At 66.8% G+C, this 55,586-nt stretch carries 54 protein-coding genes and 1 tRNA gene (2 of these 55 running past the window's edge); 33 read left to right on the forward strand and 22 right to left on the reverse strand.

Features of this window, described 5'->3' with window-relative positions; translation table 11 throughout:
• The 3 genes from HF680_RS10410 to recA form a co-directional block, all read left to right on the forward strand.
• On the forward strand, nucleotides 1-1,313 hold the 3' portion of the coding sequence (locus tag HF680_RS10410) for a M20/M25/M40 family metallo-hydrolase (protein ID WP_185225057.1). The gene continues 538 nt to the left of window position 1, outside the view; only the last 1,313 of its 1,851 coding nucleotides appear in the window; its start codon lies off the left edge, out of view; the stop codon is at nucleotides 1,311-1,313.
• A 79-nt stretch (nucleotides 1,314-1,392) separates the two neighbouring features.
• Nucleotides 1,393-3,033, forward strand: coding sequence for an MHYT domain-containing protein (locus HF680_RS10415; RefSeq protein WP_185225011.1), 1,641 nt, complete (start codon nucleotides 1,393-1,395; stop codon nucleotides 3,031-3,033).
• Between the two features lie 169 nt (nucleotides 3,034-3,202).
• Complete coding sequence (gene recA, locus HF680_RS10420; RefSeq protein ID WP_045809962.1) at nucleotides 3,203-4,285, forward strand: recombinase RecA; 1,083 nt, start codon at nucleotides 3,203-3,205, stop codon at nucleotides 4,283-4,285.
• A gap of 408 nt (nucleotides 4,286-4,693) precedes the next feature.
• Here the strand turns inward: recA and HF680_RS10425 are convergent, their stop codons facing one another.
• The 4 genes from HF680_RS10425 to HF680_RS10440 form a co-directional block, all read right to left on the reverse strand.
• Nucleotides 4,694-6,886, reverse strand: coding sequence for a 3-hydroxyacyl-CoA dehydrogenase NAD-binding domain-containing protein (locus tag HF680_RS10425; RefSeq protein ID WP_185225058.1), 2,193 nt, complete (start codon nucleotides 6,884-6,886; stop codon nucleotides 4,694-4,696).
• 17 nt (nucleotides 6,887-6,903) lie between these two features.
• Nucleotides 6,904-8,109 (reverse strand): acetyl-CoA C-acetyltransferase, encoded by a 1,206-nt coding sequence (locus HF680_RS10430; RefSeq protein WP_161639913.1) that lies wholly within the window; start codon nucleotides 8,107-8,109, stop codon nucleotides 6,904-6,906.
• 204 nt (nucleotides 8,110-8,313) lie between these two features.
• Nucleotides 8,314-8,535, reverse strand: coding sequence for a hypothetical protein (locus HF680_RS10435; protein ID WP_039243873.1), 222 nt, complete (start codon nucleotides 8,533-8,535; stop codon nucleotides 8,314-8,316).
• Between the two features lie 58 nt (nucleotides 8,536-8,593).
• Nucleotides 8,594-9,829, reverse strand: a complete 1,236-nt coding sequence (locus HF680_RS10440; protein ID WP_185225012.1) for a PQQ-dependent sugar dehydrogenase — start codon at nucleotides 9,827-9,829, stop codon at nucleotides 8,594-8,596.
• A gap of 188 nt (nucleotides 9,830-10,017) precedes the next feature.
• Between HF680_RS10440 and HF680_RS10445 the strand changes: the two genes are divergently transcribed.
• Together HF680_RS10445 and HF680_RS10450 are read left to right on the forward strand one after the other, a co-directional pair.
• Nucleotides 10,018-10,094 (forward strand) — tRNA-Met (locus tag HF680_RS10445).
• A 291-nt stretch (nucleotides 10,095-10,385) separates the two neighbouring features.
• Nucleotides 10,386-11,198 carry a hypothetical protein gene (locus HF680_RS10450; protein WP_045809958.1) on the forward strand — a complete coding sequence of 271 codons (813 nt, stop codon included), beginning with the start codon at nucleotides 10,386-10,388 and terminating at the stop codon, nucleotides 11,196-11,198.
• 806 nt (nucleotides 11,199-12,004) lie between these two features.
• On the opposite strand, the gene HF680_RS10455 is transcribed toward HF680_RS10450, so the two are convergent.
• Both HF680_RS10455 and HF680_RS10460 read right to left on the reverse strand, forming a co-directional pair.
• Nucleotides 12,005-12,313, reverse strand: a complete 309-nt coding sequence (locus HF680_RS10455) for a hypothetical protein (protein WP_156146733.1) — start codon at nucleotides 12,311-12,313, stop codon at nucleotides 12,005-12,007.
• A gap of 77 nt (nucleotides 12,314-12,390) precedes the next feature.
• The gene (locus tag HF680_RS10460; RefSeq protein WP_185225013.1) at nucleotides 12,391-12,858 is read right to left on the reverse strand and encodes a hypothetical protein; all 468 of its coding nucleotides are present in this window, start codon (nucleotides 12,856-12,858) and stop codon (nucleotides 12,391-12,393) included.
• A 134-nt stretch (nucleotides 12,859-12,992) separates the two neighbouring features.
• Here HF680_RS10460 and HF680_RS10465 point away from each other — a divergent pair, with 134 nt between their 5' ends.
• Nucleotides 12,993-13,304: a hypothetical protein gene (locus HF680_RS10465; RefSeq protein ID WP_045809956.1), complete on the forward strand. Its 312-nt coding sequence runs from the start codon at nucleotides 12,993-12,995 to the stop codon at nucleotides 13,302-13,304.
• A gap of 6 nt (nucleotides 13,305-13,310) precedes the next feature.
• Here the strand turns inward: HF680_RS10465 and HF680_RS10470 are convergent, their stop codons facing one another.
• The gene (locus HF680_RS10470; RefSeq protein ID WP_045809955.1) at nucleotides 13,311-13,976 is read right to left on the reverse strand and encodes a TlpA family protein disulfide reductase; all 666 of its coding nucleotides are present in this window, start codon (nucleotides 13,974-13,976) and stop codon (nucleotides 13,311-13,313) included.
• On the opposite strand from HF680_RS10470, the gene argH reads away from it, so the two are divergent.
• From argH to HF680_RS10495, 5 genes are all read left to right on the forward strand, one after another.
• Nucleotides 13,975-15,414: an argininosuccinate lyase gene (argH, locus tag HF680_RS10475; RefSeq protein ID WP_369796249.1), complete on the forward strand. Its 1,440-nt coding sequence runs from the start codon at nucleotides 13,975-13,977 to the stop codon at nucleotides 15,412-15,414. The two genes, HF680_RS10470 and argH, sit on opposite strands and share 2 nt — an antisense overlap.
• Entirely contained in the window at nucleotides 15,411-15,641 is a 231-nt protein-coding gene (locus tag HF680_RS10480; protein ID WP_045809953.1) for a hypothetical protein, read from the forward strand. Before argH ends, HF680_RS10480 begins: the two co-directional genes overlap by 4 nt.
• Before the next feature lies 1 nt (nucleotide 15,642).
• Nucleotides 15,643-16,917, forward strand: coding sequence for a diaminopimelate decarboxylase (lysA, locus tag HF680_RS10485; RefSeq protein WP_045809952.1), 1,275 nt, complete (start codon nucleotides 15,643-15,645; stop codon nucleotides 16,915-16,917).
• 76 nt (nucleotides 16,918-16,993) lie between these two features.
• On the forward strand, nucleotides 16,994-17,623 hold the full coding sequence (locus HF680_RS10490) for a hypothetical protein (protein WP_038293781.1): 630 nt from the start codon (nucleotides 16,994-16,996) through the stop codon (nucleotides 17,621-17,623).
• A 78-nt stretch (nucleotides 17,624-17,701) separates the two neighbouring features.
• Nucleotides 17,702-18,691 (forward strand): cation diffusion facilitator family transporter, encoded by a 990-nt coding sequence (locus tag HF680_RS10495; RefSeq protein WP_185225014.1) that lies wholly within the window; start codon nucleotides 17,702-17,704, stop codon nucleotides 18,689-18,691.
• Between the two features lie 4 nt (nucleotides 18,692-18,695).
• On the opposite strand, the gene HF680_RS10500 is transcribed toward HF680_RS10495, so the two are convergent.
• Nucleotides 18,696-19,553, reverse strand: a complete 858-nt coding sequence (locus HF680_RS10500; RefSeq protein WP_045809950.1) for a glutamate racemase — start codon at nucleotides 19,551-19,553, stop codon at nucleotides 18,696-18,698.
• A 129-nt stretch (nucleotides 19,554-19,682) separates the two neighbouring features.
• Between HF680_RS10500 and HF680_RS10505 the strand changes: the two genes are divergently transcribed.
• Together HF680_RS10505 and HF680_RS10510 are read left to right on the forward strand one after the other, a co-directional pair.
• Nucleotides 19,683-21,869, forward strand: a complete 2,187-nt coding sequence (locus HF680_RS10505) for a M3 family metallopeptidase (protein WP_185225015.1) — start codon at nucleotides 19,683-19,685, stop codon at nucleotides 21,867-21,869.
• Nucleotides 21,870-22,007: 138 nt separating this feature from the next.
• Nucleotides 22,008-22,973 carry a magnesium and cobalt transport protein CorA gene (locus tag HF680_RS10510; protein ID WP_185225016.1) on the forward strand — a complete coding sequence of 322 codons (966 nt, stop codon included), beginning with the start codon at nucleotides 22,008-22,010 and terminating at the stop codon, nucleotides 22,971-22,973.
• Here HF680_RS10510 and ppc read toward each other — a convergent pair whose 3' ends face one another.
• Nucleotides 22,974-25,673: a phosphoenolpyruvate carboxylase gene (gene ppc, locus HF680_RS10515; protein ID WP_185225017.1), complete on the reverse strand. Its 2,700-nt coding sequence runs from the start codon at nucleotides 25,671-25,673 to the stop codon at nucleotides 22,974-22,976.
• Nucleotides 25,674-25,864: 191 nt separating this feature from the next.
• On the opposite strand from ppc, the gene HF680_RS10520 reads away from it, so the two are divergent.
• Together HF680_RS10520 and HF680_RS10525 are read left to right on the forward strand one after the other, a co-directional pair.
• Nucleotides 25,865-27,055 carry a divergent polysaccharide deacetylase family protein gene (locus HF680_RS10520; protein WP_185225018.1) on the forward strand — a complete coding sequence of 397 codons (1,191 nt, stop codon included), beginning with the start codon at nucleotides 25,865-25,867 and terminating at the stop codon, nucleotides 27,053-27,055.
• Entirely contained in the window at nucleotides 27,055-27,531 is a 477-nt protein-coding gene (locus tag HF680_RS10525; protein WP_045809945.1) for an RNA pyrophosphohydrolase, read from the forward strand. Before HF680_RS10520 ends, HF680_RS10525 begins: the two co-directional genes overlap by 1 nt.
• A gap of 49 nt (nucleotides 27,532-27,580) precedes the next feature.
• Here HF680_RS10525 and HF680_RS10530 read toward each other — a convergent pair whose 3' ends face one another.
• Nucleotides 27,581-28,060: an Hsp20 family protein gene (locus HF680_RS10530; RefSeq protein WP_026108379.1), complete on the reverse strand. Its 480-nt coding sequence runs from the start codon at nucleotides 28,058-28,060 to the stop codon at nucleotides 27,581-27,583.
• Between the two features lie 272 nt (nucleotides 28,061-28,332).
• On the opposite strand from HF680_RS10530, the gene HF680_RS10535 reads away from it, so the two are divergent.
• From HF680_RS10535 to HF680_RS10545, 3 genes are all read left to right on the forward strand, one after another.
• A complete protein-coding gene (locus HF680_RS10535; protein WP_045809944.1) occupies nucleotides 28,333-29,139 on the forward strand; it encodes a class I SAM-dependent methyltransferase in 807 nt (268 codons plus the stop codon).
• A 95-nt stretch (nucleotides 29,140-29,234) separates the two neighbouring features.
• Nucleotides 29,235-30,155, forward strand: a complete 921-nt coding sequence (locus HF680_RS10540; protein WP_045809943.1) for a class I SAM-dependent methyltransferase — start codon at nucleotides 29,235-29,237, stop codon at nucleotides 30,153-30,155.
• The gene (locus tag HF680_RS10545; protein WP_185225019.1) at nucleotides 30,152-31,186 is read left to right on the forward strand and encodes an alpha/beta fold hydrolase; all 1,035 of its coding nucleotides are present in this window, start codon (nucleotides 30,152-30,154) and stop codon (nucleotides 31,184-31,186) included. Before HF680_RS10540 ends, HF680_RS10545 begins: the two co-directional genes overlap by 4 nt.
• 4 nt (nucleotides 31,187-31,190) lie before the next feature.
• Here the strand turns inward: HF680_RS10545 and HF680_RS10550 are convergent, their stop codons facing one another.
• The 3 genes from HF680_RS10550 to HF680_RS10560 form a co-directional block, all read right to left on the reverse strand.
• A complete protein-coding gene (locus HF680_RS10550; RefSeq protein WP_185225020.1) occupies nucleotides 31,191-31,760 on the reverse strand; it encodes a hypothetical protein in 570 nt (189 codons plus the stop codon).
• Nucleotides 31,761-31,834: 74 nt separating this feature from the next.
• Nucleotides 31,835-32,620: a histidinol-phosphatase gene (gene hisN, locus HF680_RS10555; RefSeq protein ID WP_185225021.1), complete on the reverse strand. Its 786-nt coding sequence runs from the start codon at nucleotides 32,618-32,620 to the stop codon at nucleotides 31,835-31,837.
• Nucleotides 32,621-32,673: 53 nt separating this feature from the next.
• The gene (locus tag HF680_RS10560) at nucleotides 32,674-33,054 is read right to left on the reverse strand and encodes a helix-turn-helix domain-containing protein (RefSeq protein ID WP_045809940.1); all 381 of its coding nucleotides are present in this window, start codon (nucleotides 33,052-33,054) and stop codon (nucleotides 32,674-32,676) included.
• Between the two features lie 188 nt (nucleotides 33,055-33,242).
• Here HF680_RS10560 and HF680_RS10565 point away from each other — a divergent pair, with 188 nt between their 5' ends.
• Nucleotides 33,243-33,497 carry a GlsB/YeaQ/YmgE family stress response membrane protein gene (locus tag HF680_RS10565; protein ID WP_039243891.1) on the forward strand — a complete coding sequence of 85 codons (255 nt, stop codon included), beginning with the start codon at nucleotides 33,243-33,245 and terminating at the stop codon, nucleotides 33,495-33,497.
• 142 nt (nucleotides 33,498-33,639) lie between these two features.
• On the opposite strand, the gene HF680_RS10570 is transcribed toward HF680_RS10565, so the two are convergent.
• The gene (locus tag HF680_RS10570) at nucleotides 33,640-34,131 is read right to left on the reverse strand and encodes a hypothetical protein (protein WP_045809939.1); all 492 of its coding nucleotides are present in this window, start codon (nucleotides 34,129-34,131) and stop codon (nucleotides 33,640-33,642) included.
• Between the two features lie 152 nt (nucleotides 34,132-34,283).
• Between HF680_RS10570 and HF680_RS10575 the strand changes: the two genes are divergently transcribed.
• Nucleotides 34,284-35,939: a GNAT family N-acetyltransferase gene (locus HF680_RS10575; RefSeq protein ID WP_185225022.1), complete on the forward strand. Its 1,656-nt coding sequence runs from the start codon at nucleotides 34,284-34,286 to the stop codon at nucleotides 35,937-35,939.
• Here HF680_RS10575 and hemW read toward each other — a convergent pair.
• Nucleotides 35,936-37,096: a radical SAM family heme chaperone HemW gene (hemW, locus tag HF680_RS10580; RefSeq protein WP_185225023.1), complete on the reverse strand. Its 1,161-nt coding sequence runs from the start codon at nucleotides 37,094-37,096 to the stop codon at nucleotides 35,936-35,938. The two genes, HF680_RS10575 and hemW, sit on opposite strands and share 4 nt — an antisense overlap.
• The gene (gene rdgB / locus HF680_RS10585; RefSeq protein ID WP_185225024.1) at nucleotides 37,089-37,691 is read right to left on the reverse strand and encodes an RdgB/HAM1 family non-canonical purine NTP pyrophosphatase; all 603 of its coding nucleotides are present in this window, start codon (nucleotides 37,689-37,691) and stop codon (nucleotides 37,089-37,091) included. Before rdgB ends, hemW begins: the two co-directional genes overlap by 8 nt.
• Nucleotides 37,692-38,144: 453 nt before the next feature.
• Here rdgB and HF680_RS10590 point away from each other — a divergent pair, with 453 nt between their 5' ends.
• Genes HF680_RS10590 through HF680_RS10600 form a run of 3 tightly spaced genes read left to right on the forward strand, consistent with a single transcriptional unit; the run spans nucleotide 38,145 to nucleotide 39,592 of the window.
• Complete coding sequence (locus HF680_RS10590) at nucleotides 38,145-38,750, forward strand: DUF2975 domain-containing protein (protein WP_055807460.1); 606 nt, start codon at nucleotides 38,145-38,147, stop codon at nucleotides 38,748-38,750.
• 24 nt (nucleotides 38,751-38,774) lie between these two features.
• Nucleotides 38,775-39,014, forward strand: a complete 240-nt coding sequence (locus tag HF680_RS10595) for a helix-turn-helix domain-containing protein (protein WP_017504942.1) — start codon at nucleotides 38,775-38,777, stop codon at nucleotides 39,012-39,014.
• Nucleotides 39,011-39,592 (forward strand): Smr/MutS family protein, encoded by a 582-nt coding sequence (locus HF680_RS10600; RefSeq protein ID WP_185225025.1) that lies wholly within the window; start codon nucleotides 39,011-39,013, stop codon nucleotides 39,590-39,592. The genes HF680_RS10595 and HF680_RS10600 overlap by 4 nt, the downstream gene beginning before the upstream one ends.
• Nucleotides 39,593-39,656: 64 nt before the next feature.
• Here the strand turns inward: HF680_RS10600 and HF680_RS10605 are convergent, their stop codons facing one another.
• Nucleotides 39,657-40,298 carry a TetR/AcrR family transcriptional regulator gene (locus HF680_RS10605; protein ID WP_185225026.1) on the reverse strand — a complete coding sequence of 214 codons (642 nt, stop codon included), beginning with the start codon at nucleotides 40,296-40,298 and terminating at the stop codon, nucleotides 39,657-39,659.
• Between the two features lie 191 nt (nucleotides 40,299-40,489).
• Nucleotides 40,490-42,325 carry a cation:proton antiporter domain-containing protein gene (locus tag HF680_RS10610; protein WP_185225027.1) on the reverse strand — a complete coding sequence of 612 codons (1,836 nt, stop codon included), beginning with the start codon at nucleotides 42,323-42,325 and terminating at the stop codon, nucleotides 40,490-40,492.
• Between the two features lie 156 nt (nucleotides 42,326-42,481).
• Here HF680_RS10610 and HF680_RS10615 point away from each other — a divergent pair, with 156 nt between their 5' ends.
• Nucleotides 42,482-44,605 (forward strand): M13 family metallopeptidase, encoded by a 2,124-nt coding sequence (locus HF680_RS10615; RefSeq protein ID WP_185225028.1) that lies wholly within the window; start codon nucleotides 42,482-42,484, stop codon nucleotides 44,603-44,605.
• Between the two features lie 364 nt (nucleotides 44,606-44,969).
• Here HF680_RS10615 and hisS read toward each other — a convergent pair whose 3' ends face one another.
• Nucleotides 44,970-46,460: a histidine--tRNA ligase gene (gene hisS, locus HF680_RS10620; RefSeq protein ID WP_185225029.1), complete on the reverse strand. Its 1,491-nt coding sequence runs from the start codon at nucleotides 46,458-46,460 to the stop codon at nucleotides 44,970-44,972.
• A 152-nt stretch (nucleotides 46,461-46,612) separates the two neighbouring features.
• Between hisS and HF680_RS10625 the strand changes: the two genes are divergently transcribed.
• Entirely contained in the window at nucleotides 46,613-46,819 is a 207-nt protein-coding gene (locus tag HF680_RS10625; protein WP_039243902.1) for a hypothetical protein, read from the forward strand.
• The gene (locus tag HF680_RS10630) at nucleotides 46,819-47,400 is read left to right on the forward strand and encodes a ClpP family protease (protein WP_185225030.1); all 582 of its coding nucleotides are present in this window, start codon (nucleotides 46,819-46,821) and stop codon (nucleotides 47,398-47,400) included. The genes HF680_RS10625 and HF680_RS10630 overlap by 1 nt, the downstream gene beginning before the upstream one ends.
• Nucleotides 47,401-47,413: 13 nt before the next feature.
• Here HF680_RS10630 and hslV read toward each other — a convergent pair whose 3' ends face one another.
• Nucleotides 47,414-47,974 (reverse strand): ATP-dependent protease subunit HslV, encoded by a 561-nt coding sequence (gene hslV / locus HF680_RS10635; protein WP_017504950.1) that lies wholly within the window; start codon nucleotides 47,972-47,974, stop codon nucleotides 47,414-47,416.
• A gap of 133 nt (nucleotides 47,975-48,107) precedes the next feature.
• On the opposite strand from hslV, the gene HF680_RS10640 reads away from it, so the two are divergent.
• Together HF680_RS10640 and HF680_RS10645 are read left to right on the forward strand one after the other, a co-directional pair.
• Nucleotides 48,108-48,509: a BLUF domain-containing protein gene (locus HF680_RS10640; RefSeq protein WP_185225031.1), complete on the forward strand. Its 402-nt coding sequence runs from the start codon at nucleotides 48,108-48,110 to the stop codon at nucleotides 48,507-48,509.
• Nucleotides 48,510-48,562: 53 nt separating this feature from the next.
• Nucleotides 48,563-49,300, forward strand: a complete 738-nt coding sequence (locus HF680_RS10645) for a HesA/MoeB/ThiF family protein (RefSeq protein ID WP_185225032.1) — start codon at nucleotides 48,563-48,565, stop codon at nucleotides 49,298-49,300.
• Between the two features lie 3 nt (nucleotides 49,301-49,303).
• Here HF680_RS10645 and HF680_RS10650 read toward each other — a convergent pair whose 3' ends face one another.
• Nucleotides 49,304-49,555, reverse strand: coding sequence for a hypothetical protein (locus HF680_RS10650; protein ID WP_055807490.1), 252 nt, complete (start codon nucleotides 49,553-49,555; stop codon nucleotides 49,304-49,306).
• 120 nt (nucleotides 49,556-49,675) lie between these two features.
• On the opposite strand from HF680_RS10650, the gene HF680_RS10655 reads away from it, so the two are divergent.
• A complete protein-coding gene (locus HF680_RS10655; RefSeq protein ID WP_185225033.1) occupies nucleotides 49,676-50,884 on the forward strand; it encodes a DUF6880 family protein in 1,209 nt (402 codons plus the stop codon).
• Here HF680_RS10655 and HF680_RS10660 read toward each other — a convergent pair.
• Nucleotides 50,881-51,867 (reverse strand): 2-hydroxyacid dehydrogenase, encoded by a 987-nt coding sequence (locus tag HF680_RS10660; protein WP_026108384.1) that lies wholly within the window; start codon nucleotides 51,865-51,867, stop codon nucleotides 50,881-50,883. The two genes, HF680_RS10655 and HF680_RS10660, sit on opposite strands and share 4 nt — an antisense overlap.
• Nucleotides 51,868-51,934: 67 nt before the next feature.
• Between HF680_RS10660 and HF680_RS10665 the strand changes: the two genes are divergently transcribed.
• The 4 genes from HF680_RS10665 to HF680_RS10680 all read left to right on the forward strand — a co-directional run.
• Entirely contained in the window at nucleotides 51,935-52,507 is a 573-nt protein-coding gene (locus tag HF680_RS10665) for an SH3 domain-containing protein (protein WP_295174874.1), read from the forward strand.
• A 69-nt stretch (nucleotides 52,508-52,576) separates the two neighbouring features.
• On the forward strand, nucleotides 52,577-53,110 hold the full coding sequence (gene fabA / locus HF680_RS10670; protein ID WP_055754351.1) for a 3-hydroxyacyl-[acyl-carrier-protein] dehydratase FabA: 534 nt from the start codon (nucleotides 52,577-52,579) through the stop codon (nucleotides 53,108-53,110).
• A gap of 66 nt (nucleotides 53,111-53,176) precedes the next feature.
• Nucleotides 53,177-54,394 (forward strand): beta-ketoacyl-ACP synthase I, encoded by a 1,218-nt coding sequence (gene fabB, locus HF680_RS10675; protein WP_017504958.1) that lies wholly within the window; start codon nucleotides 53,177-53,179, stop codon nucleotides 54,392-54,394.
• Nucleotides 54,395-54,725: 331 nt separating this feature from the next.
• On the forward strand, nucleotides 54,726-55,586 hold the 5' portion of the coding sequence (locus tag HF680_RS10680; RefSeq protein ID WP_045809926.1) for an aspartate-semialdehyde dehydrogenase. It continues 183 nt past the right edge of the window; only the first 861 of its 1,044 coding nucleotides appear in the window; its start codon is at nucleotides 54,726-54,728; its stop codon lies beyond the right edge, outside the window.

Below are 55,586 nucleotides of genomic sequence, written 5' to 3' on the forward strand. Positions count from 1 at the left end.
GGGCCTTCTTCAGCGAACATCCGCTGCGTGACGACATCGGCGCGGTGATCAATCTGGAGGCGCGGGGCGGCGGCGGGCGCGCGATGATGTTCGAGACCGGACCCGGCAACGCCCAGACCATCGCCCGCTATGCCCAGGCGACGCAGCGGGCGACGGGCGGGCCGTCCAGCAACGCCCTGGCCATCTTCGTCTATCGGCTGATGCCCAATGGCACGGACTTCACCGTGGCGGCGGATCGGAGGTTGGCGGGGATCAATCTGGCCTTCATCGGCCGTCCGGCGCAGTATCATTCACCGTCCTCGACGCCGCAGGCGCTGGATCAGGGCAGCGTGCAGCATATCGGCTCCCAGGCGTTGCAAATGGCCGATGACCTTTTGCGGGCGCCTGCCCTGCCGCAGCCGACGCAGAATGCGGTCTATGCTGATGTGTTCGGCCTGTTCGTCGTGCAGCATTCGTCGGCGATCGGCTGGCTGCTGCTGGCCGTGGGGGCCCTTGCGACGGCCTTCGCCGCCTGGGGCGCGCGCCATGCGACGGGCTTGAGAGCCATGTCGGTCGCGCGGGGCGCGGCGGATGGCCTGTGGCTGTTGGCCGGCGCGGTTGTGGTGGGACAGGCGGTGCGCGTCCTGGCCGGGCCCATCGGCCGTCGCGTGGATTCGGCCGACCTCTATTACACCTTGCTGCGTCGCCTGCCGGTTCTGGAAATCGCCGTAGCCCTGGCCATGCTCGGCCTAGTTCTGATGCTGACCGCAGGGCGACGCCTGCTGGGCCGATGGGGCGCAGCTGGAGTGATACTGGCCGCATTCGCACTTGCAGCGGTGCTGGGCGGTTTCAGCCTGCCGGTCCTGGGGGCGACGGTGATCGCCCTGGCGCTCAGCCTGACGCGCCCGAAACCGCAGGACGCAGACGCCGTCTGGGGCGGCTGGCTGGGGCTGATCGTCCTGGTTCTGATCCTGGGCGGCGGGGTGCAGGCGGCGGCGCCGGAAGCCGCCTTCCTGCTGCTGTGGCCCGCTCTGATCGCCGCCCTGGCGGCCGCGTCGACGGCGGTGATCGGCGCGCGCTTCGGGTCGTGGGTGTCCTTCGCGCCCGCCGGCGTCGCCACAGCGCTGGTCGGCGGGTGGTTGCTGGTTCAGGGGCACGGCGTCTTCCTGGGGGTCGGCATGGACATGCCTGGCGCGGTGGGGCCGATCGCCCTGATGATCGCTATGCTGGTCCGCCCGCTGGCGCCGCGCTCGGGGCGGGCCTTGCCGATCTTCGCCGCCGCCAGCCTGGCGCTGGCCGTCGCGGTCGCCGTGGGGGCCAGGTTGGTCGCTTGATCCGGATGCGTTTCGCAGTCGTCCGAGCGATGAAACCGGGCTAAGCATACCGCTGCTGTTTCTCGGGGCCTCGGCGCGTTTGCACCATCTTCACGTCAATCCGTTCACCGTCCTGTCGCTGGCGATAGCGATCCTGGGCGCGTGGACGGCTCTGGATCTGTTCAACCGCACCCGCGACCAGATCGGCGCGACGCGGTTGCGTTGGCTGGGCGTCGCGGCCCTGGCGCTGGGCGTCAGCATCTGGTCGATGCATTTCATCGCCATGCTGGGGTTCGAGGCCGAAGGCCCCGTCTTCTATGATCCCGGCCTGACGCTGGTCTCCTTCCTGCTGGCGACGGCCGGCACGTCCGCGGCCTTCCTGACGGCGGGGACAGCGCAGGCTAGCCCCTTGCGACTGGCGCCGGCGGCCCTGCTGATGGGCGGGTCCGTCGCCGCCATGCACTATGTCGGGATGGCGGCGATGCGGATGAACGCCGTCCTGAGCTATCAGCCCGTGCTGATCGCCCTGTCGGTGCTGGTTGCGGTCGCCGCCGCCTATGCCGCCCTGATTGCGGCCCGCCAGGAGCGGAGCCTGGCCTGGCGCGCGGTCGCCGCCGTCATCCTGGGTCTGGCCATCGTCTCCATGCACCATGTCGGCATGGCGGCCCTGATCCTGACCCCGATCGCTGACGCAGGGCCGGTGGAGGGCGGGGCGTCGCCGGTGGTCCTGGCGGTCGCGGTGACGACCGGGGCGGTGACACTGCTGTTCCTCGCGCTGGGCGCCTCGATCGTGGATCAACGCGCCAATGTCCTGGCGGCCGTGGACGCCGGCGGCGTCGGCTTCTGGGAAGCGACGCTGCCGATGAAGACGACGATGATGTCGCACCGCGCGCGCGAAATCCTGTCCATCGATCCGTCCTGCCGCCTTGGTCCGAGCGAGGTCGGCGACCGTCTGTCGCCCGAGGATCTGCCGCTGCATCGTCTGGCGCTGGAGCGCGCCTTGGCGGGCGAGGGCGAATATGATCAGGAATGGCGTCTGCCGGCCTCTGGCCGGTGGATCCATCTGCGCGGACGCTTGATCCGCAGTCGGTCGGGCCGGCCGATCAAGATGTCGGGCGTCATCACCGACATCACCGATCGTCGCGAGGCCTTCGCCGCTTTGGCCGACAGCGAACGCTTGCAGCGATTGCTGATTAACGAACTGAATCACCGGGTGAAGAACACCCTGGCCACGGTGCAGTCCATCGCCCATCAGACGGCGCGGCGCACGCCGGATGTCGCCACCTTCACCGCCCTGTTCGAGGCGCGGTTGGTGGCCCTGTCCAACACGCAGAACCTGCTGACGGCCGCGAACTGGGAACGTGTGGATCTGCGCGCCATGCTGCTTCAGGAACTGGCGCCCTATGCCGAGGAACAGGTTCGCCTGACCGGTCCGGCCGTCGATCTGAACGCCCAGCAGACGTTGGGCATGGGGATGGTCTTCCACGAACTGGCGGTGAACGCCGCCAAATACGGCGCCCTGTCGAACGCCGCGGGCTGCGTGCGGGTCGACTGGTCCGTGGCGGAAGGCCATCTGCTGCTGGATTGGGTCGAAGGCGGCGGTCCGGCGGTGTCATCGCCTCAACGCAAGGGCTTTGGTTCGGTGCTGATCGATTCGACCATCAACCGCTCGCTGCACGGCTCGGCGGTCGTGACGTACGAGCCGGAGGGCGCCAGTTTCAGCCTGCGTCTTCCGCTGTAGCCTGCGTCAAAAACGGTCGTAGGTTTTGAGTGTTCTTGTTTTGATCAATGAGAACATCTTGTGAACCGGAACAAACCATGCACATTGTCGGCCTCACGAAACGGGGGCGGGTCCAGGCGGGTCTCTCCCAAGCTTAATGACAGGAATCATGGCAAGGGAGACGAAGGCAATGGCTTCACAGGCGGCACTCAAGTTGGTGGGCAAGGACGACGGCGACAAGCAACGCGCCCTGGAGGCGGCGATCGCGCAGATCGATCGCGCCTTCGGCAAGGGCTCGGTGATGAAGCTCGGCAAGGCCGGGCAGGTGAATGAGATCGAGAGCGTCTCGACCGGTTCGCTGGGCCTGGACATGGCCTTGGGCATTGGCGGCCTGCCGGTCGGACGGGTGATCGAGGTCTTCGGCCCGGAATCCTCGGGCAAGACGACTTTGGCCCTGCACACCGTCGCCGAAGTGCAGAAGAAGGGCGGGGTCGCCGCCTTCGTCGACGCCGAACACGCGCTGGACCCGGTCTACGCCCAGAAGCTTGGCGTCAATCTGGATGATCTTCTGGTGTCGCAGCCGGACACCGGCGAGCAGGCGCTGGAGATCGTAGATACGCTGGTCCGGTCGGGCGCCGTGGACATCGTGGTCGTCGATTCCGTCGCAGCCCTGACGCCGCGCGCCGAGATCGAGGGCGAGATGGGCGACAGCCTGCCGGGCCTTCAGGCGCGCCTGATGAGCCAGGCGCTGCGCAAGCTGACGGCTTCGATCTCCAAGTCGAAATGCATCGTGCTGTTCATCAACCAGATCCGTCACAAGATCGGGGTCATGTACGGCTCGCCCGAGACGACGACGGGCGGCAATGCGCTGAAATTCTACGCCTCGGTGCGTCTGGACATCCGCCGCACCGGCGCGATCAAGAACCGCGACGAGGTGGTCGGCAACACCACCCGGGTCAAGGTGGTCAAGAACAAGGTCGCCCCGCCGTTCCGCGAGGTCATCTTCGACATCATGTACGGTGAGGGCATCTCCAAGCTGGGCGAGGTCATCGACCTGGGCGTCAAGGCCGGCATCATCGAGAAGTCGGGCAGCTGGTTCAGCTATGACTCCACCCGCATCGGTCAGGGCCGCGAGAATGTGCGCGAGTTCCTGAAACAGAACCCGGACATCGCCGCCTCGATCGAAAAGAACGTGCGCGCCTCGACCAACAAGATCGCCGACGAACTGCTGGGCACGCCCGAGCCGGACGAAGGCCAGGACCTGGAAGGCTGACGCCAGCCTCCGAGGTTGGGCGGACTGTCAGAGTGTGCCCTGGTCTCGGTCCGGTCTTTTCACCGCTACTCCGTCGCCCCTAGCGACCCGCCACCGACCCCGCGAAGGGCGGCGGAGCGACCCGCTCGACCTCGTGTCGGGCGGGTCTTTTTGTTTCGTGAGCGGCGCCGATCTTTCTTTCGTCATTCCGGGCGAAGCGTAGCGGAGACCCGGAACCCAGCGGCGTGCACGAGCGCGAAGCTGTTGCGGACTGATGCCCCGAGATTCTGCGATGGAAATATCGCTTTTGGCGCCGCTGGGCCCCCCGGTCGCGCTTCGCGCGCCGGAGGATGGCGAAAGTCATACGCCAAACGAAAACGGGCGACCCGAAGGCCGCCCGTTCTGTCGTCTGTCGATGTCCGCAGCCGATCAGGCAGCGGCCTTCTCCGGAGCGAACTTGCCGTAGAAGGTCTCGTTCTTGGCGGCCATATCGCGCAGCAACTGCGGGACCTTGAAGCGGTCGCCGTAGGTCGCGGCCAGACGGTCCGCCGTCTCGACGAACTTGGCCAGGCCGATGCCGTCGATCATGCTGATCGGGCCGCCGGTCCAGGGCGCGAAGCCCCAGCCCAGGATGGCGCCCAGATCGGCTTCACGCGGATCGTCGATGACGCCTTCTTCCCAGCAACGGGCCACTTCAACAGCCTGACGATACAGCAGGCGCGTCTTCAGTTCGTCGATCTGGGCGAAGGCCGTCGGCTCTTCCGGCTGGTCGATGCCCTTGGTGGTGGGGGCCAGTTCGCCCAGACCCTTCCAGATCGTCTTGGGCTTCTGATCATAGTCGTAGAAGCCCTTGCCGTTCTTGCGACCGAAGCGACCGCCCTCGACCATCTTGGCGACGATGTCGGCGCCTTCCGACGGGACATATTTGTCGCCTAGGTCCAGCGCCGTCTGTTTGGCGATCTTGTAGGACAGGTCCAGGGCGACGTCGTCGTGCATCTCCAGCGGGCCGCGCGGCATGCCGGTCATGCGGCCGACATTGTCGATCAGGGCGGGGCCATAGCCCTCTTCCAGCATCGCCATGCCTTCCATCAGGAAGGTGGAGAAGCAGCGCGAGGTGTAGAAACCACGGCTGTCGTTGACGACAATCGGTGTCTTCTTGATCTTCAGCACATAGTCCAGCGCCTTGGCGATGGCGGCCTGACCCGTCTTTTCGCCCAGGATGATCTCGACCAGCATCATCTTGTCGACGGGCGAGAAGAAGTGGATGCCGATAAAGTCCTCGGGCCGCACCGAGGCCTCGGCCAGGCCGGTGATCGGCAGGGTCGAGGTGTTGGAGCCGAAGACGGCGCCCTCGGCCAGTTGCGCCTCGGCGCGCTTGGTCACGTCGGCCTTGATCTCGCGGTTTTCGAACACGGCCTCGACGACCAGATCGGAACCCTTGATCAGGTCGTAGTCGGTCGTCGCCGTGACCGAACCCAGCAGGGCGTCGTACTTGTCCTGCGTCAGCTGACCGCGCGACAGGCGCTTCTTCAGCAGTTCCTCGACGTGGGCCTTGCCCTTGTCGGCGGCTTCCTGGGTCTGGTCGATCAAGATGGTTTCGATGCCGGCCAGCGCCTGCACATAGGCGATGCCCGCGCCCATCATGCCGGCGCCGATGACGGTGACCTTCTTGGGATCGGACTTGGGCACGCCGGCCGGGCGAACGGCGCCCTTGTCCAGTTCCTGTTTGGACAGGAACAGCGAACGGATCATGGCCTGGGCCTGCGGCGTCATCAGGGTCTTGATGAAGTAGCGGGTCTCGATGCGCAGGGCGGCGTCCATCGGCACCTGAGCGCCTTCGTAAACGGCCTTCATCAGGTTCACCACGGCGGGATAGTTGCCGTAGGACTGCTTGCGCAGCATGGCGTTGCCGACCATGAAGTTCTGAATGCCGGCCGGGTGATAGGGGCCGCCGCCGGGCAGTTTGAACGACTTCTCGTCCCAGGGCTGCACGGCCTTGCCGCCGTTCTTGATCCAGGCCTTGGCGGCCTCGACCGACTGGCCCTTTTCGACGACTTCATGGACGATGCCGGCGCCCTTGGCGTCGTTCGGGCGGAAGGACTTGCCCTCGCTCATCGCCATCATGGCGTTCTGGACGCCGACCAGGCGGGTCAGGCGCTGTGTGCCGCCGCCGCCGGGGAACAGGCCGACCTTGATCTCTGGCAGGCCCAGCTGGATCTTGTTGTCGTTCTCGACCACGCGGTAGTGGGCCGCCAGGGTGAACTCCAGCCCGCCGCCCAAAGCCAGGCCGTTGATCGCGGCCGCAATCGGCTTGCCCGAGGTTTCCAGCGCACGGAAGGCGCCGTTCAGCTTCCAGCCGGCGTCGAACGCCTTTTGCAGGTCGCCGCCGCCCGACAGCACGCCGCCGGCCATGTCGCCCAGGTCCGCGCCGGCGCAGAAGCCCGAGGCCTTGCCCGAGGTGATGACGGCGCCCTTGATGGCGTCGTCGGTCTTGATGCGTTCGACCAGTTCGGGGATTTCCTTCATCACCGAGGAGGTCAGGGTGTTCATCGAACGGCCCGGAACGTCAAAGGTGATTAGGGCGATGCCGTCGGCGTCGACGTCGATCTTGAAGTTTTCCATATCCATTTGCTCCCGGATCAGACGCGTTCGATGACGGTGGCGGTGCCCATGCCGCCGCCGATGCACAGGGTGACCAGGGCGGTCGACTTGTTCGAGCGTTCCAGCTCGTCCAGCGCGATGCCGGTGATCATGGCGCCAGTGGCGCCGAGCGGGTGGCCCATCGAGATACCGCCGCCGTTCACGTTCATCTTGGCGTGGTCGATGTTCAGGGCCTGCATGTAGCGCAGGACGACGGCGGCGAAGGCCTCGTTCAGCTCCCACAGGTCGATGTCGTCGGGCGTCATGCCCAGCTTGTTCAGCAGTTTGCGGGTCACATATTCAGGGCCGGTCAGCATGATCGACGGCTCGGAGCCGATCGAGGCGCCGCCCAGAATCTTGGCGCGCGGCTTCAGGCCCAGGGCCTGGCCGGCTTCTAGCGAACCGATCAGCACGCCGGCCGAACCATCGACGATGCCGGAAGAGTTGCCGGGCGTGTGGACGTGATTGACGCGCTCGACCTCGGGGTAGCGCTGGTTGATCACGCCGTCGAAGGCCATTTCGCCCATCATGGCGAAGGACGGGTTCAGGCCGCCGAGCGCCTGCATGTCCGTGTTCGGACGGATCGTCTCGTCATGATCCAGAATGGTCAGGCCCAGCTGGTCCTTAACGCCGATCACCGAGTTCTTGAACCGGCCCTCGGCCCAGGCCTTGGCGGCGCGCTTGTGGCTCTCGACCGAATACGCGTCCACGTCGTCGCGGCTAAAGCCGTATTTGGTGGCGATCATGTCCGCCGACACGCCTTGCGGCACGAAATAGGTCGGGAAGGCCGAAGAGGGGTCGGTCGGCCAGGCGCCCATGTCGGAACCCATCGGCACGCGGCTCATGACCTCGACGCCGCCGCCGACGGCGAAGTCGGCCTCGCCGGATTTCACCTTGGCCGTCGCCATGTTCACGGCCTCCAGGCCCGAGGCGCAGAAGCGGTTGATCTGGACGCCCGCCGTATATTGCGACCAGCCGGCCGAAAGCACGGCCGTGCGCGCGATGTCGGCGCCGAGTTCGCCCACGGGCGTGACGCAGCCCAGGATGACGTCGTCGACCTTGGAGGTGTCCAGGTCGTTGCGGTCGCGCAGGGCTTCCAGCACCTGGGTCGCCAGGCTGAGGCCGGTGATCTCGTGCAGCGAGCCGTCCTTCTTGCCCTTGCCGCGCGGCGTGCGGACGGCGTCGTAGATATAGGCGTCAGCCATGGAAGTGCGTCTCCATCTTTGGGCCCATTCTCAACGTGCGGCAGGTCGCGGCACGACGGACAGGGCGGTTCCAAGCATGGACGCCAAGAACCCTACGTTTACGTCAACGTCAAGTAATAAGCCGCGTGATCGCGGCCGCTTGAGGCGGATGCTTCGACGGACTGACGGTATGAGAGTGTGGGAACGCCGGCCGAGCGCCCGCGGTCAGCGCGGCGGAATACGAGTGGCTGCGCCTGTGATCTTGCAGGCGTACTCGGTCTGCGGACGCCCGGTCTGAACGCCGGTCGGCGTTAGAATGCCTTGGTCCCGCGTGCACGCGGCTTCCAGAGCGTTCAGCTCCTGCTGATAGCTATTGGTCGCGCCCATCGTGCCGCAGCCCGAAAGCAGCGGCAGGACAACGGCGGCGGAAAGGATGAGGATACGCATGGTTCGCTTCTCCCTTTGGAGCGTCAACCGCTCCGCATAGCCCCCCGGCCCTCGAAGACTACTGCGCTGCGACCAGCCTGACCAGCTTGCCGTTCTGCTCGTCGGTGATGGCCCAGACCGATCCGTCGGCGCCGACCGCCACGTCGCGAATGCGTTCTCCCAGGTCCGTCAGCAGGCGCTCTTCGCCCACCACCCGGTCGTTCTGGATGACCAGACGCGCGATATGCTTTTCCTTCAGGCCTGCGACCAGCAGGTTGCCGTCCCAGCCGGGGAACATGGCCCCCTGATAGAAGGTGGCGCCGCCCGGCGCGATGACCGGATCCCAGTAATAGACGGGCTGTTCGGTGCCGTCCTTTTTCGTCGCGCCGCTGTTGATCTGACCGCCAGCATATTCGACGCCGTAGGCCGCATCCGGCCAGCCGTAGTTGGCGCCGGCCTTGTCCAGATTGACCTCGTCGCCGCCGCGCGTGCCATGTTCGATGGTCCAGATGGCGCCTGTTCCCGGCTGAACTGCGACGCCCTGAACGTTGCGGTGTCCCAGGCTCCAGATTTCCGGCAGGGCGCCGGTGCGGCCGACGAAGGGGTTGTCCTGTGGGACCGTGCCGTCGGCGTTGATGCGGATGGTCTTGCCCATGTGCGAGCCTAGATCCTGGGCCTGGGGCCGCATGGGCTTGTCCGAGCGCTCGCCCAGGGTGATGAACAGCTTGCCGTCCGGCGCGAAGGCCAGGGACGATCCGAAATGCTTGTCGCCGTCATAGACGGGCAGGGCGCGGAAGATGACCTGGACGTTTTCGACACGCGATCCGTCGTCCGACAGGCGCCCGCGCGCGACCGAGGTGGCGTTGCCGCCCTCGCGGGGTTCGGCATAGCTCCAATAGATCATGCGATCCTGCGCAAAGCTCGGTCCCACGATCACATCCAGCAGGCCGCCTTGACCGCGCGCATCGACGGCGGGCAGGCCCGCGACCGGTTCGCCGACCTGGCCCTGGGCGGTGATGATGCGCAGACAGCCCGGCTTTTCAGTCACCAGCCAGCGACCGTCGGGCAGGGCCGCCAGACCCCAGGGGTGGACAAGGCCCGAGGCGACCACCGTATGGGTCATGGCCTGTTCGGTCTTGACGCCCGGAGCACGGGTCTGGCCGGCGAAGGCCGGTTGCTGATCGGGATTGTTCGCCGGACGGGTTTCCAGCGGGGCCCCGGCCTGAGGCGCGGCGCCGGCGCTCTCGCTATTTGCGCCACAGGCGGCGGCGAGAACGAGCAGGGATGTCGAGGCGGCGGCGACGATCAGGCGCATGAAGGGCGAACTCCGGCTGGGCTTTTGGCGGTCGTTACGAAACGGCGAGGCCAGCGTTACCGTTCCTGGCTCAGACCGTCTTGCGCTCTATCGCCGCAGGTTCTGGTCCGAGACGACTTGAACCGCGCGCCCGACGGCGATATAGGCACGCCTCTTTCGCGCTGGCCCCGGCCGCGCGCAGGGCCCGGGACTGGGTAGCTCAGATGGTTAGAGCGGTGGATTCATAACCCACAGGTCGGCGGTTCGATCCCGCCTCCAGTCACCATTTCCACTGCGTATGATCGACTTTTGTTGTCGGGTTTGATGGCCCGTCATGAGATCCGGAGCGTGCGAGGTCCCCTAGATCTACGTTCGCCGCGCCTTCACGTCTGAAGTCTGCTCCGGTCGGCGAAGGTTCCGATCGAGATCCACCTTGGCCTTCTGTCCAGTTTCCGCTCTGGGTCCGGAGCATCTTTGAGCGGCAGTCTGCGAAGGGCCGATTAGCATTTAACCGGGCGCCTGGCGGGTGTTTTCCTCTCGCGGAGGTGGTACGCCTTCGGCTTGAGGAGCTTCCTGGATGCGCAGCCTGTTGAAACATTTCGTATTTGCCGCAGCTGTCGTGCTGCTGGGAGGCCAGCCCGCAGTCGCGCGTGAGGATGCGCCGCCCACGTCTGTCGAAGATTGGTCGCTTGAGAAGGTTCAGGTCATCGGAGCGGCCCTTTATCGCCAGGATGCCGCTGCAGCTGTCGCTAGCGACGCACTCACCCAACATTTCCGCAACCGTCTTCCCACGGATCTGATCGGCTGGATCGTGGTCGATGAGGGGGACAACCAGCGAGTCCGCTTTTTGCGCCAGGAGAATGGCCAGCGGCGTGCCGCATGGGATGTGCTGGTCACCAGCGAAGGAGCAGGTCCGGTGGAAGCGGCTGTCGATCCTGTCCTGCCCGCTGATCAACTCGCACGGTTCGACGCGCGCATGACGGCTGCAAATCAGATCGGCGAGCTGCGTTGTGCTCAGCGTTATAATGCTGTCGTCCTCAAAGATCCGGACAGCGAAGATTGGCTGGTCTGGCTGCTTGCCTCCACCACGGATCCCAACAGCCTGATCCTCACCGGCCACTACCGTTTTCGCATCTCAGCGGACGGCCGTTCACTGCTGCGGCGCGACCAGCTATCCGCGACCTGTATCATTTCTGACCGACGTGAGGCCGCCCGCGACGGTCAGTTGAACGCGCTTGTCGTGAGCCACATCGTCTCCCCGTTGCCGGTGGAGACTCATGTCTTTGCATCGCTGTTGTATCGCCTGCCGATCTACGTGGTCACCGTGGGCAACGACACGATCTGGGCCGTCGAAGGGGCGAACATCCGGCGCTCCCATGTGCAGAACTAACAGTTGGAACGGCGACGCAGTTCGGTGTGGTCGGAAGGCCTGCAAGCCCTAAGAACCAGGGTCCAAGTCCGTCAGCGATCGACACCGCTGAACTCCGCTTTGGATCGGATTTGTTCAGGACGGTGTGGATGTCGGCGACCTCCCGCGAAGCCAATCAGGGCGTTTAAACGACGGCAGAGCTTGAAAGATTTATAGGGTTGGAGGACTTGGTGCAGGTTGGATGGTCAGTTCGACCGTGTCCCCGCCTATGCCAGGCAATCGAACTGTCGCGCGTCCCCCCTCGTTGAAGGTGAGCATCGGTCGAGCAACGACGATCCATTGCTCAGCTTCGGGACGAGCAATCGTAGTTTCCAACGTCAGTCGCTGGCCTGCACCTTCTGTCAGACGTGTGTCGATACGATAACGTCCATCGACCTGCGTATAGGCGGCTGAGCCAGGAGACCTGGTCAGAGACGGAGCATCGACGACTTGGCCTGCCTGCGACAAGGCGACGACCACGACGTATTTTGGCGCCTCTGAGTTTTGCGCAAATGCGGGTGCGGACAGCACAGTTGTCCCGATAACCAGGAATGCTACAGACCGCATCTCCAATGTCCTCTGAAAACCAGTGAGTGGTTCCGCTCTGATTCAGATTTAGAGCAAGGCTCGCTGGCTATTTCGGGCCGGCACTGGATGATCGTTCTAACAAAGCCAGTTGCGCGCTGCTGAGCGCTTATCCGGTGCGGAGTTCTGGTCGAGTCACCCCGCGACCGGCAACGCTTGGCTCTTGCGTCGCTGTCAGCAGCCAAGGTGTAAAGACTGACAGCTCAAAGCGGTCCGGGCGGAATGCCAACGATCGAGCGGTCGTACTGAACCGCATCGCGGCTCTGGATTTCACGAAGTTCCTTACGCTTGGCTTCGACCAGAGCGGCATATTGCTGAGGCGTGTAGCAGATGGTCTGCTCAAGCCGGCGTCCGGTGAGAGCTCGCCGTTCGCAGACACGCCGAGGCCGTTCCTGCGCTGTGGTCTGAGCGACAGGTCCAGTCTGAGGCGTTGCGACCTCGCCAGCCGGCGACGTCTGACCAGAAGCCTGAGCGGCGAGAGTAGCGGCGAAGATCAGAGAAACTGGGAACACGGCTGTCTCCTTTTCGGACCAGACAAGCTCCCACGTCTACCCTTCTCTGGCAATCCAAGAGTTTGTCGCGGAAAGACTCAAGGTTGAGGTGAGGTCGGTGCGATCACCACGTCGCCGCTCGAGGCCGGCCGAACCACCGTCTGGCGTTCGATCACCACCGGCTCGGCGGCTCGGGCCTGTGCTACGCGCGCTTGTTGGATCGCCCTGTCTGCTTCCGCCCGGGCCGCCATGGCCTGAGCCTGGGCAAGCGCGATACTGTCGCGAGCCTCGGCCTCGCTGTTTCTCAGGAGGGCGCTTTGCGCGGTGGCTTGGGCGTCGGCGGCTGCGGCTTCGGCCTGGGCCAGGCGAAGCTCCGCTGACGGATCACGATCGGAGGGCCTGGTGAACAACCATAGTGCGACGCCGATTACGATCGCGCCCAGCAGAGCGGCCAACCACCAGCCTGTGGTGCTTTCGCGCTCGACAATGATTGTTTCCTCTACACGCGGGAGCGTGCTGGCGATCGGAATGATCACATTCGGGTCATCTCTGCGAAACTCGTCCATTGCCGTCTCCTCCTCCACTTTCGGAGCCAAACCCCGTGTCGGGTTCTATGGTTCCGCTTGCTCTGGCCTGACTGCAACCTGCGCCGTTGTGTTGCGTTTCCGGTCGAGCTTTCAACCTTGACCGGAGTTTCGTCGTGACGATCCGAACCAAAGCCCTGATGGCGGCCGTCGCCGCAATGACGCTGGGTGCTGCCGCCTGCACCCAGGCCGAGCAGGAAAAGACCGAGGCGCATGCCGAGGCTGCGGCCGACAAGACGGCCGAAGTGGCGTCTCAGGCCGGCGAAGTGATCGAGGGCGGCGCGATGAAGGCGGCCCAGGCGGTCGAGAGCGGCGCCGGCAAGGTCGCCGACAAGCTGGAAAACGAACAGGCGGAAGCGGCGGCCGAGGGCAAGCCCGGCGCGATCAATCCCGCGACCGATCAGCGCGTGCCGGCCAATAACAACTAAGGTCAATCAGGCGGGAGGCGGCGCGCCGCCTTCCGCCAGGATCGCATCGATCAGGGCGCGGGCTTCCGGGCTTGACCAGTCCGCCTCGCCTCTCATGACGGCGCGAATGCGGCCCTGACGATCCAGGACTATGGTCTGCGGCATGGCGCCCTTGCCGGGAAACTCGAACGGCAGCTGGAATTTGGCGTCGCTGTAGAAGGGCAGAGGCGCGTGGTCGGCCAAGAAACGCTTCGCTTCGGCTGCGGCGTCGGGCGTAGCGTCGACGTTGATCGGCAGGACAACCAGATCCTCCTTCGTCTCATAAGCCTTCGCCAGCGCCTGGAGCGTGGGCATCTCCGCCTTGCAGGGCGCGCACCACATCGCCCAGAGATTGACGACCACGACCTTGCCCTGGAAGGCCGAGAAGCGGACGGCCGTGCCGGTGCGGTCGCGGAAGGCGTATTCGGGCGCTGACTTGGCCTCGGCCGGGGTCGACAGGGCGGCCAGGGATCCGACCGCGAAGCGCGCCAGGTCGCTTTTTGGCGCCGCAGCGGCGGTTGTCGTCTGTTCGACTTGCGCCTTCTGACGATGATTGGCGTATAGCGACATCGCCATGCCGCCGGCGCCGGCGATGGTGCTGACGACGACGACCGCGCCGACGACCGCCCAGATCGCCTTTCTTGAGCCGCTCATGACCGAAACACCTTCTTCCGACGCCAATCCATCCGGCGGTTCGACTGCGCCGGTAAAGCCCGCGGGTCAAGACATGTGGGGCGGACGCTTTTCGTCGCGCCCCGCCGAGATCATGCAGGCGATCAACGTCTCCATCGGCGTGGACCAGCGCCTGTGGCGTCAGGATCTGGCCGGATCGCGGGCCCACTGCCGCATGCTGGCCAAGCAGGGCATCATCGCGCAGGCCGATGCGGACGCGATCCTGGGCGGGCTGGACGTCATCCAGTCCGAGATCGAGGCGGGCACCTTCCCCTTCCGCGATCAGTTCGAGGACATCCACATGAATGTGGAGGCGCGCCTCAATGAACTGATCGGCGAGCCGTCCGGCCGGCTGCACACGGCGCGCAGCCGCAACGATCAGGTTGCGGTCGATTTCCGCCTGTGGGTCCGCGACGCCTGCGATCGCTCGGTCGCGCAGTTGAAGGCTCTGCAGGCCGCGCTTCTGACGCGCGCCGAACAGCATGCCGGCGACCTGATGCCCGGCTTCACCCATTTGCAGACCGCCCAGCCCGTGACCCTGGGTCACCATCTGATGGCCTATGTGGAGATGTTTGGCCGCGATGCCGGGCGTTTCGCCGACGCCCGCGCCCGGATGAATGAAAGCCCGCTGGGGGCGGCGGCCCTGGCCGGATCGCCCTTCCCAATCGATCGTCAGGCGACGGCGGCGGATCTGGGTTTCGACCGGCCGATGGCGAACTCGCTGGACGCCGTGTCGGACCGCGACTTCGCGCTGGAAAGCCTGGCGGCCGCCTCGATCACCGCGGGGCATCTGTCGCGCTTGGCCGAGGAGATCGTGGTCTGGATGACGCCGATGTTCGGTTTCGCCAGCCTGCCCGACGACCTGACCACCGGCTCGTCGATCATGCCGCAGAAGCGCAACCCCGACGCCGCCGAACTGGTGCGGGCCAAGACCGGGCGGATCATGGGGTCGCTGGTCGCCCTGTCCACGGTGATGAAGGGCCTGCCGCTGGCCTATTCCAAGGATATGCAGGAGGACAAGCCGCCGGTTTTCGAGGCGTTCGACGCCCTGGACTTGGCCCTGGTCGCCATGACGGCCATGGTTGCAGCCCTGCAACCGAATACCGAGCGGATGGCGCAGGCGGCGGGCGCGGGCTTTTCGACCGCGACGGACCTGGCCGACTGGCTGGTGCGTGAACTGAACCTGCCGTTCCGAAAGGCGCACCACGTGACCGGCGCGGCGGTCAAGCGAGCCGAGGAGTTGGGCGTGGATCTGTCGCAACTGCCGCTGGAAGAAATGCAGAAACTGGAGCCGGGGATCACCGAAGCGGTTTACAAGGTGCTGACCGCCGAGGCTTCGTGCCAAAGTCGCCAAAGCTATGGCGGAACCGCGCCGGAACAGGTCCGTGCGCGCATCGCCGACTGGAGAGACCGCCTGTGAAGAAGACACTCATCCTCGCGGGTGCGCTCGCCCTTCTGACTTCCGCCTGCGGCCGGATGGCCGATCTGGAATCGCCGGTGCGCGAGACCGAGCGTGCGCCGCGCAGCAGCCGTGCGCCGGGCCTGCCCGAGCCGGCGACCATGAACCGTCCGTCCAGCAGCGTGCCGATCGACGGCGGCCCGTCCAACCCGATCGGCGCCGGCGCCGCCCAGAACGACCCGCGGTAAGTTGCACCATTTCGACCTGAAGGACGGCGCCCTCCATGCCGAGGGCGTGCCGCTGGAGCTGATCGCGGACGAGGTCGGCACGCCGGCCTATGTCTATTCCACCGCGACGCTGAAGCGGCATTACGGCCTGCTGCGCGCCGCCGCCGATGCGCATCGGGACGCTCTGGGCGAGGCCCTGATCGCTTTTGCGGTCAAGGCCAACTCCAACCTTTCGGTGTTGGCGACCCTGGCGAAACTGGGGTCCGGCGCGGACACCGTCTCCGAGGGCGAAATCCGCCGGGCTCTTGCGGCCGGCGTGCCGTCCGACCGGATCATCTTCTCCGGCGTCGGCAAGACCGATGTGGAAATGGCCTTCGCCATCAGCGTCGGCGTGCGTCAGATCAACGTCGAATCCGGCGCCGAGCTGGATCGGCTGATCACCGTCGCGGCCATGATGGACGCGTCGCCCGCCATCGCCGTTCGGGTCAATCCGAACGTGGGCGCGGGCGGCCACGCCAAGATCACCACGGGCGGCAAGGGCGACAAGTTCGGCGTGCCGGTCGAGGAGGCGATGAAGCTCTATGCCCGCGCCTCGGCCTCGCCCCATGTCACGCCGGTGGGGCTGGCCTGCCATATCGGCAGCCAGATCACCGACCTTGAGCCGCTGAAGGCCGCCTTCGAGGTCTTGGCGGACATGACGCGCAAACTGCGGGCGCAGGGTCACGCCGTGACCCGGCTGGATCTGGGCGGCGGGCTGGGCGTGCCCTACTCCGGTGGGACCGAGCCGCCGTCGCCGGCCGAATATGTCGCCATGGCCGCGCAGATTCTGAATGGCCTGGACGTCGAGGCGGCGTTCGAGCCGGGCCGGCTGCTGGCCGCCAACGCCGGGGTTTTGCTCAGCCAGGTGATCCAGATCAACGCACGCTCGGACGGACGGCGCTTTCTGGTGCTGGACGCGGCGATGAACGATCTGATGCGGCCCGCCCTGTACGACGCCTTCCACGATATCCAGCCGGTCAATCCGCGCGGGGGCGCGGCGATGGCCTACGACGTGGTCGGCCCGGTGTGCGAGACGGGCGACACCTTCGCGCGGGACCGCGCGCTGCCGCCGCTGGAGGCCGAGGATCTGATCGTCTTCACCGGCGCAGGAGCCTATGGCGCGGTGATGTCGAGCGAATACAACAGCCGGCCCCTGATCCCCGAGGTACTGGTGGATGGCGATCAGTGGGCCGTGATCCGGCCACGCCCGACCTATGAAGAGATGTTGGATCGCGAGCCGTTCGCCGATTGGCTTTGATCGCCGATTCTTCTCGACTGTTATAAAGTAACAAGCTATAGGGCCGATCATGTCTCCCGGTCCCGAACAGTCCGTCATGCTTTCCCTTCTGGGCGGCGGCTTCGTTGCGGCCTTTCTGCATGCGGCCCTGCCGACCCACTGGCTGCCGTTCACCCTGGTTGGGCGGGCGCAAGGCTGGCGACCGTCGCGGATCCTGATGGCGGTGACGGCCGCGGGCCTGGCCCATATCGCCACGACGGCGGTGGTCGGCGGTCTGATCGTGGCGGCGGGTCTGGCGCTGGATCAGTGGATCGAGGGCGTGCTGCCTCACTTGGCGGCGGTGCTGCTGTTCCTGTTCGGCGCCTTCTATCTGGCCCGCGCGACCCTGAAGCGCCCGGCCATGGCCGGCGGGCCTGCGGTCGAGACGCCCGAGCCGGCCGTGTCCGATAAGGCCGCCTTCCTCGGTCTGGTCGCCATGATGGCGGTCTCTCCAGGTGAAGTGCTGCTGCCCATCTATCTGTCGTCGGCCTCGGCGGGCCTTGGCGCCCTGGCGCTGCTGACGGTGGTGTTCGCGGCGGGGACCATCGCCGGCATGGCGGTCTTCACGGCTCTGGCCAGCGCCGGCGCCTCGATCCTGCGGCTGGAGCGATGGGCGCGATACGAGGGCGCGGTGCTGGGCGTGGCCCTGATCGCGCTCGGCCTCGTCGTCGCCATGCATCAACACTGACGCGATATTACATGATAACATTCAATGCGTTATCATGTATCGGCTTGGCTGTTTCGCCAGAGGGCGTATAGGCGACCCATGAACGCCGCGCACGACCACAGCCCCAGCCGCCGCCATGACCACGATCATGCGGATCACGGCCATGGGCATTCCCACAGCCACCACGGACACAATCACGGCCACGGCGCCCATAACCACGGCCCGGTGAACACCGGCGACTGGCGCTACGCCGTCGGCCTGGTGGTCAATCTGGCCTTCGTCGCGTGCGAGTTCGGCGCGGGGCTGATCGCGGACTCGACCGCCCTGCTGGCCGACGCCGGGCATAATCTGTCGGACGTGCTGGGCCTGGCCATGGCGGGCGGCGCGGCCTGGCTGGCGCGACGCGGCGCGCATGGGGCGGCGGGCGGTCGGCGGACCTATGGTTTCGGCAAGGCGACGGTGCTGGCGGCGCTGGGCAATGCGCTGCTGCTGATCTTCGCCTGCGGGGCCATCGCGTTCGAGGCCGTGCGGCGGTTCAACGAGCCCGCCCCGGTCGGGTCGGGCGTCATCATGACGGTCGCCGGCATCGGCTTCGTCATCAACCTGGGCACCGCGCTGCTGTTCATGAAGTCCCAGCACGACCTGAATGCGCGCGGCGCCTATCTGCACATGATGGCCGATGCGGGCGTGTCGCTGGGCGTGGTCCTGGCCGGCGGGCTGATCATGATGACCGGCTGGTCGGTGGTGGATCCGCTGGTCAGCCTCGTGATCGTGGTGGTGATTCTGTGGTCGACCTGGGGCCTGCTGAAGGATTCGGTCAATCTGGCCATGGACGGCGCCCCGACGGGCGTGGACGTGCCGGCTCTGGAACAGGCGCTGGTCGGCCTGCCGGGCGTGCGAGCCGTGCATGATCTGCACGTCTGGGGACTGTCGACGACCGAGACGGCCCTGACCGCCCACCTTGTCCACGACCGCGCCGACACGGCGGCCCTGATCTGCGAGGCCCAGGCCGTGGCGAAGCGCTACGCCATCGGCCACACGACATTGCAGTTGGAGACCGAGCCGCTGCCCGATTGTCCGGGCTGCTGAGCCCTCAGGCCTGTTCAAACGTCACGGGCGCGCCCCAGAACTGAGACACCAGTTCCGACTGCGGCCCGGCCTGGCCGGTGGTCAGGAAGTCGCGACGCCCGCTGTCGCCCAGATCGTATTCGGGGTGCGCCTTGAAATAACGCTCCAGCGCATCCGCCACCGCCGTCGGCTGTTCGATCAGAACGGTGCCGGCCGGCAGAGCCTGGGCGAACAGTTCGGCGACGATCTCATAGTGGGTGCAGCCCAGGATGGCCTTGTCCGGGTGGCGGCCGATGCGGCGACGCAGCGCATCGACGTGGTCGTCGATCACCACCTTCAGCTCCTCCGGCGGCGCGCCCAGTTCGATCAGACCCGCCAGGCCGGGGCAGGGCTCGGAAAAGACGGCGATGTCCTCGCGCCGCTTGTCGATCTCGATTTCATAGACGCGGCTGATGGCCGTGGCGGCGGTGCAGAAGACGCCGGTGATGTCGATGGAGGCGACCTTTTCGCCTTCCTGCGGGCGCTCGGCCTCGAAGCTCCAGGGCTTGCCCGTCGCCGCCTCGATGGTCGGGACGATGATGCCCAGGATGTTGACCGGGCGGCCCAAACGCTCGCGCAGACCCGGCAGCCAGGTCTGTTGCAGGCGGCGAAGCGCAATGGCGCTGGCGGTGTTGCAGGCCAGGACGACGACGGAGGCGCCGGCATCGAACAGACGCTCGCAACCGGTTTTCGTCAGTTCGACGATGTCTTCGCCGCCGCGCCCGCCATAGGGGGCGTGGGCCTGGTCGGCCAGATAGACGAAGTCCCGCTGGGGGAAGCGTCGGGTCAGTTCGCGGTGGACGGTCAGGCCGCCCACGCCGGAGTCGAAAACGCCAATAGCCATGGCCCGGCTTTAGAACAGTGCGACGACGTATCCAACCGGATTGGCGACAAGTTTATGCCCGCGTCAGGTGACGGGGGCGATCCGTGCGCCTAAGTGTATTGCAACCATGATCTTGTTTCGGAGCATTCCATGCATAGACGCCAGCTTCTCATCGCGGGCGGCAGCCTGATGGCCCTGTCGGCCTGCGCTTCCACGGGCTCGACCTCGGGCGGGTCCGCTGCGGCGCCGTCCGCCGCCAGCGTCGCCGAGGAAGCGCGCATCGCCCGCGCCGTCCTGCCCCGCCAGACGCCGCGCGCCGAGCTGCTGCAGGCCTGGACCGGGAAGTATGACGGCGTTCCGCCCTTCGACAAGGTGACGCCGGCCAAGCTGCGCGAAGCCATGCTGGAAGGCATCGAACTGCAACGCGCCGACATCGCCGCCATCGCCAACAACCCCGAGGCCCCGACCTTCGCCAACACAATGGCGGCGCTGGAGCTGGCCGGCGAGCCGCTGGACCGGGCGTCCAACGTCTATGGCGTGATGACCTCCAACATCGGCGGCGAAGCCTATGACGCGGTGGACACCGAGCTGTCGCCGCTGCTGTCCGCGGCTTCCGACGAGATCACCTTCAACGAGAAGCTGTTCCAGCGGGTCAAGGCCGTCGCCGACACCGCAGACGCGGCGGGCCTCAGCGCCCAGCAGAAGCGGCTGGCCGAACGTCGGCGCGACGCCTTCATCCGTTCGGGCGCCAATCTGGACGCGGCCGGCAAGGCCGAACTGGGCCGGATCAACACCGCCCTGTCCAACGCCTTCACCCGCTTCGGCCAGAAGGTCGTCGCCGATGAGAATTCCTGGACGCTGATCCCCAACGAGGCCGGCGTGCGGGGCCTGCCGGACTCCAACAAGGCGGCCGCCGCCAGCGCGGCGCGCAGCCGCAATCTGCAAGGCTGGGCGATCCTGAACACGCGTTCGGCGGTCGATCCCTTCCTGACCTTCGCCGACGACCGGGCCCTGCGCGAGCAGGTCTGGAAGAAGTTCGTCAATCGCGGCGACAACGGCGACGCCAACGACACCAACTCGACCATCGCCGAGATCGTGAAGCTGCGCGACCAACGCGCCAAGCTCTTGGGCTACCGCAACCACGCCGAACTGCGCATGCAGGACACGATGGCCAAGACCCCGGCCAATGCTCAGGCCCTGATGGACCGCGTCTGGGCGCCGGCCAAGGCCCGCGTCGCCGAGGAAGTCGCCGACATGAAGGCGATCGCCGGCTTCGACATCGAGCCGTGGGACTACCTCTACTTCGCCGAGAAGGTGCGTAAGGCCAAGTACGACCTGGATCAGAACCAGCTGAAGCCCTACTTCGAGCTGAACGCGGTCCGCGCCGGCTCCTTCGCCATGGCCGAGCGCCTGTACGGCTTCCAGTTCAAGAAGCTGCCCAAGGGTTCGGTGCCGACCTTCGAGCCGGACGTCGAGGCCTATGAGGTCTATGACAAGAGCCGGGACGGCCGCCTGATCGGTCTGTACTACACCGACGACTACGCCCGTCCGGGCAAGCGTTCGGGCGCCTGGATGACCACCTATCGGTCGTTCTCGCAGCTGGACGGCTCCAAGGTCATACTGGCGTCAAACAACAACAACTTCACCAAGCCGGAGCCGGGCGAGCCCGTCCTGATCTCGCTGGACGACGCCGAGACCCTGTTCCACGAGTTCGGCCACGCCCTGCACTATCTGTCGTCGGTGGTGACCTATCCGTCGTACGGCAATACGCCGCGCGACTTCGTCGAATATCCGTCGCAGGTGCACGAGCACTGGGTGCTGAGCCGCCCGATCCTGGACGGCTATCTGAAGCACTATCAGACGGGCGCGGCCATGCCGGCCGAACTGGTCAACAAGATCGAGGCCGCCGCCACCTTCAACCAGGGCTATGCGACGGTCAGCTATCTGTCCTCGGCCATCGTGGACATGGACCTGCACACGCAGGCTGTGCCGCCGACGGACATCGACGCGTTCGAAAAGGCCAGCCTGGCGCGGATCGGCATGCCCAAGGAGATCGTGATGCGGCACCGCCTGCCGCAGTTCAATCACCTGTTCACGTCGGACGCCTATTCGGCGGGCTACTACAGCTATCTGTGGTCCGAGACGATGGACGCCGACACCTGGGCCTATTTCGAAGAGTCGGGCGACGTGTTCAATCCGGACATCGCGGGCCGCTTCAAGTCGATCATGCTGGCCCCCGGCAACACCACGGACCGCGCCGAAGCCTATCGCGCCTTCCGCGGCCGCGACCCGGACGTGGCGGCCCTGCTGAAGGTCCGGGGCTTCCCTGTTTCTTGATAAAGGGCGCTACCGCGCTTCGCGCTGCTTGAGCGCAATCGCAAATCTGACGGCCGGCGGAGCGATCCGTCGGCCGTTTCGTTTGGCTGAAACCTGCCCTAGAGCAGGTCGAGACCCGCGCAGATCCCGGAACACCGCATGACCGTCGTCGCCTCCTACGTCTATCGCGACGGTCAGCGCGTGCGTGAGGCGCCGCTGACGCCCGAGGGGCTGGCGCTGGAGCCGGGCGAGTTCGTCTGGATCGGCCTTTACGATCCCACGGACACCGAGATCGAGATCCTGGTCGATCGGTTCAAATTGCATCCGCTGGCGGTCGAGGACGCTCTGGCGGCGCACCAGATGCCCAAGGTCGAGGTCTATGGCCACGAACTGTTCGTCGTGGCGCGCACGGCTCTGAAGATCGACGATCGTATCGCCTATGGCGAAACGCACGTCTTCGTCGGCGAAGACCATGTGGTCAGCATCCGTCACGGCTCGGCCCGTGCGCACAATCTGCTTCGAGCGCAGTTGGAAGCGTCGCCCCTGCAACTTAAGAAGGGTCCCGACTTCGTCCTGCACGGCATTCTGGATTTCATCGTCGACGCCTATGCCCCCATCGTCGACGATGTCGAGGACAGTGTTCTGGAGATGGAGCAGCGGACGCTGGACGCCTTCCTGTCGCGCCTAGAAATCCGGCGGCTGTTCACCCTGCGTCGCGAACTGCTGAAGTTCCGTCGCATCCTGGGGCCGATGGAGGAGGTTCTGGGGCGGCTGCAGTCTCTGGACCTGCCCTGTATCGATCCGGACGTGCGGCCCTATTTCCGCGACGTGGGCGACCACGTGCGGCGGGTGAACAGCCGGCTGGGGGGCTTGAACGACATCCTGTCGTCGGTGTTCGAAGTGGCCAATCTGCTGGAGCAGCAGCGTCAGGGTCTGATCACGCGCAAACTCGCAGCCTGGGCCGCCATCCTGGCCGTGCCGACCGCCATCGCCGGCATCTACGGCATGAACTTCGAGCACATGCCCGAGCTGCGCTGGGAATACGGATACTATGCGGTTCTGGGCGTGATCGCAGCCATCTGCGCGGCGCTGTATGTGACGTTCAAACGGACAAAGTGGCTGTAGTCACCCGCTGTTTCGCAATCCCGCCGCCACGCCGTTGATGGCCAGAAGGATGCCCTCGCGAACGCGGGGGTCGTCGTCGCCGGCGCGGCGGCGGCGGATCAATTCGATCTGGACGTGGTTCAGCGGCTCGACATAGGGCATGCGCAGCCGGATCAGCCGGTCCAGCTCGGGCTGGCCGCCCAAAAGGGCGTCATGGCCGGTGATGGCCAGGATAGCGTCGTGGGTGCGCTGCCACTCCTCGCGGATTTCGCCATAGATGCGCGAGGCCAGAGAGGCGTCGGGGACCAGGCTGGCGTAGCGGCGGGCGATGGTCATGTCGGACTTGGCCATGACCATCTCCATGTTCTGGACCAGCGTCTTGAAGAAGGGCCAGGCCTCGGCCATCGCCTTCAGCTCGCCCATGTCCTTGCCCTGCACCGCCGAGCCGAAGCCGAACCAGCCGGGCAGCATGACCCGGCTCTGCGACCAGCTGAATACCCAGGGGATGGCCCGCAGATCCTCGATCCGCGTCGAGGCGGTGCGCGACGACGGGCGCGAGCCGATCTTCAGATCGGCGATCTCGGCGATGGGGGTGGCGGCGCGGTAGTAGTCGACGAAACCGTCGGTCTCATAGACCAGCTTGCGATAGGCGGCCATCGAACGCGCCGACAGGTCCGACAGGGTCGCGCCGTGTTCGGCGGTGAAGGCGTGGTCCGTCCCCTTGCCCAGCGAGGCCAGCATGGCGCCGCAGGTCAGGGCGTCCAGATTGCGAAGCGCGATCTCCGGCTCGCCGTATTTGTTGGCGATGACCTCGCCCTGCTCGGTGGTGCGGATGCGGCCCTGGACCGTGCCTTCGGGCTGGGCCAGGACGCCGGCGAAGGACGAACCACCGCCGCGCCCGACCGTGCCGCCGCGCCCATGGAACAGTTGCAGCTTCAGCCCGTGCTTCTGCGTCACCTCGACCAGGGCGCGCGAGGCCTCGTGCAGCTCCCAGCCCGAGGTCAGGTAGGAGCCGTCCTTGTTCGAATCCGAATAGCCGATCATCACCTCCTGCACCCCGCGCGCCCTGGCGACGGCGAGGGCCGACGGCTCCTGCAACAGCCGCTCCAGTGTCGGGCGCGCGGCGCGAAGGTCTTCGATGGTTTCGAACAGGGGCGCGGCCTGGATGGGGCAGGCGGCCGGGTCTTCGGGCCGGTAGAGACCGACCTCCTTGAGCAGCAGATAGACTTCCAGCAGGTCGGACGCTGCATCCGTCTTGGACACGATATGGGTGCGGATCGCCTGGGGACCGAAGGCGGCAAGCGCGGTTGCCGCCGCCTGAAGGATGGCGCGCTCCTTCAGCGTTTCCGGCTCATAGTCGGCATAGGGGCTGAACAGCAGGCGCGACGAGGCCAGTTCGGCGGCCAGCACCTTCAGCCGGCCCTCTTCGTCCAGCGCCAGATAGTCGGACTGGACGCCGGCGACCTTGAGCAGGTCGGCGACAACGCGCTCATGGACGTCGGCGTTCTGGCGCATGTCCAGGGTCGCCATATGGAAGCCGAACACCTCGACCGCCGTGATCAGGTCGCTGAGCCGGTCGTCGGCGAAGACGCCGCCGTGGTGCGAGACGAGGCTGTCGTGAAGCGTCTTCAGATCGGCCTCGAAGGCGTCAGGCCCGGGATAGGGTTCGGCCTGGACCGCGGGGCGACGCGGCGGCGGGGCGTCGCCCAGCTTCTCGTGCGTGGCGGCCAGGCGGGCATAGATACCGGTCAGGGCGCGGCGATAGGGCTCGTCCGCGCGGTGGGGCGAGGGGTCATGGGCGGCGTCGGCCAGGGCCTGAAGCGCGGGCGACACCTGGGCCAGTTCGGCCGCGAGGCTGAGTTCGGCGCCGAGGGCGTGCACCTCCTCCAGATAGAAGCTCAGCACGGCCCGCGCCTGGGTGCGGAAGGCGGCGGCCATCACCGTGGCGTCCACGTTCGGATTGCCGTCGCGGTCGCCGCCGACCCAGGTGCCGACGCGCATGAAGGGCTTCAGCTCGGGCGCCTCCAGCAACCGCCGCCAAGCCGACAACTGCTTGGGCGCGACGTGCAGGAAGATGCGGTCCAGGAAGGAGACCACGGTGTCGATCTCGTCCTGCACCACCAGGCCCTGGGTACGGACCAGACGCGTGGCCCACAGGATGACGATCTGGCGGCGCAGCGGTTCGGCGATGGCGTCCAGAGTGCAGGCGTCGCCGGCCTTGTCGCAGGCGTCCAACAGGTCGGTGATGGCGGCGATACGGTCGATGACGCTCTTGCGCCGGACCTCCGACGGGTGGGCGGTGAGGACGGGCGAGATCAGCGACTGATCCAGCAGGGCGCGCACGGCCTCGCGATCCACGCCCTGGTCGGCCAGACGCTTCAGCGCGCCTTCCGGCGTGTCGGGCCGGGCGCCGGCCACGGCCTGGCTCTGGGCGCGACGACGGGTCGAGCGGTCCTCGGCGATATTGGCCAGCAGCGAGAACAAGGCGAAGCCGTGCGCCAGACCGGCCGCCTGATCCACCGACATCGCGGTCAGCAGCTTCTCAAGACGCTTGGCGGGGTGCGAGGCCGGGTCGCGGTGATAGGCGATCGAGGCCTGTCGCACCGCCTCGACATGGTCGAACAGGGCCTGACCGCCCTCGTCGCGGATGATGTCGCCCAGAATGCCGCCCAGCAGTCGAACTTCGTCACGCAGGGCGTCGTCGGCGGCGGGGCTCATCATCTGAAATATCCTGGGTCGGCGTGGGGAGGTCGGCATCTGGAAGGGCGAAGTCGCCCGCGTCAACGCACGATCCGTGACAGTCGCCACCAGAAATCACCGCGTCGATCATGGTGAACCGCCCGTTAGGGTTTCTTAACCGACGGCGCGCGATGATGCGGGCGTAGGATTCCAGATCGGTTCCACTCTTGCCCATGTTCGCCAAACGCCAATCCGCACTCGCCGCCACCGCCGGGACCGCCCCGCGCGCCAAGGACGGCCCGAGCCTGAAACCTGTCGTCGACGCCTTGAAGAAGCCGCCGGTCGCGGCGGGTCTGGCGGGCTTGCTGCTGCTCAGCGCCAGCGCCCTGTTCCTGACGGTGCTGGGCGATCCCAAGGCGGGAACGCCCTCGGCCCATGTCGCGCTGGAACGTGACGCGCCCGCACCGCAAGCGCCGGCCCCGACGGGTTTCGAAGCCTTCTCCATGGGCGCGATGGGGCTGTATCAGAATCTGGCGGGCGGCGCCGATCCGGCCGCGGGCGGCGACGCCGTCATCACCCTGCCGGACGGCGGCAGCGTCTCGGGTCAGGGCGCGCCCATCACGGCGCCCGTCCACGCCGCCTCGCCCCTGGCCAAGGCCCCCATCGCCGGCCTGTGGCAGCCCGGATCGAACGGTCCCCTGCCGATGATCGCGCCCGACGGCCGCGTGCCGGCCCAGGCCTATGCCCGACCGTTCCGACCGAACGGCAAGCCGCGCGTGTCGTTGATCGTCGGCGGGCTGGGCCTGAACGCCGTGACCACCCGCGCGGCGATCGAACGCCTGCCGCCGGAGGTCACGCTCAGCTTCGTGCCTTATGCCGACAATCTGCAGGGCTGGATCGACCAGGCGCGCGCGCAGGGTCATGAGGTCATGCTGGAAATGCCGATGGAGCCGACCGGCTATCCCGACAACGACCCCGGACCCTATACGCTGCTTGCCGACGGCGGCACCGACGACGTGACCGCCAAGATGGACTGGCTGCTGAGCCGCGCCACGGGCTATTTCGGCGTGACCAACTATCTGGGCGACCGGTTCGCCGGGTCGGACACCGGTATGAACGCCTTCCTGAGCGTCCTGCGCCAGCGCGGCGTCGCCTTCCTGGACGACGGCTCGTTCCAACGTCGGCCGGGCGCCTGGGCGCGGGCCAGCGCGGACCGCGTCATCGACCGGACCCAGTCGCCCGCCGCCATCGTCGCCGCCCTGAACGGTCTGGAAGCCCAGGCCAAGCTGCGCGGCTCGGCCCTGGGGGCCGGCTTCAGCTATCCGGTGACGGTCGAGGCCGCCGCCCGCTGGACCGCCGGTCTGGAACAGCGCGGCCTGCAACTGGCGCCGGCCTCGTCCATGTCGATGCGGCCGGGGCGCTAGTGTCCGATCTCGACGCCTATCGGCCCAATGTCGGGGTCGTGCTGTTCAACCGCGACGGCCTGGTCTGGTACGGCCAGCGGCACGCTACGTCCGGTCCGCATAACTGGCAGTTTCCGCAAGGCGGCGTCGATGCGGGCGAGGATCTGGAAGCCGCCGCCCGCCGCGAACTGCATGAGGAGACCGGCGTCACCTCGATCGAACTGCTGGCGCGGACGGACGACTGGATCCTGTACGACTTCCCGCCCGAAGCCATGAACAACGCCAAGGCCTGGCGCGGTTTCAAGGGGCAGAAGCAGCAGTGGTTCGCCTTCCGCTTCACCGGCGACGAAGCCGAGATCGATCTGGCGGCCGACGACGAGGTCGAGTTCGACGCCTGGCGCTGGGGGCCGCTGTCGGACGCCTGCGACCTGATCGTGCCGTTCAAACGCCCGGCCTATGAACAGGTCGTCGCCGCGTTCTCGCACCTGGCGGCATAGAAAAAGGGCGGCGCGAACGCCGCCCTTTCATAGTTCGCCTTGAAACGGCTTAGGCCGCTTCGGCCTTCTTCTCGGCCTGGCCTTCGATCAGCGGCTGGCCGGCGCCGATTTCGATACGGCGGGGCTTCAGCGCCTCGGGCAGCTCGCGCTTCAGCGAGATCGAGAGCAGACCGTTGACCAGATTGGCGTCGTTGACGACGACATAGTCGGCCAGCTGGAAGCGGCGCTCGAAATCGCGCTCGGCCAGACCGCGATGCAGGTAGGTCTTCTGCGTCGCCGTATCGTCGTTTGCGGTCTTGCGGCCGGTCACGGTGAGCAGGTTTTCCTTCACCTCGATATTCAGCTCGTCGGGGCTGAAGCCGGCGACGGCGATCTCGATGCGATAGGCGTTCTCGCCCGTGGTCTCGATGTTGTAGGGGGGATAACCCGTGTCCTGGCTGGTCGCGCGCGAGGCGTTTTCCAGCAGATTGGCCAGACGGTCGAAGCCGACGGCCGAGCGGTACAGCGGGGTGAAATCATAAGTACGCATCAGCATCCTCCTGAGGATCAGCAAGGTTGAGCCGCCCGGCGTTTTGGCCCGGACGGTGGGAGATCAGATCGACGACCCGAAACCGGCGCCGTCAGTCTGGAGAACCCGAAATCGGCGTCCTCGAAAGCCAAGATGGGAACCGGCGAAACGGCGTCAAGGGCGCCGCCTGCACGATTTTGCTTGCGTCAAATCCGCCTGTGTCTCGCGAAGTTCATTTGCGCGGGCGGTCCGCCTGCCTATGGAGAACGACCTGAACCTGGAGCCCCTCGATCATGCGCCTCGCCGTCTACGGCCTCGCCGCCGTCCTGCTGTCCGCCGCCCCCGCCTTGGCCCAACAGTCGCCCCAGACCCAGGGCGCGTGGACGCCGCCGCGTTCGGCCCTGTCCAGCGCCATGCCGACCTTCTCCGACGACACGGCGTTGCAGACCGCCATCGCCGCCGAGACCCGGCCCGCCGCCGACCGGGCGCGCGACGTCTATCGTCATCCGTATGAATCCCTGACCTTCTGGGGGCTGACGCCGGGGATGACGGTGGTGGAGATCGAGCCGGGCGGCGCCAGCTGGTGGCGGCACATTCTGGAGCCCTATGCGGCGGCGACCGGCGGGCGTTATGTGCCGGTCAATCGCCCGCTGGAAGGCATGGGCGTGGCGGACGGGACCGCCGACTTCATCCTGGTGGCCCGCGCCTTCCACAACTGGTCGCGCGACGGCCGGACCCAGCCGTATCTGCAGGCCTTCTTCAAGGCCTTGAAGCCCGGCGGCGTGCTGGCCGTCGAACAGCACCGCAGCGCGGAGGGTCTGAATGTCGCTGACGTCGCCTCCACCGGCTATGTGCCCGAAAGCTATGTGATCCATGAGGCGCGCAACGCCGGCTTCGTGCTGGAGGCGCGCAGCGAGCTGAACGCCAATCCCAAGGACGACCACGATCATCCGTTCGGGGTCTGGACGCTGCCGCCGATCCGCCAGTCGGCTGCGCGCAACGATCCGTCCGGCCGCACCCTGACGCCCGAGGAACGCGCCGCCTTCGACGCCATCGGCGAGAGCGACCGGATGACCCTGCGTTTCCGCAAGCCCGAATAGGCTGTCTTGCGTTTTGACCGGCCCTGCGAACCCGATTAAGCCCAAGACGTCAGGGTGCGTCGGACGCGGGTCCCGGCGTCCTGCGGAGGTTTTGAATGGCTGATCGTCTGGCGAGCGCGAGCGGATTGTCGCGTCGGTTTCTGCTGAGCGGCGCTGCGGCGCTGGGGCTGATCGGCGTGGCGGCTTGCGGGCGCAAGGACGAGGCCGCAAAGGCGCCGGCCGCGCCACCCGCACCCGCGGGGCCGCCGGAAGGCTCGCTGGAATGGGCGGTCGAGGGATCCTGGCGCTCGGCCCAGGACAAGGCGCGCGACGCCTTCCGCCATCCGATGGAGACGCTGCGGTTCTTCGGACTTCAACCCAAGATGACGGTGGTGGAGTTCTGGCCCGGCAGCGGCTGGTACACCGAAATCCTGGCCCCCTATCTGGCCAAGGGGGCGGGCACCTATGTCGCCGCCCTGTTCCCCGAGGGACCGACCGCCGATCCGGCGCAGGCCGTGCTGAACACCGCCTTCCGCACGCGATTCTCCAGCGACAAGAAACTTTATGGCGAGCCGCAGTTTTCGGTCTTTGGCGCGGGATCCGGTCCGGTGATCGCGGCGGGTACGGCCGAGATGTGCCTGTTCATGCGAACCCTGCATGGCTGGATGGCGGCAGGCATTGCGGAAAAGGCCTTCGCCGACGCCTTCGCCGCCCTTCGCCCGGGCGGCATCCTGGGCGTCGAGCAACATCGACTGTCCCCAGCGGAGGATCAGGATCCGGTTGCGGCCAACGGCTATGTGCAGGAAGCCTTCGTACGCCAGTTGGCGGCCGAGGCGGGCTTCGTCTTCGTCGAGGCGTCCGAGATCAACGCCAATCCGGAAGACACCAAGGACCACCCGTTCGGCGTCGACACCCTGGCGCCCACGCGCCTGACGGCGCCGCGCGGCGAACCGGCGGACCCCGCCTTCGACCGCTCTAAATATGACGCGATCGGCGAGAGCGATCGCATGACCTTGAAGTTCAGGAAGCCCGAGTGAACCGCGCCCAAGCCTTCGCCGCCAACGCCCCGCTGATGGGGGTGCCCGGCGCCTATCCGCCGCCCAGCGGAAAGGGCGACTGGTTTCGCGGCGCGGGCGGAATGCGGCTGCGCGCCGGTCTGTGGAAGCCGTCTCACCTCGCAGCGGACAAGGTGCGCGGCACCGTGGTGCTAAGCCCCGGCCGAACCGAGCCGATCGAAAAATACTATGAGGTGATCGGCAACTTCCTGGCGCGCGGCTGGTGCGTGCTGACCCACGACTGGCGCGGCCAGGGGCTGTCGGCGCGGCTCTTGCCGGATCGGCTGAAGGGGCACGCCCGTGCGGTCGAGGAGTTTCTGGACGACTACAATCGCCTGCTGAACGCCTACGAGGACCAGTGCCCCAAGCCCTGGATCATGGTCGGCCATTCGATGGGCGCTTGCCTGAACCTGCTGTCGCTGGAAAGCGGCGAGGACCGGTTCGCCGGCGCGGTCCTGTCCAGCCCCATGCTGCGCATCAAGACCGGCAAACGGTCGATGTGGTCGGTCAAGCTGGTGGTGCGCTGGAACATCCGCCATGGCCAGGCGGGTGATTATATCCTGGGCGACCCCGACGATCCGTTCGACCATAATTTCGCCGAAGACGCCCTGACCTCGGACGAGACCCGCTATGAGATGTGGCGACAGCAGCTCTATGCATGCCCGCACCTGGCGATCGGCGGTCCCACCTATGGTTGGCTGGCCTTTGCGCTGGACGCCGGCGAGCGCGCGCTGAAGCCCAAGGCCCTGAAGGCGGTCAAGGCGTCGGTCGTGATCGTCCAGGCCGGCGCCGACGACGTGGTGTGGAAACAGACCAACCAATGGGCCGCCAAACGCATCCCGCGCGGCCGCTACGTCGAGGTCGCCGGCGCCAAGCATGAGGTCATCATGGAGGCCGATGACCTGCGCGCCGTCTTCCTGAACGAATTCGACGCCATGGCCGATATGGTTGCGCCTGCGGCGGACGCGGTCACCGATCCGTCGGCGAGGACGGCGGACGTGACGGCGGGCTGATCGTTCAGGCGGCGGTTTCGGCGCGCCAGCGTCGGTCGATCGTCTGGGTGACGCCGCAGAGCTGCAGGAAGGCGACGGCGACGCCGGGGCCGGTCTCGGCCTTGATCAGCAGGGGCAGAACGATCCACTCGCGCGGGAAGCGCATCACCATCACGTCGTCGCTGGCGCGCAGGTGCGGGCAGTATTTCATCGACCGGTCGACGCAGCGCCGGTGCAGGGGCGCGATGGAGCCGGCGTCGATCATCACCCGGTCGTCGGCGAGGTCGGCGCGAACCTGACCGCCGCGCGCCCTCAGCTGACCAGCGCATCGTCGCGCGGCGATCTGGGTCCAGCGATCGCCGTCCTCAGTCGGCTCGCCGCACATCGGGCACAGCATGCGCGCGACCGTGAGGCGCTGTCGGACCAGATGGTTCTTTGAATATTGCGGCTTGCCAGCGCCGGGCGCGCTGGCCTGCATCAAGGCGAGACGGCCGCCGACGGTTTGGCACGGCGCGGCGCCCGTGATCTCTTCGCCGCTCCAACTCGTGACCCAGGGCACGTCGACGCCGACAACCAATTTGGACAGCCCAGCCATCGAATCCGTCCCCTCAACCGTCCGCACCCTGACGCCGTCTCGCGACCTGCGTCAATATGCGCCAGGTGAGAGCGTCAGGCGGCCGCGCGTTTCAGCGTCACCAGGGCCTGGTCGATCAGGCGCGCGTCGCCGACGGCGAGGATCTGGCCCTTGTCGTCCGGCGCTGCGCCGCGCCAGTTCACGACCTTGCCGCCCGCCGCCTCGATGACGGGCACGAGGGCGGACCAGTCCCAGGGCTTCAGGCTGGTCTCGGCGACCAGATCCATCTTGCCTGCCGCCACCATGGCGTAGGCGTAGGCGTCGCAGCCCAGGCGCGCCAAGCGGGCGGTCGCACGGACCTGGGTCCAGGCGCCCAGTTCGGCCCCGTTGAAGATGTCGGGGTCCGTGGTTGAGATGACGGCGTCGGTCAGCTTTTCGCAGGATCGCACGGCCAGCGGCGTCTCGACATCGCCGCGCAACAGGCGCGCGCCGGACGGGCCGCCAATGAAGATTTCATCCAGATAAGGCTGGGCGATCACGCCGACCGTGGGCTTTCCGTTGGTGCGCAGGGCGATCAGCGTGGTCCACAGCGGCAGGCCCGAAATGAAGGCGCGCGTGCCGTCGATGGGGTCCAGCACCCAGACGTGCTCGGCGTCCGGACGATCCTCGCCATACTCTTCGCCGATGACGCCGTGGTCGGGATAGCGGGCGGCGATCAGGCGGCGGATGGCGGCCTCGGCCTGTTTGTCGGCCTCTGTGACGGGATCGAAGCCGGCCGCGCCGCCCTTGTCGTCATGCCCGATGTCCGAGCGGAAGAAGGGCAGGGTCACGCGCGCAGCTTCGCGCGCCAGTTCGATGGCGAAGGCTTCGTATTCGGTCATGGGGATCCCTTACCGCGCTTTCGCCGGTATGGGCGCCCCTTGAGACGAGCCGATCAGGCGGCGGCCGCGTCACCCGCGTGCAGGGACTTGGCCAGATCCAGCAAACGCCGGCGGGGCCGTTCGTCCAGCAGATAATAGGCCTGGATCAGATCCAGCGTTTCCTTGCGCGAAAAGACTTCGCCGCCCTTGGGCGGCGGGGCGTCGGCCTCCATCGCCTCGGCCAGACCATCGTAGAAATAGGCGACGGGCGTCTCCAGCGCCTCGGCCAACTGCCACAGGCGCGCGGCGGAGATGCGGTTGGCGCCGCATTCATACTTCTGGATCTGCTGAAAGCGGATGCCGACCTGAACGGCCAACTGCTGCTGGGTCAGGCCCAGCAGGCGGCGACGGCGGCGCAGGCGGCGGCCCAGATGAAGGTCGATGTCGTCGGCCATGACGGTGATCCTCGTCTCAACGTCTGTCCCAATGCGGGACGACACACGTCGATCACGGCAATCGCCGTGCCGGATCGCGTCTCGGGCGAATTCGGCCTTATTGCGGCGAGGTGGGAACGAGGACGCAACCGTATGGCCCGAGCCGCATTTACTGCAACAGCTTGGCTTTTAAAGGAAGGAACCACAGCATGGGTCTCGGAATCATTGGTTGGCTCGTCATCGGCATCGTCGCCGGCTGGCTGGCTGAAAAGGTCATGGGTCGCAATCACGGCCTGCTGACGAACCTGATCGTCGGCGTCATCGGCGCTCTGCTCGGCGGCTTTATTTCGAACAACGTCTTCGGCACGCCGGTTGGCGGCTTCAACTTCGTCACCTTGATCGTGGCGTTCTTGGGCGCTTGCCTGCTGCTGTTCCTTCTGGGACTGGTCAAGCGTCGCGCTTGATCCGACAGTCGGTCGATAAGGAAAAGGGCGGCTCTCACGAGCCGCCCTTTTTGCTGCGCCAGTGTCGCCGCAGATTGCGGACAGACGAAAGGGCGGCCGGGAAACCCGGCCGCCCTTGGTCATTCAGCCTTGGAGGACTGTCTTATTGCGGCTCGGTCGGAGCCGGCGTGGCGCTGTCCGGAGCCGGGGTCGCCGGTTCAGTGGTCGCCGGATCGGTCGGCTCAGCCGCAGGTTCCAACGTCGGTGCAGGCGCGGCGGCCGGATCAGCGGCGGGGGCCGCCGCAGCGCCGGCGATCGGAGAAGCGGCGTCGAACTCGGCCTTGGTGTAGGCCACCACGACGCCGGCGCCTTCCTGACGGATGCCGCTCAGCGGCACGGCGCGAAGTTGGCCGTCGGCGCCGCGAACGGTGAGCTCCTGCTTGCCCTCGGCATTGGTCTGAACGCCTTCAAGCTTGCCCAGCTCGCCGTCAGGACCGGAAACGCTCGATCCGGGGTTCAGCGACAGCGATTGCTGCGAGGACGCAGCGGCGGCAGGCGCGGCGGCGGGAGCGGGCGTGGCTTCTTGCGCCAGAGCCGGCGCGGCGGTCATGAAGGCGGCTGCAGCGCCAGCCAGAAGAACGGTCTTGATAGTCATGGGTCATCCCAGTTACGCGGACCCGACGCCCGCACCCCTATATACTCCCTCTGTTACGGATTGTTTCGTGTGCCCCGAAATGACCTTGGCAGCGCCCCGGTTGGACGATTCTTGGTCTATGTTCGGGCGATCCGCGATTCGAGAGGCCACGCTTGTCCAGCCGCCCCCGGCACACATCCGGTCTGATCCGCCGACTGGCGGGTCTGGCCTTCGAGCTGACGCCCCAGATCTTTGCGGTGCTGGCCTTCGGCGCAGGCGCGCTGATGCTGGCCTCTGCGGTCACGCCCGAGTTCGACAGCCGGTTGCGCCAGCTGACGGGCGTCGTGTCTCCCATCCTGATCGACCTGTCGCACTTTGTCGGCAGCATCGCCGGTTTTCTTCTTCTGCTCTTGTCGGCGGGTCTGTGGCGGCGTCGACGCGGCGCCTATTGGGCCACCCTGCTGGTCCTGGCGGCCGGGGCGGTGTTTTCGGTGCTGAAGGGTCTGGACTGGCAGCAGGCGACGGATTTGCTGGTCGTCGCCGCCCTGCTGGCGCCGTGCCGCACGGCCTTCAACCGGCGCTCGCGGCTCAGCGAGCCGCTGCGGCCCAGCTGGCTGTTGCTGCTGACGGCGGTGGTGGCGGCCATGCTGTGGCTGGGCTTCTTCGCCTATCGCGACGTGGCCTATAATGACGAGCTTTGGTGGCGCTTCCTCAGCGATCGCCAGGCGTCCGGCTTCCTGCGGGCCGGGCTGGTTCTGGCCATCCTGACGCTGGTCGTGGCCGGCCGCTCGCTGCTGAGCTCGCCGGGCGCCCACAGTCACGGACCGGCCAGCAAGGCCGACATCGATCGCGCGCTCCAGGCGCTGCAGACGGCCGATACGGCCACGCCCGAGGCGTGGCTGGCCATGCTGGGCGACAAGGCGCTGATGTTCAGCCCGTCGGGTTCCAGCTTCCTGGCCTATCGCGTGCGGGGACGGCGCTGGATCGCCATGGGCGAACCGGCCGGGCTCAAGAGCGAACGGCTGGAGTTGCTGTGGTCCTTTGCCGAGATGGCCGACAGCTACGGTGGGGCGGCGGTCTTCTATTCTGTCAGCGAAGAGGTGCTGGGCGATCTGGCGACCATGGGACTGGCGGTGCGCAAGGTCGGCGAGACGGCCGTGATCGACGCCCACCGCTTCTCCATCGAGGGCAAGGGCAAGCAGAACCTTCGCACGGCCATCAATCGCGCCGAGCGTGAAGGCTCTTCGTTTGAGGTTCTTCCGCCCGGTTCGGCCGCAGAGATCGCGCACGAGCTGCACGAGATTTCGGACGCCTGGCTGGCTATGCACGAGGGCTCGGAGAAATCCTTCTCCTTGGGGCGCTTCGACGTCGACTATCTGGATCTGACGCCGCTGGCCGTGGTCAAGGAGGGCGGTCGCATCGTCGCCTTCGCCAATCTGCTGACCTCGCCGGACGAGGCGGCGGTCGACCTGATGCGCCATCGGCCGGACGCGCCGCATGGGGTGATGGACTATCTGTTCATTCGCTGCGCACAGTGGGCCAAGGCGGAAGGCTTGGCCAGCTTCGACCTGGGCATGGCGCCGCTTGCCGGGCTGGAGGATCGTCGCATCGCGCCGGTCTTCGCCCGCGTCGGCGCCCTGGTGTTCGAAGAGGGCGGGGCGCTCTACGGCTTCCAGGGTCTGCGCAGCTACAAGGCCAAGTTCGGCCCGGACTGGCGTTCGCGTTTCATCGCCGCGCCGGTTTCGACGCCCCTGCCGCTGGCCCTGCTGGATGTCGCTTTGCTGACCAGCGGCGGCTGGTTGGGGATGCTAGGGCTGAAGAAGGCCTAGGTCAGCAGCGCCTTCAGCACGCCGTCCAGCACCGGACGGCCGCGCTCGGTGGCGATCAGTCGCTCGGCGTTTAGCATCAGGAATCCGTCGGCGATCAGGTCCGCGACCGGCGCGCCTTCAGGCGACAGGCCGAGCGCCGACAGCAGGGCGACAGGCGCGCCTTCGGTGGTGCGCAAGGCCAGCAGCAGCCGTTCCTCGGCGGCGTCGGCCGCAGTCTGGGCGTCGCGCTCGGACCAGGGCGTGCGGTCCGAGACGCCCGCCACATAGTCGGCGATGCGGCGGTGGGCGACGGTCGCGGTCCTGACGCCGTCCAGCGCCAGCCGGCCATGAGCGCCGGGGCCAAGGCCCAGATAGTCGCCGCCGCGCCAGACATGCAGATTGTGCGCCGACCGGGCGGCGAGACCGCGCGCGTGGTTGGACACCTCATAGGCGTCGAAGCCGGCGGCCGAGAGGACGTCCTGGGTGGTTTCGTAGAGGGAGGCGGCCCGGTCCTCGTCCGGCGGGGTCAGGGTTCCGCGCACGAAGGCCCGACCAAAGGCGGTCGTCGGCTCTATGGTCAGCTGATAGGGCGAGACGTGTTCGAACCCGAGCGCCAGCGCGGCCGTCAGCTCGGCGGCCCAATCTTCAGGCGTCTGGTCCGGGCGGGCGTAGATCAGGTCGATGGACAGTCGGTCGAAGGCGCGTCGGGCCAGATCGACCGCGCGCAGGGCCTCGGCCGCCGAATGGTCGCGGCCCAGAAAACGCAAGGCTGCGTCGTCCAGCGCCTGAACCCCCATCGACAGGCGGTTGATGCCGGCGTCGGCCAGGGCGGCGAACCGGCCGGCCTCGGCGTCCGTGGGATTGGCTTCCAGCGTGATCTCGATGTCGCCGGCGGGCGGAAACAGGTCGCGGGCCGCCGCCACGATGCGCGCGACGGCGTCGGGCGCCATCAGCGACGGCGTGCCGCCTCCGAAGAAGATCGAGGCCAGCCGTCGCGGGCCTGTCAAATCCCTTTGGTCGCGCAGATCGGCCAGGATCGCCTCGACCAGCCCGGCCTGTTCCTCGGTGCGCCCGCGATCGCGCACGACGTTGAAGTCGCAGTAGGGGCAGATGCGTGCGCAATAGGGCCAGTGGACGTAGAGGCCGACGTCCGATCCCGGATCAAGCGGATCAGTCAATCAGGGCGGCTCTCAGCTTGGCGAAGGCGACGGTGCGATGGCTGATGGCGTCCTTGGCCGCCGGCTCCATCTCGCCGAAAGTCTGGTCGCCGCCAGTCGGAATGAAGAGCGGGTCGTAACCAAACCCCCGATCGCCGCGTGGGGGGAAGGTCAGCCGGCCGTGAACCTCGCCCTGCACCACCACGCAAGGGCCGTCCGGCCACGCGACCGCCAGGGCCGAGGTGAACCAGGCGGTGCGGTCCGTCGCGCCGATCTCTTCCAGCCGCTCCTCGACCTTCTTCATGGCGACGGCGAAATCCTTGCCCGGCCCGGCCCAGCGCGCGGAGAAGATGCCCGGCGCGCCATCCAGCGCCGCGACCGACAGGCCGGAATCGTCGGCCAGCGAAACCTCTCCCGACAGTTCGGCCGCGTGGCGCGCCTTCAGCATGGCGTTGCCGGTGAATGTGCTCTCCGTTTCGTCGGGTTCGGGCAGGTTCAGCTGGCCGGCGGTGACGAGTTCGTAATTTCCGCCGAGCAGCGCCGAGATTTCGGGAACCTTGCCGGCGTTATGCGTCGCCACGACGATCCGCATCCCCTTGATAAGCTTGAGATTCATCGTCGATCACGCTCCTGAAACAGTCTATTGCCAAAGTTTAATATCGTTAAACGATATGTAACGTGCCTTTTTCGCTTGCACAGCCTATCTATTGATCGTCAGGAACGAGGTCGCAGCGTTCAGGACTTCCGGAAAACCGGGAACGATCATGCGGCTAACAAATCCAAACGGCGATAATCGCCCAAACAAGAAAGACGGAGAACCACAATGCATACGATGAACACCTCGATGTGGCTCGACAAGGTCGGCGCTGCTTTTGTCAGCACCGTTCTGATCGCCGCCCTGCCCACCGCCCTGGTCGTCACCCTGTTCCAAGCCCTTTGATCCCTCGCTTTTCGATCACTGGAGCTTTGACGACCTGCATGAAGACCGCGATGTATAGAGCCGCGCGCGGGTTCGCCGGACCCCGCGTGGCCATCGCCCCGCCTTCCCCGGCTTGAGATTAAAAAGACCATGCGCCTGCCCCTGCCGCCAAATCCGCTGAAGCGAGGCGAGGCAAGCGTTCCGAACTGGCTGGGCGCGCCGATCAAGGCGCTCGGCCCCGGTTCGGTGTCCAGCGTGCTGAAGGTGGTGCTGGACGTCGCCTATATCCTTCTCTGGCTGATCACCGGCGTGCTGCTGCTGCTGGTCATCGCCGCGATCTTCATTCCCCTGGACAATGTGAACATCACCGTCAGCGGGGATTCCGGCGGCAAGCAACTGCCGCTGACGCGCACCCTGCTGCTGTTCGGCCTGGGCGCCGCAACCGCTTATTTCGGCGGGTTCATGCTGATCCTGCGCAGCCTGCGCCGCATCATTCGCACCCTGACCATGGGCGACCCTTTCCAGCCCGATAATGTGCGCCGTCTGCGCCAGATCGGCCTGACCCTGGCGGTCGTGACCGGCGGCGTCTGGGTGGCACAGGGCTTCGTCGCCAAGCGGCTGGCGCCCGGCGTCATGGATCCGCAGGGTTTCGGCGAACTGCTGACCCCCATCTTTTCCGTGCTCATCGTCTTCGTGCTGGCGGAGGTGTTCCGCGAGGGCGCGCGCCTGCGTCGCGAGTCCGAACTGACGATCTGAGCCGTTTCGAAGTAGGATTTGCGCATGGCCATCCGCGTCCAGCTCGACCGCGTCCTCGTGGAACGCCGCATGTCGTTGACCGAACTCGCCGACCGGGTCGGGGTGACGGTGGCGAATCTGTCGATCCTGAAGACCGGCAAGGCGCGCGCCGTGCGGTTCTCGACCCTGGACGCCCTGTGCCGCGAACTGGACTGCCAGCCCGGCGATCTGCTGGCGCACGAGCCTGGTCCCGGCGACACCATCGAGGACGACGGCGAGGCATGAGGCGAAAGGGCCCGAGCCGTGACGAGAACGGACTGACGCCCGAAGACCGTCGCATCTGGACCCGCGTGGCCGGATCGGTCGTAACGCCAAGGACGCGCAAGGCCGCCCGCGTCACGCCCGGCGCCGAAACGCCGCCCGAGATCGTGGTGACGCCGATCGAGCGTCCGCGCCCCCTGGTCAAGACGTCTCCCAAACGCACCGCTGTCGCGCCGCCGCCGGAAAAGCGACCTTCGCCGAACAAGCCCAGGCCCGCGCCCGAGGATCTGGAGCCGCGCCGCAAGCAGCGGCTGTCGCGCGAACGCGACCCCATCGAGGCGCGCATCGACCTTCATGGCTTCGGCCGGTTCGAGGCCGAGGATCAGCTTCGAGGCTTCCTGACATCCTGCCAGGCGCGCGGCATGCGGGCGGTGCTGGTCATCACCGGCCAGGGCCGGATGGGCGGCGGGGTGATCCGTTCGGCCTTTGCGGAATGGATGCATTCGCCGGCACTGCGCGGCGTGGTGTCGGGCTTCACCATCGCCCATCAGAAGCACGGCGGAAACGGCGCCTTCTACGTCACACTGAAACGCCGGACCTGACGCTCACGAAAAAGGCCGGGCCCGCGCTGGCGGACCCGGCCTTTCGAAAGCGGCTTGCTCAGGCTTATTTGGCGGCGATGGCGCCGGCCAGGATCACGTCGATCTGCTTGCCCATATGGTCCGACAGGGCCTGCGCGTCCCATTCGTCATAGGCGGCGCGGCGGTAGTTCGACAGATAGGCGTCCCAGATCAGCTCGACCAGCAGGCGGCTGTCGGCGTCCTTGGACAGTTCGCCCTTGGCCACCGCATCCTGAAGGATGTTGCTGATGGCGAGCAGCAGGTTCTTGGTCGCGGCGCGGGCGCGCATTTCGGCGGCCAGGGGCTGGAACCACGAGCGGGCCACGATGGCCTGGAACAGGGGCAGTTGGTCCAGCGACGAGTGATAGCCGGCGCTCAGCGCGCTGACCAGGCGCTGGCGGACGGGCTCGCCTTCGGGCGCCGCGGCCTCGACCACCTCGGCCAGACGCGTCATGTCTTCGGTCAGGACCGCTTCGAACAGCTCAGCCTTGTCCTGGAAGTTGGCGAAGACAGCGCCGGTGGACATGCCCGCGCCCTTGGCGATGTCGCGGATCGTGGCGGGCTCATAGCCACGCTCGGCGAAGAGCGAGCGGGCGGCGTCCAGAACCTTTTGTCGCGTGCGAATCTTGGCGGCCTGGCGGCGGTTCAAGCGGGGCTCGACAGCGAGGGAGGCGACGGTTTCTGTCATATAATCAGGCTTTTACTCTACTTTCGGTCTCTGGTCGGGGCGGGCCCGGCAGCGACCTCGAATGAATATCTGAGCCCTTGGATCGAACCGAAAGGGCGCTTCTGCTCCGCAGATGCAGTCATGGAGAGCGGCGCTTGCATCACGGAACCATGACGAAAATGGGTCCGGCGACGGTCTGTAAGGGGCTTCCCTTACTCCGGCGCGGGGTCGATCCGCGCCGGGCGCAACGTGCGGCGCAGTGCGCGGCTGGGGCGATTGCGACGCTCGATCGGGATGGCCGACTGGAAGGCCTTGCGAAACTGATCGCGACGTTCGTGGACCGAGGCGAGCACCAGGCCCATGGGCACGCCCAGATCGACCAGGGTGTTTTCGGCCAGCTGCAGACTGGCTTCGGTCGTCTCCGGCACGGCGTCGGTGACGCCCAGTCCATACAGCCGAATGGCGTGCTGATCGTCGCGCGCACGGGCGATCAGGATCAGGTCGTCGCGCATCGACCGCGCCGTGGTGACCACTTCGTCCACCTTGGTCGGCGCGTCCATGGTGACGATCAGGGCGCGGGTGGACTGGACGCCACAGTGCTGGAGCATCTCGCGCCGCCCCGCATCGCCATAGAAGACATCGAATCCGTCACGTCGGCCCGCAGCGACGGCGCCCGCATCGGTGTCCAGGGCGATGAAGGGCTGATCGTGCGCCTTCAGCATTTCCCCGATCAAACGGCCGACGCGCCCGAAGCCGACGATGATGACCGCGCCGTCGGCCGCCTCCAGCTTTGGAAGCTCGACGGGATGGCCGGCTGCTGCCGACTTGCGCGCGAGCTTCTGGCCCAGCAGGGCGAGCAGGGGGATCGAAAAGATGCTGACGGTCGCCGACAGGGCCACGGTGTTGGTCAGCTGCGGCGGCGCGAGACCTTCGACCAGGCCGGTGGCGAAGACCACGAAGGCGAACTCGCCCGCTGGCGCCAGAACGAGCGCGGTCTCCAGCGCCGGGCGGGCGCCCAGGCCCCAGAAACGCGCCAGGCTGAAGATGACGCCGGTCTTCACGACCGTCAGGGCCAGGGCCAGGCCGAAGACGCCGATCGGATCGGCGGCGATGGCGTCCAGGTCCAGGCCCAGGCCGACGCCGACGAAGAAGACGCCCAGCAGAAGCCCCTTGAACGGTTCGATGGAAACCTCGACTTCGCGCCGGAACTCGGTCTCGGCCAACAGCACGCCGGCGACAAGCGCCCCAATGCTCATCGACAGGCCGCTGGCCTGGGCGGCGAGACCGGCCCCGACCACGACCAGCAGAGAGGCGGCGACGAACAGTTCGCCGCCCTGGTCGGCCTTGCGCGCCTTGGCTACCGACCGGAACATCGGCCGCAGCACGACCCGTCCCAGCAGCACCATCAGACCCAGGCCGATGGCGGCCGGAACCAGGGTGAACAGGGCGCGCCCCAGCACGGCGGGATCCAGCGCGCCGCCCTGCTGTGCCAGGGCCGCCAGGACGGTGACCGTGATCAGGATCGGGGCGACCGACAGATCCTGAGCCAGCAGGATGGCGAAGGTGGAACGGCCGACCGTCCCCTTCAACCGCCCGCGCTCGGCCAGTACGGGCATGACCACGGCCGTCGAGGACAGGGCGAGGCCCATGCCCAGCACCACGGCGCTGGCCAGGGTCTGGCCCATCAACATGAAGCCGCCCGCCAGCACGGCGGTGCAGACGACGACCTGCATCAGCCCCAGGCCGAACACGAGCCGGCGCATGGCGCGCAGCCGCTCCCACGACAGCTCCAGACCGATCATGAACAACAGGAAGGCGACGCCCAGTTCCGACAGCTGCGCCAGCTGGCCCGGATCGCCGATGGTCAGCCACGACAGCCAGGGCAGGCTTTGCGCAAATCGCCCCAGGCCGTCCGGCCCCAGCAAAACGCCCGCAGCGAGGAAGCCCAGAACGGGGCTGACCTTCAGTCGGTTGACCAGGGGCACGATGACGCCGGCGGCCGCCAGGAAGACCACCAGATCCTTATAGTCGCCGCCCTGACCGTGCATCCGCCCTCCTCGTGTCGGCGTATCTGACCTCGATACCCGCGCCGTGGCGAGAGGTCGCATCGGAATCATGAACTTTTTTTAAGGCGACACCCCCCCTCGCCGGACTAGGGTCTGCGCCGAACCATCCAGATGCCGGGTGGGAACAGGGACATAGTGATGAAACGTCTGCTAATCGGGGCCGCCGTCGGCGCCCTTCTTCTGCCCGCCAGCTCGGTCCTGGCTCAGGATATCGGTCACGACCACGCCTGCATCGACGACGCCTGCACCCTCGTTTCGCTGTTCTCGGGCGAAGAGACGGCGGCCGGCTGGCAGGGCACAGAGGCCCCCCGCTACGGAACTTGGGGCTTCGACATGGCCGGCCGCGACACCTCGGTGAAGCCGGGCGACGACTTCTTCCAGTACGCCAACGGGAAGGCCTTGGAAAAACTGGTCATTCCGTCGGACCGCACCAGCTACGGTTCGTTCGCCCTGCTGCGCGAACTGTCGGACAACCGCATGAAGGAACTGGTGCTGGGTCTGGCCAACCGCACCGACCTGACGCCCGGATCGGATGAGGCCAAGATCGCCGACGCCTATCGCTCCTACATCGACGAGGCGCGCATCGAGCAGTTGGACGCCCAGCCGCTGCAACCCTATCTGGCCGCGATCCGCGCCGCCGACAGCCATGACAAGATGGCCGTCTATATGGGCCAGACGGCCGGCCGCTTCGGCTCGTCCTTCTTCGGCACCGGCATCACGATCGATTCCAAGCAACCGACCCGCTACGTCGTCTCGACGGGCCAGTCGGGCATCGGCCTGCCGAACCGCGACTATTATCTGGACGCCCGTTTCGCCGACAAGAAAGAGAAGTATCAGGCCTACGTCGGCCGGATGCTGGAGATGATCGGCTGGACCAATCCGACCGAGACCGCCGCCCAGATCGTCGCGCTGGAAACCAAGATCGCCGAGGCCCACTGGACCCCGGTCGAGAACCGCAACCGCGACCGGACCTATAACGAGTTCACCATCGCCAAACTGGCCGAGGACGCGCCGGGCTTCGCCTGGCAGGCCTACTACGATGCGGCCAAGCTGGGCGACGTGCCGCGCCTGATCGTGCGTCAGGATACGGCCATGCCCAAGATCGCGGCCATCTACGCCGAGACGCCGGTCGAACTGCTGCAGGCCTGGCAGGCCTTCCACACCGCCGACGACATGGCGCCGCTGATGTCCAAACGCTTCGCCGACGCCCAATGGGAGTTCCGTTCGCGCGATCTGTCGGGTCAGCCTGAGCAGCGCACCCGCGAAAAGCGCGCCATCTCCTTCGCTGAAGGATCGCTGGGCGAGGCCACGGGCCGTCTCTACGTCGCCCAGTACTTCCCGGCCGAATCCAAGGCCAAGATGGAAGAGCTGGTCGCCAATCTGCGCACCGCCCTGTCGCACCGGATCGACAACCTGACCTGGATGGGGACCGAGACCAAGGCGGCGGCGCAGGAGAAGCTGCGCAAGTTCACCGTCAAGATCGGCTATCCCGACAAGTGGCGCGACTACTCCGGTCTCGACATCCGCGCGAACGACTTGGTCGGCAACGCCGAGCGCCGCGGCCTGTTCGAGTGGAACTATGATCTGGCCCGTCTGAACGAGCCGGTCGACAAGTCGGAGTGGGGCATGACCCCGCAGACCGTGAACGCCTACTACAACTCGGCCAACAACGAGATCGTCTTCCCGGCCGCGATCCTGCAGCCGCCCTTCTTCGATCCGAATGGCGATGCGGCGGTCAACTATGGCGGCATCGGCGGCGTGATCGGTCACGAGATCGGCCACGGCTTCGACGACCAGGGCTCCAAGTCGGACGGCGACGGCGTGCTGCGCAACTGGTGGACGCCGGAAGACAAGGCCAACTTCGAGGCCCTGACCGCGCGTCTGGGCGCGCAATATGCGACCTACGAGCCGATCGCCGGCTATCACATCAACCCTGGCCTGACGATGGGCGAGAACATCGGTGACGCGTCTGGCGTGGCCGTCGGTCTCGAGGCCTATCACCTGTCGCTCAACGGTCAGCCGGCGCCCGTGATCGACGGCACGACCGGCGACCAGCGCTTCTTCTATGGCTGGGCCCAGGTCTGGCAGTCGAAGTACCGCGACGAGGCGCTGAAGCAGCAGGTCGCCACCGACCCGCACTCGGCCGCCCAGTTCCGCGTCATCGGCCCGCTGCGCAACGTCGATGCCTGGTACGACGCCTTCGACGTTCAGCCGGGCACGAAATACTATCTGACGCCCGAGGAACGCGTCCGCCTCTGGTAGGGCGACGCTTGTTCGAGAATGGAAAGGCCGGGGTTCGCCCCGGCCTTTTTCATACCGAGACCGGGCTGCTCGATTTCGACGCCGTATCGAGAATTTGTCGAGCTTTCATAGGCGTTTGTCTGGGCGCCAGACGCGAAAAAGCCCGCTGCGGGGGATACATCGCAGCGGGCTTTCGCGCTCTTTAAAGAGCGGACGTTTCCTCCCCGAAACGCCTTCGAGTGCTGCGCGCTTGAGCAACGCTTGCCCTCGAGTGAGGTCATTTGACGCAAGGGCCGGTCGGTCGTCAACGGCCGCTTTGGCAAGAGTCGAACTTTCTTCGACTTATCACTGATAACTCATTTCAGGGGCGGGTTATTATCGAAGCTTATTCGATAATGGACTTGATGGCGGCGACCAGGCTGTCGCGGGGGACTTTCATCTGGCCGGGGCGTTCGGCCTTCCAGGCGTCGTTGTCCGTGATGCCGGCGGCGGCGGCGCGGCCGGCGTCCAGATCCTTGATCGTGACCTCGCCGGCGGCGATCTCATCGCCGCCCAGGATGACGACGGCCGGGGCGCCGCGCCGGTCTGCGTATTTCATCTGCGCCTTCATGCCGGCGCGACCCAGATAGAGCTCGGCGGCGATCCCGGCGGCGCGCAGTTCGGCGACGGCGGTCAGATAATGGTCCATGTCGTCCTCGGAGAAGACGATTACGACCACGGGCCCGCGCACGGCGTCCTCGGCGCCGCGTCCCGCCGCGCGCAAGGCCGAGGCCAGACGCGAGACGCCGAAGGAGAAGCCGGTCGCCGGCGTGCTCTGGCCGGTGAAGCGGGCGACCAGATCGTCATAGCGGCCGCCGCCGCCGATCGAGCCGAAGCGGACCGGGCGGCCCTTTTCGTCAACCGTGTCGAGCAGCAGCTCGGCTTCGAACACGGCGCCGGTGTAATATTCCAGGCCGCGCACGATGGTCGGATTGAATTTCACGGCGTCCTGACCGACCGACATGGCCGCCAGCGCGCGGTCGATGGCGGCCAGCTCGTTCAGCGCCGCCTCGCCCGCCGCGCCGAGGTCGCCGGAGCGCGCGACGGCGTCCAGGGTCTGCGCCCGCGTCAGGCCAGGCGTGTTCGCGGAGGCCAGGAAGGCCTCGATGGCGGCCGTGACCTTGGCGGGCAGCTGGGCCCCCTTGGTGTAGTCGCCCGAGTCGTCCAGACGTCCTTCGCCCAGCAGTTGGACCACGCCCTCCCAGCCCAGGCGATCGAACTTGTCGATGGCGCGAAGCGCCGTCAGCCGCTGACCGGCCTCGGTCACGCCGCCGGCGTCGAACAGGCCGTCGAACAGCTTGCGGTTCGAAACGCGGATCTGGGCCTGGCCGGCGTCCAGGCCGGCGGCGCGTAAGCCTTCGCAGCCCATGGCGATGATTTCGGCGTCGGCCTCGGGCCGGTCCGAGCCGACGGTGTCGGCGTCGCACTGCCAGAACTCACGGAAGCGGCCGGGGCCGGGCTTCTCGTTGCGCCAGACCGGACCGTAGGCATAGCGCCGAAACGGCTTGGGCAGAGTTTCCCAGGTTTGGGCGGCGAACCGGGCAAGGGGCGCGGTGTGGTCGTAGCGCAAGGCCATCCATTCGCCCGGTTCGTCCGATCCGGCGTCGTCCTGTAGCGCGAAGACGCCCTCGTTCGGGCGGTCGGCGTCGGGCAGGAACTTGCCCAGCGCATCGGCGTATTCGAAGGCTGGCGTCTCCAGCGGCTCGAAGCCCCAGCGCTCGTAAACCTCGGACACCCTGGCGACGATGCGCCGTTCGGCGGTCAGGTCACGGCCGCGCTTGTCAGCGAAGCCGCGCGGGTTGCGGGCGAGGGGGCGGGGAGGCGCGGCGTCGGTCATGGCGCGCGCTTAAGCCAAGGGGCGTTTGATCGCAAATTGTCCCATCGCTTCGGCGCCGGCGTTGTGTCCTCCTGCGTCGCACAATGATTTGTTCCTAAAGGCGAAATCTCGGCTTCGAAGGAACTGCCGGGAGAATGTTTCGTTAGTGGCGCATGACGCCCCACGCCCTTCTCGTTCCGCGCACCTGCAACACCTCCGATCGCCGCACGATCCGGTGGTGGGAGTGCGAGCTGATCGACGACGCGGGGTCGCGGCGGATGCAGAACCAGGCCTTTTTCTCGATCCGTGAAGCCCGATCCTGGGCGTCGGCCCAGGGCTATCCCGTCAGCGACGACGCCGCCGCTGCGGCCGAGCTTTGATGTCAGAGATGGCGCCGAGCGGCATTCTGACCGCAGAAGCTTTTGATACCCCGCGCATCCTGCTCGCCGGTGCGGTCGATTACGCCATGTACGACCGCTTCCGCCAGCAGATGGCGGAGGCGCCCGACACCGGGCTGACGGTGATCGAACTCTCGACTTTGGGCGGTGATCCCGAGGTGGCGCGCATGATGGGCGAAGACGTGCGCTTTCAAAGCGACATTAATCCGTCCCGCCGGCTGGTCTTTCTGGGCAAGGCGGCGATCTATTCCGCAGGCGCGACCTTCATGAGCTTCTTTGCGGTGGAGAACCGCTATCTGACGCGCGGCGCGCGGGTGATGATCCATGAGCGCAAGATGGACAAGCAACTGCATGTCAGCGGGCCGCTGACGACCTGCATCGCCTCGGTTCGCGCCATGCTGAACGAGCTGGAACACTCCATCGCCATCCAGAACGAGGGTTTCGAGAACTTGGTGCGCGGATCGTCCGTCACGATGGAGGAGGTGCTGAAACGCGCCCCCGCCAACTGGTATATCGAGGCCCAGGAGGCCAAGGCGTTGGGCCTGATCGCCGAAGTGATCTGACCCGCCGGCTGGATCAGGCCTGGAGCGTTTCCACGGTAAGATTGCCGTTGGTGTAGACGCAGATTTCGGCGGCGATCTTCATGGCCTTGCGCGCGACCTGTTCGGCGTCCAGATCGGTTTCCTCGATCAGGGCGCGGGCGGCCGACAGGGCGTAGTTGCCGCCCGAACCCACGGCGGCGACGCCGTATTCGGGTTCCAGCACGTCGCCGACGCCGGTCACGGTGAAGATGGACGACTTGTCCGCCACCAGCAGCATGGCTTCCAACCGGCGCAGATAGCGGTCGGTGCGCCAGTCCTTGGCCAGGTCGACGCAGGCGCGCGCCAGCTGATCCGGATACTGCTCCAGCTTGGCCTCAAGCCGCTCGATCAGGGTGAAAGCGTCGGCCGTGGCGCCGGCAAAGCCGGCCAGCACCTTGCCGCCCGCCAGGGTGCGCACCTTGCGGGCGGCGCCCTTGACGATGGTCGGGCCCATCGAGACCTGGCCGTCGCCGGCGATCACGGTGCGTCCGTTTTTGCGCACCGCGAGAATGGTGGTGCCGTGCCAGTCGGGGAAGTTGGATGCGGTCTGGGTCATGACGATCAGATGGCGCGGGCGGGGGCCGGCATCAAGTCTGTCGCGCCTTGGTGTAACGCTGTCTTATTTTGACCCCAATATTGGCTAGAAGGCGCAATCCGCTTTCGCGGTCTTTGAAATCGAGGGACAGGTTTTGCTTTATCGCGTCGTTTTCGTGAGTGAAATGATCGGTGGCGCCAACCACACGATCCAGTCGCTTGCCGAAATCCTTGGCGCGTCGGAGCGAAACAATCGACGCGACGAAATCGGCAGCGCCATGCTGTTCTACGAGGGCGAGATGGCCCAGGTTATCGAGGGCGCCCGTGCGGACCTGGACCGGCTGATGTCGCGCCTCTGGAAAGACCCGCGTCATCACAACATCCGCGTCCTGGATGATCGGCCCGTCATGCAGCGGCGGATGCGCGAACCCGCACGGCTGTGCGCCCTCAGCGACCGGCAGGCCGCCGACATTCTGCGCGGACGGCGTCTGAGCGATCTGTCCAGCGCGGGTCTGGAAAAGCTGCTGTCGTGCGAACACGTCCGGATGGCCGCTTAAGGCGCAGGCGATAGGCCCCTCGCGCCGGAACCTCTGCGGCGCTAGATAGGGCGGTGATCTTTTCCGAAGACGAAGTCGAACGCTATGCGCGCCATCTGGTCCTGTCCGAAGTGGGCGGGCCGGGGCAGCAGGCGCTGAAGCGCGCGCGGGTGTTGATCGTCGGCGCGGGCGGCGTGGGATCGCCGGCGGCGCTCTATCTGGCGGCGGCGGGCGTCGGGACCTTGGGCCTGATCGACGACGATGTTGTGGGGCTGTCCAATCTGCAGAGGCAGATTGCCTTTTCGACGGCGCAGGTCGGCCGGTCGAAGGTCGAGGCGGCGGCGGAACGGCTGGTCGGCCTCAATCCGCATGTCGCGGTCGAAACTTTCGCCGAGCGGATCACCGCCGAGAATGCCGAGTCGCGGATCGCAGCCTTCGACGTCGTGCTGGACGGGACCGACGATTTCCAGACCCGGCTGTGGGTCAACGCGGCCTGCGTTGCGGCGGGCAAGCCGCTGGTGTCGGGCGCGCTTGGCCGCTGGAACGGGCAGATCGGGGTGTTTGCGGGCCAGCCCTGCTATCAATGCCTGGTGCCCGAGATTCCGCTGGATGCGGAAACCTGCGCGCGCGTCGGCGTCGTCGGCGCCCTGACCGGCGTGATTGGGTCGATGGCGGCGCTGGAGGTCATCAAGCTGATCACCGGCGCGGGCGAGGCCCTGACGGGGCGGCTGATGCTCTATGATGGTCTGGCGGGCTCGGCGCGGGCCGTGAGGGTCGCCGCCGATCCAGAGTGTCCGGTCTGCGGCGGCTGACGCTCAGGCGGCTGTCGCGAAGCGGATGTCGGCCAAATCCAGATCGGGCAGGGGCGGGGCGAAGCCCAGCGCCGGGTTGCTGAGCACCGTCACCAGACGCTCGCCGCAATAGAGATAGAGGGTTTCGAACCCGACCCAGTTGCGGGCGATCGCCTCCAGCGCCTGATTGGCCGCCGTGTCGTTCGCCGCGTCGAGGACGCAGATGTCCCGCACCGGAACGCCGGGCAGGTTGACGATGCAGTAGTAGGAGTCCAACGCACACTTCCTCAATCAGGACGCCGGAAACGAAGCGCGTTTACGACGGTTCCTCCCCTGCCAGCGGTTTTCGACAGCCGTGTGAGTTCGGTCCGACAGACTTGTGAAAAAGGAGGCCTGATGGCCCGACGTCCCGCCTCGCCCAAACGGCTGAACGCCGCAAATCTCAGCGGCTTAGGGGCTGAGCGTCTGGGCGAACTGCTGATGCAGGCGGCGGATGCGGATGCGATCCTGAAGCGGCGGCTCAGGCTGGTGATGGCGGCCGAGGCGGGGCCGGATCTGCTGGCACTGGAAATCGACAAGCGATTGACCACCATCGCCGCCAGCCGCGCGCGGGTGTCGTGGCGAAAGCGGCCGGACCTGCTGCGCGATCTGGAAATTCTGCGGGCTGCAATCGTCGAGGATCTGGCCGAGGCCGCGCCGGCGATGGGGTTGGAGCGATTGATCGGCTGGTTCGACCTGTTTCGCGGCCTGGCGACGCGGGTCAAGGATCAGAAGGGCGAACTGGCCGCAGCCTTCGAAACGGCGGCTCCGGACCTGTGGCGGATCGCCGAGGCTGCGGTGCGGACGGACGACAGCACAGGGGGTCTGCTGGCGGATGCGGTGGCGCGGCAACCGCTCGAATACGCCCGGTGGATTGGGGCCGGCGGCGACAATCTGACGGCGGACATGGCCAAGAGGCTGCTGGGTCGTCTCGATACTGCATCCACCGCACGCGGAATGCGGACGGTCGTGCGGCGGCTGGCGGACCGGGCGGGCGATCTGGACCTGTGGCTGTCGATGACGACGCCTGAGGAACGGGGCTCGCCGGATTTTGCGGCGGTGATGGCCAAGCGGCTGCTGGTCGCCGATCGCATTCCAGAAGCGCGTCAGGCGCTGGAGACGGCGCTGAAACCGTCGGCGGGCAACCGGCGCTGGACCTTCGGGCGATCGCCACAGGCCGGACCGCCGGCCCTGACGCCGGCGTGGGAGGCGACCTCGATCGACCTTTTGGAAGCCGAGGGGCGCAAGGACGAGGCGCAAGACCTGCGCTGGGCGATGTTCGAGCGCGACCTGTCCGCGCCGGTGCTGCGGGCCTATCTGGCGCGTCTGCCGGACTTCGACGATGTGGAGGCGCTGGACCGCGCCCTGGCTCACGCCGCGACCTATGCCGATGTCGAGACGGCGCTGGGGTTTCTGATGGACTGGCCCGCCCATCGCGAGGCCGCCGCCCTGGTCGAACGCCGCATCCGCGAGGTGCGCGCGCCGCTGCCGCTCAAGGCCGACTGGGCGGCGCGGCTGGCGCAAAGATATCCCGACGCGGCCGAGCGCTTGCTGGCTGCGCCCTAAAGCATCGCCGGAATCACCCGATCCGGCGGGCGGTGGCCGTTCTGATAGGTCATGACGTTGGCGATGACGCGATCGCCCATGTCCTGGCGCGCTTCCAACGTGGCGGAACCCAGGTGGGGCAGCAGCACGACATTGGACTGGCCCAGCAGGCCATGATGGATCGCGGGCTCGTTCTCGAACACGTCAAGGCCGACGCCGGACAGGGCGCGCATGGCCACGGCCTGGGCCAGGGCGGCTTCGTCGATCAACTCTCCGCGCGCGGTGTTGATCAGGATGGCGTGGGGCTGGAGCCGGGCCAGGCGTTCGGCCGACAGCAGATGGTGGGTGTCCTTCGTCGCCGGACAGTTCAGCGAGACGATGTCCATCCGCGCCAGCATCTGGTCCAGATCGTCCCAGTAGGTCGCGCCCAGCTCTTCCTCGATCAGGGCCGGGACGGGCTTGCGATTATGATAGTGGACCTGAAGCCCGAAGGCCTTGGCGCGCCGGGCCAGGGCCTGGCCGATCCGGCCCATGCCGACGATGCCCAGCCGCTTGCCCCAAAGCTTGCGTCCGCACATCCAGGTCGGGGTCCAGCCCTCGAACCGGCCTTCGGCCACGACCTGCGCGCCCTCGACGATGCGGCGGCTGACGGCCAGGATCAGGCTCATGGCCAGGTCGGCGGTGTCCTCGGTCAGGACACCGGGCGTGTTGGTGACGATGATGCCGCGCGCCACGGCCGCGTCGACGTCGATATGGTCCACCCCGGCGCCAAAGTTGGCGATCATCTTCAACTGCTCGCCCGCGCCATTGATCAGGTCGGCGTCGATGACGTCGGTGATGGTGGGCACCAGAACCTCGGCCCGCTGCACGGCGGCCTGCAAGGCGGCGCGGTCCATCGGCTGATCCTTTAGGTTCAGCTCGGCGTCGAACAGCTCGCGCATCCGCGTTTCGACCGCGTCGGGCAGGCGTCTGGTTAATACGACCTTAAGCTTGCGGGGGGACATTCTCGGCCTTGGTTAGCGGGCGGCGATTCAGACGGATCAAAGCCCGCGCGACGGGTCGTTCCAATCAGTGTCTAGCAAAGCCGCCGCCATCTTCCAAAGCCTGCGACGCCGCATCGCCCTCGTTGGAGCCGTTCTCGGCCTCGGCGTGATGGCCAGCGCCGGCGCGACCATGCCCGACGGCCGCCCGACGCCGACGGGGCTTGAGGTGCCGCGCTGGATTTCGCTGAAGTCCTCGCACGTCCGCGCGCGCCAGGGGCCGGGCCTGGATTATCCGATCCTGTGGGAATATCGGGCCGCCGGCCTGCCGGTTCAGGTGATCGCCGAGACGACCGAATGGCGCAAGATCTGTGATCCCGACGGGGCCGTGGCCTGGATCCACCGTACGGTGTCGTCGGGCCGGCGCTATGTCTTCAATACGACCGCCGAGGAAGTGCCGATCCGGTCGGGCCGATCCGAGACGGCGTCGGTGCGCGCGCGCCTGTCGCCACGCGCCCTGGTGATGCTGGACGAATGCGAGGAGGGCTGGTGCAAGGTCCGGGCGCGACGGCTGGAGGGTTTCGTGGCTCAGCGGGCCGTGTTCGGCACCCAGGAGCGGGCGCTGTGCAACGCCAATCGCCCCGCGGGCACGGGGCGCAACTGACCGCACGCTGTTGAGCGAAGCAGCGCGGTCGTGTAACCCGCGCGCAACGTCTCAAGAAACGGAAGCGCCTTGACCCAGTCCCAATATCCTTCGTCCTTCGATCATGAGGCCCTGCTGGCCTCGGGCCGCGGCGAGCTGTTCGGTCCCGGCAACGCCCAGCTGCCCGCCCCGCCGATGCTGATGTTCGACCGCATCACCACGATCAATGCGGACGGCGGAGAGCACGGCAAGGGCTATGTCGAGGCCGAACTCGACATCCATCCCGACCTTTGGTTCTTCCAGTGCCACTTTATCGGCGACCCCGTCATGCCGGGCTGCCTGGGCCTGGACGCCATGTGGCAGCTGGTCGGCTTCTATCTGGGCTGGATCGGCGGCCCCGGCCGCGGCCGCGCCCTGGGCGTCGGCGAGGTCAAGTTCACCGGCCAGGTCACTCCGGACATCAAGAAGGTGGTCTATAAGATCAACCTGAAACGCGTCATCAACCGCAAGCTGGTCATGGGCATCGCCGACGGCGTTCTGGAGGCCGACGGCCAGGTCATCTACACCTGCAACGACATGCGGGTCGGCCTGTTCGGCGCCAAGGATGAGGCGGCGGGCGGTTAACGCCCCTATATAACCGCGAACAAGGCGGACGGTCCTCGGACCAGGAAGCATCAAGAAGGAAACACCATGCGTCGTGTCGTCGTCACCGGCCTGGGCATCGTCTCTTCCATCGGCCATGGCGCCGAGGAGGTGACCCAGTCCCTGCGCGAAGCCCGTTCGGGCGTCGTTCATGCCCCCGACCACGCCAAATACGGCTTCCGCAGCCAGGTCTGGGCGCCGCCCAAGATCGGTCCGTGGGAAGAGCTGGTCGACCGTCGCGCCGCGCGTTTCCTGGCCAACGGCACCGCCTGGGGCCACATCGCCTTCGAAGAGGCGCTGAAGTCGTCGGGCATGACGGCGGACGAGATCAAGGATGACCGGATCGGCCTGATCGTCGGCGAGGGCGGCCCCTCGACCCAGGTGATCCTGCAGGCGGCCGCGACCACGGTCGAGAAGGGCGCGCCCAAGCGCATCGGCCCGTTCGCCGTGCCTAAGGCGATGGCGTCGGGCCCGTCGGCTGTGCTGTCGACCTGGTTCCAGATGCGGGGCATCAACTATTCGATCAGCTCGGCCTGCGCGACCAGCGCCCACTGCATCGGCGCCGGGGTCGAACAAATCCAGTGGGGCAAGCAGGACGTGGTCTTCGCCGGCGGCTGCGAGGACATCGACTGGTCCATGTCCAACATGTTCGACGCCATGGGCGCCATGTCGTCGGACTTCAACGACAATCCGTCTGTGGCCTCCAGAGCCTATGACGCGAACCGCGACGGCTTCGTCATCGCCGGCGGCGCCGGCATCGTGGTGCTGGAAGAGTATGAGCGGGCCAAGGCGCGCGGCGCGACCATCTACGCCGAAGTCACCGGCTATGGCGCCAACGCCGACGGTTACGACATGGTCGCCCCCTCGGGCGAGGGCGCCCAGCGCTGCATGAAGATCGCGCTGGAACAGGCCGGCAATCCCAAGATCGACTATCTGAACCCGCACGGCACCTCGACGCCCGTGGGCGACGCCAAGGAGATGGAGGCCGTGCGCGCCGTCTTCGGCGACCAGATGCCGATGATCTCTTCAACCAAGTCGCTGACGGGCCACAGCCTCGGCGCGGCGGGCGCGCAGGAGGCCATCTACTGCCTGCTGATGATGCAGAACGGCTTTGCGGCCGAAAGCGCCCATATCGAAAATCTCGATCCGGCGTTCGAAGGCATGCCGATCCTGCGCCAGCGCCACGACGGCGAACTGACCCACGTCATGTCCAACAGCTTCGGCTTCGGCGGCACCAACGGCACGCTGATCCTGTCGAAGGTCTGAAACTTTAACCCATCATATTCGGGTCAAGCCCAAAGATGATGGGTGGGAGGGCCTAGGGTAGCGGCTTTATTGCGTGTGCAGGGCCGTTCTCCTCCTCTTTGCGTGAATTCTTTCGTCACTGCCCGTTTACACGACCGTTTCTCACCCTTAGAGAACGCCGCCGTGACCAAGCGCCCGATTAAAGCGATGACCTCGAAAACCACCGGCTTCGGCGGGGCGGTTTCGGGTGCGCGCACGGTCTAGCGACAATCCCGATCCCAAGCCCCGCCGATGCGCGGGGCGGTCGATCCGGCTGAACCCCGCGCCTCCACCCTTCCCAGGAGACGCCTGAATGTCCTTTTCCCCGTCCAACCCGCCCCACGTGGGTATCGTCGGCGCCACCGGCCTGGTCGGCGAGATGATGCGGGGCCTGTTGGCCGAGCGGAACTTCCCGCTGGCTTCGCTGCGCCTGTTCGCCTCGGCCCGGTCGGCGGGCAAGACCATCCGCTTCGGCCAGACCGACATCGTGGTCGAGGATGCGGCGACGGCGGACTACGCCGGTCTGGACATCGTCTTCTTCTCGGCGGGCGGCGAGACGTCCAGGGCCCTGGCGCCTAAGGTGGCGGCGGCCGGGGCGGTGGTGATCGACAACTCCTCGGCTTGGCGTTCTGACCCGCAGGTGCCGCTGGTCGTCGCCGAGGTGAACCCCCACGCCCTGGCTGACCTGCCCAAGGGGATCATCGCCAACCCCAACTGCACCACCATGGCCGCCATGCCGGTGCTGAAGCCCCTGCACGACGCGGCTGGGATGAAGCGTCTGACGGTCTCCACCTATCAGGCCGTCTCAGGCGGCGGGATCGAGGGCATCCGCGTGCTGGAGGAGCAGTCGCGCGCGACCGTGGGGCAGGGCGCGGCCCTGGCCCGCGACGGCGGGGCCGTGGACTTCGGCGCGCCCGAGAAGTGGGTCGTGCCGATTGCCGCTAATGTGGTGGCCCTGAACTATACGCTCGGCGAGGACGGCTATACCGACGAGGAGCTGAAGCTGCGCGACGAGAGCCGCAAGATCCTCGAAATCCCCGGCCTGCCCGTCTCGGGCACCTGCGTGCGGGTGCCGGTCTTCACCGGCCATTCTCTGTCGATCAATGTCGAGTTCGAGCGCCCGCTGTCGGCGGCTCACGCGCTGGACCTCTTGGGCCAGGCGCCCGGCGTGGTG

Source organism: Brevundimonas huaxiensis (assembly GCF_014218725.1).
Lineage (GTDB): Bacteria > Pseudomonadota > Alphaproteobacteria > Caulobacterales > Caulobacteraceae > Brevundimonas > Brevundimonas huaxiensis.

Excerpts from the sequence above, each read along its gene's own strand:
- HF680_RS10430 (WP_161639913.1), bottom strand. The coding sequence starts at position 8,109 with ATGGCTGACGCCTATATCTACGACGCCGTCCGCACGCCGCGCGGCAAG.
- HF680_RS10495 (WP_185225014.1), top strand. The coding sequence starts at position 17,702 with ATGAACGCCGCGCACGACCACAGCCCCAGCCGCCGCCATGACCACGAT.
- HF680_RS10565 (WP_039243891.1), top strand. The coding sequence starts at position 33,243 with ATGGGTCTCGGAATCATTGGTTGGCTCGTCATCGGCATCGTCGCCGGC.
- HF680_RS10435 (WP_039243873.1), bottom strand. The coding sequence starts at position 8,535 with ATGCGTATCCTCATCCTTTCCGCCGCCGTTGTCCTGCCGCTGCTTTCG.
- rdgB (WP_185225024.1), bottom strand. The coding sequence starts at position 37,691 with ATGAATCTCAAGCTTATCAAGGGGATGCGGATCGTCGTGGCGACGCAT.
- HF680_RS10530 (WP_026108379.1), bottom strand. The coding sequence starts at position 28,060 with ATGCGTACTTATGATTTCACCCCGCTGTACCGCTCGGCCGTCGGCTTC.
- argH (WP_369796249.1), top strand. The coding sequence starts at position 13,975 with ATGACCGAAACACCTTCTTCCGACGCCAATCCATCCGGCGGTTCGACT.
- HF680_RS10605 (WP_185225026.1), bottom strand. The coding sequence starts at position 40,298 with ATGACAGAAACCGTCGCCTCCCTCGCTGTCGAGCCCCGCTTGAACCGC.
- HF680_RS10590 (WP_055807460.1), top strand. The coding sequence starts at position 38,145 with ATGCGCCTGCCCCTGCCGCCAAATCCGCTGAAGCGAGGCGAGGCAAGC.
- HF680_RS10630 (WP_185225030.1), top strand. The coding sequence starts at position 46,819 with ATGTCAGAGATGGCGCCGAGCGGCATTCTGACCGCAGAAGCTTTTGAT.
- fabB (WP_017504958.1), top strand. The coding sequence starts at position 53,177 with ATGCGTCGTGTCGTCGTCACCGGCCTGGGCATCGTCTCTTCCATCGGC.
- ppc (WP_185225017.1), bottom strand. The coding sequence starts at position 25,673 with ATGATGAGCCCCGCCGCCGACGACGCCCTGCGTGACGAAGTTCGACTG.
- HF680_RS10505 (WP_185225015.1), top strand. The coding sequence starts at position 19,683 with ATGCATAGACGCCAGCTTCTCATCGCGGGCGGCAGCCTGATGGCCCTG.
- HF680_RS10600 (WP_185225025.1), top strand. The coding sequence starts at position 39,011 with ATGAGGCGAAAGGGCCCGAGCCGTGACGAGAACGGACTGACGCCCGAA.
- HF680_RS10550 (WP_185225020.1), bottom strand. The coding sequence starts at position 31,760 with ATGGCTGGGCTGTCCAAATTGGTTGTCGGCGTCGACGTGCCCTGGGTC.
- HF680_RS10540 (WP_045809943.1), top strand. The coding sequence starts at position 29,235 with ATGGCTGATCGTCTGGCGAGCGCGAGCGGATTGTCGCGTCGGTTTCTG.
- HF680_RS10510 (WP_185225016.1), top strand. The coding sequence starts at position 22,008 with ATGACCGTCGTCGCCTCCTACGTCTATCGCGACGGTCAGCGCGTGCGT.
- HF680_RS10655 (WP_185225033.1), top strand. The coding sequence starts at position 49,676 with ATGGCCCGACGTCCCGCCTCGCCCAAACGGCTGAACGCCGCAAATCTC.
- HF680_RS10520 (WP_185225018.1), top strand. The coding sequence starts at position 25,865 with ATGTTCGCCAAACGCCAATCCGCACTCGCCGCCACCGCCGGGACCGCC.
- hisN (WP_185225021.1), bottom strand. The coding sequence starts at position 32,620 with ATGACCGAATACGAAGCCTTCGCCATCGAACTGGCGCGCGAAGCTGCG.
- HF680_RS10610 (WP_185225027.1), bottom strand. The coding sequence starts at position 42,325 with ATGCACGGTCAGGGCGGCGACTATAAGGATCTGGTGGTCTTCCTGGCG.
- HF680_RS10425 (WP_185225058.1), bottom strand. The coding sequence starts at position 6,886 with ATGGAAAACTTCAAGATCGACGTCGACGCCGACGGCATCGCCCTAATC.
- HF680_RS10500 (WP_045809950.1), bottom strand. The coding sequence starts at position 19,553 with ATGGCTATTGGCGTTTTCGACTCCGGCGTGGGCGGCCTGACCGTCCAC.
- HF680_RS10560 (WP_045809940.1), bottom strand. The coding sequence starts at position 33,054 with ATGGCCGACGACATCGACCTTCATCTGGGCCGCCGCCTGCGCCGCCGT.
- HF680_RS10595 (WP_017504942.1), top strand. The coding sequence starts at position 38,775 with ATGGCCATCCGCGTCCAGCTCGACCGCGTCCTCGTGGAACGCCGCATG.
- HF680_RS10490 (WP_038293781.1), top strand. The coding sequence starts at position 16,994 with ATGCTTTCCCTTCTGGGCGGCGGCTTCGTTGCGGCCTTTCTGCATGCG.
- HF680_RS10470 (WP_045809955.1), bottom strand. The coding sequence starts at position 13,976 with ATGAGCGGCTCAAGAAAGGCGATCTGGGCGGTCGTCGGCGCGGTCGTC.
- recA (WP_045809962.1), top strand. The coding sequence starts at position 3,203 with ATGGCTTCACAGGCGGCACTCAAGTTGGTGGGCAAGGACGACGGCGAC.
- hisS (WP_185225029.1), bottom strand. The coding sequence starts at position 46,460 with ATGACCGACGCCGCGCCTCCCCGCCCCCTCGCCCGCAACCCGCGCGGC.
- HF680_RS10625 (WP_039243902.1), top strand. The coding sequence starts at position 46,613 with ATGACGCCCCACGCCCTTCTCGTTCCGCGCACCTGCAACACCTCCGAT.
- HF680_RS10615 (WP_185225028.1), top strand. The coding sequence starts at position 42,482 with ATGAAACGTCTGCTAATCGGGGCCGCCGTCGGCGCCCTTCTTCTGCCC.
- HF680_RS10450 (WP_045809958.1), top strand. The coding sequence starts at position 10,386 with ATGCGCAGCCTGTTGAAACATTTCGTATTTGCCGCAGCTGTCGTGCTG.
- HF680_RS10535 (WP_045809944.1), top strand. The coding sequence starts at position 28,333 with ATGCGCCTCGCCGTCTACGGCCTCGCCGCCGTCCTGCTGTCCGCCGCC.
- HF680_RS10460 (WP_185225013.1), bottom strand. The coding sequence starts at position 12,858 with ATGGACGAGTTTCGCAGAGATGACCCGAATGTGATCATTCCGATCGCC.
- hslV (WP_017504950.1), bottom strand. The coding sequence starts at position 47,974 with ATGACCCAGACCGCATCCAACTTCCCCGACTGGCACGGCACCACCATT.
- HF680_RS10660 (WP_026108384.1), bottom strand. The coding sequence starts at position 51,867 with ATGTCCCCCCGCAAGCTTAAGGTCGTATTAACCAGACGCCTGCCCGAC.
- HF680_RS10440 (WP_185225012.1), bottom strand. The coding sequence starts at position 9,829 with ATGCGCCTGATCGTCGCCGCCGCCTCGACATCCCTGCTCGTTCTCGCC.
- HF680_RS10570 (WP_045809939.1), bottom strand. The coding sequence starts at position 34,131 with ATGACTATCAAGACCGTTCTTCTGGCTGGCGCTGCAGCCGCCTTCATG.